This is a genomic window from Streptomyces sp. NTH33 (genome assembly GCF_003236365.1).
Classification (GTDB): domain Bacteria; phylum Actinomycetota; class Actinomycetes; order Streptomycetales; family Streptomycetaceae; genus Streptomyces.
The window spans coordinates 1-41,449 of the sequence record NZ_POTZ01000006.1 but is presented as its reverse complement, the minus strand read 5'-3'; the positions used below and the strand labels follow the sequence as shown (position 1 = coordinate 41,449).

At 70.9% G+C, this 41,449-nt stretch carries 28 protein-coding genes, 2 pseudogenes and 1 riboswitch; of the genes and pseudogenes, 20 read left to right on the top strand and 10 right to left on the bottom strand.

Annotated features, from left to right (window positions below; translation table 11 throughout):
- The 3 genes from bioD to bioB all read right to left on the bottom strand — a co-directional run.
- Positions 1-651: dethiobiotin synthase (bioD, locus tag C1I97_RS01370; RefSeq protein WP_181446506.1), on the bottom strand; the 651-nt coding region annotated here is incomplete at its 3' end.
- Between the two features lies 1 nt (position 652).
- Positions 653-1,942, bottom strand: coding sequence for an adenosylmethionine--8-amino-7-oxononanoate transaminase (locus tag C1I97_RS01365; RefSeq protein WP_111001370.1), 1,290 nt, complete (start codon positions 1,940-1,942; stop codon positions 653-655).
- Positions 1,935-3,068 (bottom strand): biotin synthase BioB, encoded by a 1,134-nt coding sequence (gene bioB, locus C1I97_RS01360; protein ID WP_111001369.1) that lies wholly within the window; start codon positions 3,066-3,068, stop codon positions 1,935-1,937. Before bioB ends, C1I97_RS01365 begins: the two co-directional genes overlap by 8 nt.
- A gap of 167 nt (positions 3,069-3,235) precedes the next feature.
- Between bioB and C1I97_RS01355 the strand changes: the two genes are divergently transcribed.
- Positions 3,236-4,363 (top strand): 8-amino-7-oxononanoate synthase, encoded by a 1,128-nt coding sequence (locus C1I97_RS01355; protein ID WP_111001368.1) that lies wholly within the window; start codon positions 3,236-3,238, stop codon positions 4,361-4,363.
- A 53-nt stretch (positions 4,364-4,416) separates the two neighbouring features.
- On the opposite strand, the gene C1I97_RS01350 is transcribed toward C1I97_RS01355, so the two are convergent.
- Both C1I97_RS01350 and C1I97_RS01345 read right to left on the bottom strand, forming a co-directional pair.
- Positions 4,417-4,647: a DUF397 domain-containing protein gene (locus tag C1I97_RS01350; RefSeq protein WP_111001367.1), complete on the bottom strand. Its 231-nt coding sequence runs from the start codon at positions 4,645-4,647 to the stop codon at positions 4,417-4,419.
- 34 nt (positions 4,648-4,681) lie between these two features.
- Positions 4,682-5,542, bottom strand: a complete 861-nt coding sequence (locus C1I97_RS01345) for a helix-turn-helix domain-containing protein (protein ID WP_111001366.1) — start codon at positions 5,540-5,542, stop codon at positions 4,682-4,684.
- A gap of 225 nt (positions 5,543-5,767) precedes the next feature.
- Between C1I97_RS01345 and C1I97_RS01340 the strand changes: the two genes are divergently transcribed.
- Positions 5,768-6,226, top strand: coding sequence for an ATP-binding protein (locus tag C1I97_RS01340; protein WP_111001365.1), 459 nt, complete (start codon positions 5,768-5,770; stop codon positions 6,224-6,226).
- A 59-nt stretch (positions 6,227-6,285) separates the two neighbouring features.
- On the opposite strand, the gene C1I97_RS01335 is transcribed toward C1I97_RS01340, so the two are convergent.
- On the bottom strand, positions 6,286-6,759 hold the full coding sequence (locus C1I97_RS01335) for a C40 family peptidase (RefSeq protein WP_111001364.1): 474 nt from the start codon (positions 6,757-6,759) through the stop codon (positions 6,286-6,288).
- Between the two features lie 4 nt (positions 6,760-6,763).
- A riboswitch (cyclic di-AMP (ydaO/yuaA leader) is annotated at positions 6,764-6,966 on the bottom strand.
- Between the two features lie 598 nt (positions 6,967-7,564).
- On the opposite strand from C1I97_RS01335, the gene C1I97_RS01330 reads away from it, so the two are divergent.
- On the top strand, positions 7,565-9,163 hold the full coding sequence (locus tag C1I97_RS01330; RefSeq protein ID WP_441349074.1) for an alpha/beta hydrolase: 1,599 nt from the start codon (positions 7,565-7,567) through the stop codon (positions 9,161-9,163).
- A 118-nt stretch (positions 9,164-9,281) separates the two neighbouring features.
- Here C1I97_RS01330 and C1I97_RS01325 read toward each other — a convergent pair whose 3' ends face one another.
- Positions 9,282-10,007, bottom strand: coding sequence for a lysophospholipid acyltransferase family protein (locus C1I97_RS01325; RefSeq protein ID WP_111001362.1), 726 nt, complete (start codon positions 10,005-10,007; stop codon positions 9,282-9,284).
- Between the two features lie 667 nt (positions 10,008-10,674).
- Between C1I97_RS01325 and C1I97_RS01320 the strand changes: the two genes are divergently transcribed.
- Entirely contained in the window at positions 10,675-10,878 is a 204-nt protein-coding gene (locus tag C1I97_RS01320) for a hypothetical protein (RefSeq protein WP_111001361.1), read from the top strand.
- A 173-nt stretch (positions 10,879-11,051) separates the two neighbouring features.
- Here C1I97_RS01320 and C1I97_RS01315 read toward each other — a convergent pair.
- Both C1I97_RS01315 and C1I97_RS01310 read right to left on the bottom strand, forming a co-directional pair.
- Positions 11,052-11,452, bottom strand: a pseudogene (locus tag C1I97_RS01315) (J-domain-containing protein).
- 99 nt (positions 11,453-11,551) lie between these two features.
- Positions 11,552-12,199, bottom strand: coding sequence for an IS630 family transposase (locus C1I97_RS01310; RefSeq protein WP_309147765.1), 648 nt, complete (start codon positions 12,197-12,199; stop codon positions 11,552-11,554).
- Between the two features lie 582 nt (positions 12,200-12,781).
- On the opposite strand from C1I97_RS01310, the gene C1I97_RS01305 reads away from it, so the two are divergent.
- From C1I97_RS01305 to C1I97_RS01260, 10 genes are all read left to right on the top strand, one after another.
- Positions 12,782-13,630 (top strand): metallophosphoesterase family protein, encoded by an 849-nt coding sequence (locus C1I97_RS01305; protein ID WP_111001360.1) that lies wholly within the window; start codon positions 12,782-12,784, stop codon positions 13,628-13,630.
- Positions 13,627-14,358 carry a 4'-phosphopantetheinyl transferase family protein gene (locus C1I97_RS01300; RefSeq protein WP_111001372.1) on the top strand — a complete coding sequence of 244 codons (732 nt, stop codon included), beginning with the start codon at positions 13,627-13,629 and terminating at the stop codon, positions 14,356-14,358. Before C1I97_RS01305 ends, C1I97_RS01300 begins: the two co-directional genes overlap by 4 nt.
- A 155-nt stretch (positions 14,359-14,513) precedes the next feature.
- Positions 14,514-15,233 (top strand): helix-turn-helix domain-containing protein, encoded by a 720-nt coding sequence (locus tag C1I97_RS01295; protein WP_146608130.1) that lies wholly within the window; start codon positions 14,514-14,516, stop codon positions 15,231-15,233.
- Between the two features lie 79 nt (positions 15,234-15,312).
- Complete coding sequence (locus C1I97_RS01290) at positions 15,313-18,408, top strand: non-ribosomal peptide synthetase (RefSeq protein ID WP_111001358.1); 3,096 nt, start codon at positions 15,313-15,315, stop codon at positions 18,406-18,408.
- 380 nt (positions 18,409-18,788) lie between these two features.
- The gene (locus C1I97_RS01285) at positions 18,789-25,529 is read left to right on the top strand and encodes a type I polyketide synthase (protein WP_111001357.1); all 6,741 of its coding nucleotides are present in this window, start codon (positions 18,789-18,791) and stop codon (positions 25,527-25,529) included.
- 105 nt (positions 25,530-25,634) lie between these two features.
- On the top strand, positions 25,635-25,847 hold the full coding sequence (locus C1I97_RS01280) for an MbtH family protein (RefSeq protein WP_111001356.1): 213 nt from the start codon (positions 25,635-25,637) through the stop codon (positions 25,845-25,847).
- Positions 25,844-26,599 (top strand): thioesterase II family protein, encoded by a 756-nt coding sequence (locus C1I97_RS01275; RefSeq protein ID WP_181446505.1) that lies wholly within the window; start codon positions 25,844-25,846, stop codon positions 26,597-26,599. Before C1I97_RS01280 ends, C1I97_RS01275 begins: the two co-directional genes overlap by 4 nt.
- 119 nt (positions 26,600-26,718) lie before the next feature.
- Complete coding sequence (locus tag C1I97_RS01270) at positions 26,719-30,240, top strand: non-ribosomal peptide synthetase (RefSeq protein WP_111001354.1); 3,522 nt, start codon at positions 26,719-26,721, stop codon at positions 30,238-30,240.
- Positions 30,237-32,120 carry a CocE/NonD family hydrolase gene (locus tag C1I97_RS01265; protein WP_146608129.1) on the top strand — a complete coding sequence of 628 codons (1,884 nt, stop codon included), beginning with the start codon at positions 30,237-30,239 and terminating at the stop codon, positions 32,118-32,120. The genes C1I97_RS01270 and C1I97_RS01265 overlap by 4 nt, the downstream gene beginning before the upstream one ends.
- Positions 32,121-32,162: 42 nt before the next feature.
- Complete coding sequence (locus C1I97_RS01260) at positions 32,163-32,900, top strand: hypothetical protein (protein ID WP_146608128.1); 738 nt, start codon at positions 32,163-32,165, stop codon at positions 32,898-32,900.
- Positions 32,901-32,919: 19 nt separating this feature from the next.
- Here the strand turns inward: C1I97_RS01260 and C1I97_RS01255 are convergent.
- A pseudogene (locus tag C1I97_RS01255) lies at positions 32,920-33,923 on the bottom strand (IS5 family transposase).
- 172 nt (positions 33,924-34,095) lie between these two features.
- Between C1I97_RS01255 and C1I97_RS01250 the strand changes: the two are divergent.
- The 6 genes from C1I97_RS01250 to C1I97_RS01225 all read left to right on the top strand — a co-directional run.
- Entirely contained in the window at positions 34,096-35,235 is a 1,140-nt protein-coding gene (locus C1I97_RS01250; RefSeq protein WP_258382364.1) for a cytochrome P450, read from the top strand.
- 54 nt (positions 35,236-35,289) lie between these two features.
- On the top strand, positions 35,290-37,047 hold the full coding sequence (locus C1I97_RS01245; protein ID WP_146608127.1) for a non-ribosomal peptide synthetase: 1,758 nt from the start codon (positions 35,290-35,292) through the stop codon (positions 37,045-37,047).
- Between the two features lie 3 nt (positions 37,048-37,050).
- Positions 37,051-38,472 (top strand): amino acid adenylation domain-containing protein, encoded by a 1,422-nt coding sequence (locus C1I97_RS01240; protein ID WP_111001348.1) that lies wholly within the window; start codon positions 37,051-37,053, stop codon positions 38,470-38,472.
- 8 nt (positions 38,473-38,480) lie between these two features.
- Positions 38,481-39,437 carry an alpha/beta fold hydrolase gene (locus C1I97_RS01235; protein ID WP_181446504.1) on the top strand — a complete coding sequence of 319 codons (957 nt, stop codon included), beginning with the start codon at positions 38,481-38,483 and terminating at the stop codon, positions 39,435-39,437.
- A gap of 46 nt (positions 39,438-39,483) precedes the next feature.
- On the top strand, positions 39,484-40,647 hold the full coding sequence (locus tag C1I97_RS01230; RefSeq protein ID WP_111001371.1) for an acyl-CoA dehydrogenase family protein: 1,164 nt from the start codon (positions 39,484-39,486) through the stop codon (positions 40,645-40,647).
- Between the two features lie 82 nt (positions 40,648-40,729).
- A partial coding sequence (locus C1I97_RS01225) for a condensation domain-containing protein (protein ID WP_220040763.1) occupies positions 40,730-41,449 on the top strand: 720 nt, incomplete at its 3' end.

Below are 41,449 nucleotides of genomic sequence, written 5' to 3'. Positions count from 1 at the left end.
GTCGGGGGCCGCTGCCCGGAAGGCGGCCGGCGGGAGGGCGCCGGCGCCCGCGGGAAGGGCGCCGAGGAGGGGCGCGGCGGCTGCTTCGGGGAGGTCGGTGATGTTGCACCGGGAGGCCAGGTCCGGACGGACCGGCCAGCTGCCGATCACCACGCCGAGCAGGTCCACACCGCGGGAACGCAGTTCACGGGCCGTCAGCTCCGTCGTGTTCAGCGTGCCCAGACCGGCCGGGGCCACCAGCAGGACCGGGGCGCGCAGCAGCCGCGCCGCGTCCGCCAGCGTGCCGCCCGACTCGTCGAAGCGGACCAGCAGCCCGCCCGCGCCCTCCACCAGCACGAGATCGTGCTCGGTGGCCAGCTCGGCGGCGGCCTCGGCCACCTCGGGCGGGCGCACCGGCGCCCGTCCGGCCCGCCGGGCCGCCGTGGCGGGCGCCAACGGCTCGGGATAGCGGGCCAGTTCACACGCCGTCACCGGACCGGCCAGCCGCGCGACCTCCTCGGCGTCCCCGCGCTCGTCCGGCCGTACGCCCGTCTGCGCGGCCTTCAGCACGGCCACCGACCGCCCCGCCGCGACGGCCGCCGCGGCGACGGCGGCCGTGGTGACCGTCTTGCCGACCTCCGTCCCGGTGCCCGTGATCACCAGTACCGGCATCTCAACCCTCCCGCGCCGCCGCGCACACCGCGCGCGCGATCCGTGCCACATCCGCCTCCCCGGTGACGTACGGCGGCATCGTGTACACCAGGTCCCGGAACGGCCGCAGCCACACGCCCTCGCGCACGGCCGCCCGCGTCGCCGCCGCCATGTCCACCGGACGGTCGAGCTGGACCACACCGATGGCGCCCAGGACCCGCACGTCCCGCACCCCGGGCAGCTCCGCCGCCGGGGCCAGCCCCTCCCGCAGCCCCGCCTCGATCCGCTTGACCTCCGCGAGCCAGTCCTGGCCCAGCAGCAGCCCGATCGACGCGCACGCCACGGCCGCCGCCAGCGGGTTGCCCATGAACGTCGGCCCGTGCGCCAGCACCGGCACCTCGCCCCGCGAGATCCCGTCCGCCACCCGCGCCGTGCACAACGTCGCCGCCATCGTCAGATAGCCGCCGGTCAGCGCCTTGCCCACACACATCACATCCGGCGTCACGGCGGCGTGCTCCGCCGCGAACAGCGCGCCGGTGCGCCCGAACCCGGTCGCGATCTCGTCGAACACCAGCAGCACCTCGTGGGCGTCGCACACCTCGCGCAACACCCTCAGATAGGCGGGGGAGTGGAACCGCATCCCGCCCGCGCCCTGCACCACCGGTTCGACGATCACGGCGGCCAGTTCACCGGCGTGCCGTTCGACCGTCTCCCGCAGATGGCCGGCGTACGCCTCCTCGTACTCGGCCGGCGGCGCGTCCGCGAAGACCTGACGAGGCAGCACACCGGACCACAGCTCGTGCATCCCGCCCTCGGGGTCGCACACGGACATCGGCTGCCAGGTGTCGCCGTGGTAGCCGCCCCGCCAGGTCAGCAGGCGCCGCTTGTCCGGGCGGCCGAGCGAGCGCCAGTACTGCAGGCACATCTTGACCGCGACCTCGACCGACACCGAACCGGAGTCGGCGAGGAACACGTGCTCCAGACCCTCGGGTGACATGTCGACAAGGAGCTTCGCGAGCCGGACGGCGGGCTCGTGCGTGAGCCCGCCGAACATCACGTGGCTCATCCGCGCCAGCTGCTCCCGCGCGGCCTCGTTCAGCACCGGGTGGTTGTAGCCGTGGATCGCCGCCCACCACGACGACATGCCGTCGACCAGTTCGCCCGAGCCGTCCGCGAGTCTGAGCCGCACCCCGCTCGCCGACTCCACGACGAGCGGTTCCCGGCGGCCGGGCATGGGCCCGTACGGGTGCCACACGTGCCGCCGGTCGAGCTCCAGCAGCTCGGGCACGCCCGGGCCGGACAGGTCAGGCATTGGGTGCGACGTCCGTTCCGGCGCCCCGGCGGCGTACGGCGACGAGGTCCGTGCGCGGCTCGTTCGCCGAAGGGGCGGGGTCCGCGGAGGTTCCGCACCCGCCGCCGTGACAGCCCCCGGAGGTCCGGTGCTCCGGCAGCGTCACCTGGTCCGCGCCCTCCACCTCGAACCCGGCGTCCGCGATCATCTCCAGGTCGGCCTTGCCGGCCTGGCCCTCGCTGGTCAGGTAGTCGCCGAGGAAGATCGAGTTGGCCAGGTGCAGGGCGAGCGGCTGCATCGCGCGCAGGTGCACCTCACGGCCGCCCGCGATCCGCACCTCCACGTCCGGGCAGACGAACCGCACCATCGCCAGGATCCGCAGGCAGCGCTGCGGGGTCAGGTTCCACTCCTTGGCGAGCGGCGTGCCCTCGAACGGGATCAGGAAGTTCACCGGAACGGAGTCGGGGTCCAGCTCGCGCAGCGAGAAGACCACGTCGACCAGGTCCTCGTCGCTCTCGCCCATTCCGGCGATGAGCCCGGAGCAGGCGGACAGCCCGGCCGCGTGCGCCTTGTTCACCGTGTCCACCCGGTCGGCGTAGGTGTGGGTGGAGGTGATGTCGCCGTACGTCGCCTCGGAGGTGTTGAGGTTGTGGTTGTAGGCGTCGGCCCCGGCCTCCCGCAGCCGCTCGGCCTGGCCGTCGGAGAGCAGCCCGAGGCAGGCGCACACCTCGACGCCCTCGTTCTGCTCCTTGATGGCCTTGATGGTCTCCGAGACCCGGTCCACGTCACGGTCCGTCGGGCCGCGCCCGCTCGCCACCAGGCAGACCCGCTTGGCGCCGCCGGCCAGCCCGGCGGCCGCGGCCTTCGACGCGTCGTCGGGCTTGAGCCAGGTGTACTTGAGGATGTCGGCCTTCGAGCCGAGCCGCTGGGAGCAGTAGGAGCAGTCCTCGGGGCACAGGCCGGACTTGAGGTTGACGAGATAGTTGAGCTTCACGCGCCGGCCGAACCAGTGGCGGCGCACCTTTCCGGCCGCGGCCACCACGTCGAGCAGGTCGTCGTCGGAGGTGGCCAGCACGGCCAGAGCTTCCTCCCGGGTCGGCGACTCGCGCCGAAGCCCCTTGTCCACCAGCGTGTTCAGCAGGTCCATGAGTCGATCCTGTCCTACGCGTCCGTCCTGGGCCAAGGAGAGTCTGCACAACTCCACACGCATTGACGTGTGGGTATTGCCACACTCTGGACGGATGGTCCCGCGGATAGGGTCTTCGCGCCGCCCGCTAGGGTCTGTGCACTGCTGACAAAAGCCCCGGAGGACCCATGGCGTTCGGCTGGATCGAGGAGCAGGCCGAGGCGCGCCGCCGGGCCGGGCTCGTACGGACGCTGCGGCCCCGCCCGGCCGGGTCGCCGCTGCTGGACCTCGCGAGCAACGACTACCTGGGGCTGGCCCGCCACCCGGAGGTCACGGCGGGGGCCGCGGACGCGGCGCGCACCTGGGGCGGCGGCTCGACCGGCTCCCGGCTGGTCACCGGCACCACCGAGCTGCACGCCGAACTGGAGCGCGAGCTGGCCGGCTTCTGCGGCTTCGAGGCGGCGCTGGTCTTCTCCTCCGGATACGCCGCCAACCTCGCCGCGGTCACCGCGCTCGCCCCGCACGGCTCGCTCATCGTCTCCGACGCGGGCAACCACGCCTCGCTCATCGACGGCTGCCGGCTGGCCCGGGGCACCACGCAGGTCGTCGGGCACGCCGACCCGGAGGCCGTGCGCAAGGCGCTCGGCGCCCACGAGGGCCCGGCGGTCCTCGTCTCCGACACGGTGTTCTCGGTCGACGGCGACGCCGCCCCGCTGGCGGAGCTCGCCGCGGCCTGCCGGGAGCACGGCGCCGGTCTCGTCGTCGACGACGCCCACGGGCTGGGCGTGCTGGGCGCCGGCGGCCGCGGTGCCGCGCACGCGGCGGGGCTGACGGGCGCCGGCGACGTGGTCGTCACCGCCACGCTGTCGAAGTCGCTCGGCAGCCAGGGCGGGGCCGTCCTCGGGCCCGCGCGGGTGATCGAGCACCTGGTCAACGCGGCCCGGACGTTCATCTTCGACACGGGCCTCGCCCCCGCGGCCGCGGGGGCGGCCCTGGCGGCGCTGAGGCTACTGCGCCGCGAACCGGAGCGAGCGGCACGCGCGCGTGAGGTGGCGGACGAACTCCACGCGCGCCTGACCGCCGCGGGTCTGGAGGCGGTACGCCCGGACGCCGCGGTGGTCTCGGTGCGCGCGCCGTCCCCGGAGGAGGCCGTGCGCTGGGCGGCCGACTGCCGTGCGGCCGGGCTGGCCGTGGGCTGCTTCCGTCCTCCTTCCGTGCCCGACGGCATCTCACGGCTGCGGCTGACCGCCCGCGCGGACCTCTCCGGGGCGCAGATCGAACGCGCTGTACGGGTGATCGGCGAAACGCGGCCATGAGTCGGCGTGACACGGCCGTGCGTCGCCGGATGCGGAACTGACCGGATCGTGCGTCAGAGACCGTGCGCCGCGGCCGTGAAGGCCGTCCAGCTTCCGGGGGAGAAGAGCAGCGCCGGCCCGGCCGGGTCCTTGGAGTCGCGTACGGCGAGCAGCCCGGCCCAGGGTCCCGTGGCCGGCCGGGCCGTCTCGACGCAGTTGTTGGCTCCGGTGCTGTAGCTGCTGCGCAGCCAGTGCACGCCGTGCAGATCGGTGCGGGAAGGTACGTGCCGAGGCAGAGCGGACATGGTGCCTCCTTACGTGGTGAGCGGTGGCGCGCCGTCAGGTGTCCCGGCGCAACCGGGCGATGAAATCCAACGAGTCCTCGGGCGGAAGAGCGTGGCTCCGAAGAGTGTCGAAGGCCTCGGTGTAGGCCTCCAGGTCTTCTTTCCGTTCGAGGTGGAGGCTACTCGTCAAGTGGTCGATGACCACCACGTCGAGATCAGAGGCGTTCGAAAAGGAGAAGATGACGAAGGGCCCGGTGACGCCGATGTGCTCCCCGGCGGCGAACGGCAGTACCTGGAGCCGCACTTGGGGCAGCAGCGCCGCCTCCGTCAGCCGCTCCAGCTGCCGTGCCATCACTTCGGGCCCGCCGACCTCCCGGCGCAGCACGGCCTCGTCCAGCACCGCGTCCAGCTTCAGCGGCGGATGCGCGCGCAGCACGTCCTGGCGGGCCAGCCGCACCTCCACCAGCGTGTCCAGCCGGTCGCCGTCGAGCCCGTCCACGGCGGCCCGGGTGACCGCGCGCGCGTACTCGGGGGTCTGCAGCAGTCCGGGGACGACCGAGGTCTCCAGTGTGCGCATCCCGCTCGCCTGCGACTCCAGGCTGATGAAGTCCCGGTAGGTCGGCGGCAGTACGCCACGGTAGGCGTGCCACCAGTTGTGCCGGCCGCCGTCGTCGTCCAGCCCCGCCAACACCATCAGCAACTCGCGCAGTTGGGAGTCCTGGACGGCGTACGCGTCCAGGAGTAACCGCACATCGGCCGGTTTCACCCCACTGGCGCCGGTCTCGATCCGGCTGACCTTCGACTGGTGCCAGCCCACCAGCCGGGCCGCCTGACCGCTGGTGAGACCCGCTCCGGTGCGCAGCGTGCGCAGTTCGGCGCCCAGTTTCCGGCGGCGTACCGCGGGACCGTGCTGCATGGACTGCTCCTCACTCCTCCGAACGCTCCACACGACCCGTTTCACATACGGTCTGTCGTCGCAGAGTTCACCGCATCGGGCGACAGATATATGCATATCTGGTGGATCGCCACGCGGGACCGGCGCGGTGGTGGCAGTCTGGCGGCGAAGCACCAGTCCGGGACCGTACTCGAACCATCCGCTCCGTGTCGGACTGCGATCCCCTGGGAAAGGGACGACGTCGCCATGGCAGACCGTCTGGAAGCATCCGTCACTCTGCCGAGCGATCCCGCCTCGGTCTCCGCGGCCCGCGGTTACGTGGTGGGCACCCTCGAGGAGTGGGGCCTGCCGCCGGACACGGACACCGTCGAGACCATCCGGCTCATCGTCTCCGAGCTCGCCACCAACGTCGTACAGCACACCCTCGGGCAGTCACCCACCTTCACGGTGGACCTCGTCCTCGTGCGTGACGAGCACCTGCGTATCGGGGTGACCGACAGCCACCCGAGGTTCCCGAAACGACTGCCGGCCGCCGTCCAGCAGGACAACGGCCGGGGCATGGTGATCATCCGGTGGCTCACCGCCGAGTGCGGCGGCAGACTGACGGTGCGGCCGACCCGGGAGGGCGGCAAGACGGTCTGCGTCGAGCTTCCGTGGACGGTCCCGGCCCGGCCGGTCACGGCCACGGGACGGCGGGAACCGTAGCGCGTGCGGGGCCCGGGGCGGTGACGGCGCCTCAGGGTGCCGCCACCGCCCCGGGCGGGTCAGCGGACCCGGCCGTACCAGACGCTCTTCGTCCAGATCTTCTGCAGCTTCACCACGTCCCCGGTCTTCGGGGCGTGCCAGATCTTGCCCCCGCCGGCGTAGATGCCGACGTGGTAGACGTTCGAGCCCGAGTGGAAGAACACCAGGTCTCCGGCCCGGCGGTTCTTCGCGGAGATGTGGCGGGTCTTGTTGTACTGCTGGGCCGCCGTGCGGGGCAGCTTCTTGCCCGCCTTCTTGAACGAGTACAGCGTGAGGCCGGAGCAGTCGAACCTCCGCGGCCCGGTGCCGCCCCACTGGTAGGGGGCGCCCTTCTTGGACGCCGCGATGTGAAGCGCCTTCTTGGCCGGTGTCGCGGCCGCGGCCTCGGAGGCCATGCCGGGAACCACGAGCGAGCCGCCCACGGCGGCCAGGGTCAGGGCCGAGGCCGTGCCGGCCCGGGCCATCAGCGACGGGACACGATTGAGCGTGGTCATGCGCAACCCTTCGTCAGCCGCCTGTGAAGGATGACCTGTCGGATTCGGGCTGGCGAAGTTGCCCGGCCGCGTTGTCGCGGCTTCACCCCAAGGGCTGCTCGGGCCGGCCATGGTGTGGCCGTTCCGGCGACCCGTCGTGCTTGGGTCCTCCACTCCTGCCGATCCACTTCCGTCGACCGGTCGTCCGGGTGGCGGCAGGATTCGGCGTCCGCCCGGACCGCCCCGCCGCGGTGGCGGGGGCTTGTCGTCAGACACGGATCTTCACCCACGCATGTCCGAAAATCCCAACGGAACCGGAGATTTGTGTTGTTACTCACCACTCAGCCGTTCGGGTGAACACCCCCGCGTTCGAGTAGCCGTCTCCTCCGGTGACGACTCCCGGACCAGCGCCGGAGCGCCTCACTCCGCCATCCGGGGAAGCGTGTCGTGCAACCGGAAGGACCTCGGAAAAGGAGGTGAACCTACCCGAAAGGAGGTACGTCATTTGGTCCGTTCCGGCTCACACCGCAGGGCTTGTTCTCGCTGACGGCGAACGGTTTCTGGAGATGCGTCAACTCTTGCCGTACAGCAGCACGGTGACGCGATGTCGTACACCGTTCACCGTCCGGCACTCCACAGCAGGACGACCGGGTGCCGGACCTGAGGTGCCCTCAGGCTGTGGCAGACGTCACGGGCTCCGCTCAGCGGGACACGCCGCGCCGGTTATCGGATTGGCAAAGAAGGCCGGCGCCCCCTGTTCCCGGGGACCTCGCAGCCGCAAGGATCCCCCGTACCCAATTCGCAACGATGTACGGGGAGGTCCCACTTGAGGGACATGAGACCGAAGAACCGGGCGATGGCGCTCGGTTCGGCCGGCGCGCTGGTCACGGCGACCCTGATGGCGGGCGCCATGGCGACGCCCGCCGCCGGCGCGGAGAACCGCCACGGCCAGGACCGTGAGGCCCGCGGCGCCGCGATCGCCGCCGAGCGCGCCGCCAAGGCCGGGATCGACTGGCAGGACTGTCCCGCCGACTGGGGGCTGGCCAAGGCCATCCAGTGCGGCTGGGTCTCGGTGCCGGTCGACTACGCCAAGCCGGACGGCAGGCAGATCAAGCTCGCCGTCGACCGCATCGGCAACACCGGCACCGAGAAGGAGCGCCAGGGCGCCCTCCTCTACAACCCGGGCGGGCCGGGCGGCTCGGGCCTGCGCTTCCCGACCCGGGTCACCTCCAAGAACCCCATCTGGGCCAACGTGGCGAAGGCCTACGACTTCGTCGGCTTCGACCCGCGCGGCGTCGGCCACTCGGCGCCCATCTCCTGCGCGGACCCGCAGGAGTTCGCCAAGGGGCCCAAGCTGGACCCGGTGCCGGACTCCGAGGCCGACAAGCGCGTCCAGCGCAAGCTGGCCCGCGAGTACGCCGAGGGCTGCTACGAGCGCACCGGCCGTACGATGCTGCAGCAGATGACCACCGCGAACACCGTCCGCGACCTGGACGTCATCCGCGCCGCGCTCGGCGAGAAGAAGCTCAACTTCCTCGGCGTCTCCTACGGCACCTACCTCGGCGCCGTCTACGGCACGATGTACCCGGACCACGTGCGCCGGATGGTCGTCGACAGCGTCGTCAACCCGGCGCGTGAGAACATCTGGTACCAGGCCAACCTGAACCAGAACACCGCCTTCGAGGTCCGCTGGAAGGACTGGCAGGACTGGGTCGCCAAGAACGACGCCGCCTTCCACCTGGGCACTACCCGCGCCGAGGTCCAGGACAAGTGGCTGACGCTGCGCGCCACCGCCAAGAAGAACCCCATCGGCGGAGTCGTCGGCCCGAACGAGCTGATCTCCTTCTTCCAGAGCGCCCCGTACTACGACTCCGCATGGGTGCCGGTGGCCACGGTGTTCAGCAAGTACGTCGCCGGTGACACCCAGGCGCTCATCGACGCGGCCGCCCCGGACATGTCCGACACCGCGGGCAACATCTCCTCGGAGAACGGCAACGCCGTCTACACGGCCGTGGAGTGCACCGACGCCAAGTGGCCCACCAGCTGGCAGAGGTGGGACCGCGACAACACGCGGCTGCACCAGACCGCCCCCTTCATGACCTGGGCCAACGCGTGGATGAACCTGCCGTGCGCCACCTGGCCGGTCAAGCAGCAGACCCCGGTGGACGTCAAGACCGGCAAGGGCCTGCCGCCGGTGCTGATCGTGCAGTCCACGCGGGACGCCGCCACCCCGTACGCCGGCGCCGTCGAACTGCACAAGCGCTTCAAGGGCTCCCGCCTGATCACTGAGAAGGACGCGGGCTCCCACGGCGTCACCGGCCTGGCCAACCCGTGCGTCAACGACCGGGTGGACGCCTACCTGCTCACCGGCGAGCTGGACCGGGCGGACGTGACCTGCGCCCCGCACGCCACGCCGAAGCCGTAGCGGGCAACCGTACGTGACAGGCAGCCGTACGTGACAGGCAGTCGTACGCGACGAGGGGCGGCCGGGATGCCCGGCCGCCCCTTCGCCGTTCAGGGCGCCGTGTGCGGTGCCGTGGCGGTCAGCCGAGCGGTGAGCGCGGGAACCTGCGCTCCTTCCCGCCCTTCGCCTCGGCCTGCTCCGCCTTGACCACCGCCGCGTACCGGTCGACGTACTCCTGCCCGGACAGCGACAGAATGGCGTACATGATCTCGTCCGTGACGGCGCGCAGGACGGCCTTCTCGTTCTCCATCCCGGCGTAGCGGGAGAAGTCCAGGGGCTTGCCGAAGCGGATCGTGACCGGGTACATGCGCGGGACGACCCGGCCCGGCGGCTGGGCCTCGAACGTGCCGATCATCGCGCACGGCACGACCGGCACCTGCGCCCTGAGCGCCATGACCGCGACACCGACCTTGCCCTTGTACAGACGGCCGTCGTGCGACCGGGTGCCCTCCGGGTAGATGCCGAGGAGCTCGCCCTTGCGCAGCACCCCGAGCCCTTCCCGGATCGCGGCCTGCCCGGCCTCCTTGCCGGAGCGGTCGACCGGGATCTGCCCGGCGCTGCGGAAGAAGGCGGCGGTGAGCCGTCCCTTGAGACCCGGTCCCGTGAAGTACTCGGCCTTGGCCAGGAAGGTGATGCGCCGTTTGAGTGTCGCGGGCATCAGGAAGTGGTCCGAGAACGACAGATGGTTGCCCGCGACGATGGCCGGACCGGACGCCGGCACGCGCTCCAGCCCCTCGATCCGGGGCCGGAAGACCATTCTGAGCAGCGGTCCCAGCAGGACGTATTTGAGCAGGTAGTAGAACACGGCTCGCCCCTCACTCTGCCAGGTCCGCTTCAGCCCGGGGGTTTCCCCAGGTCAAGGCCATGATTCCGGGAGTTGGCCCACGTGCATCTGTAGTCATCTGTAACCGCGTTCGGCCGAGCTCATGCTGACCCTTTGCCGACTTTACTGACGCGCCGTCAGCCATGTGGGTGCCGGCGCCATGCCGGGCGGCACGGCGGCCTCACGCCGAGGCGGACGGGAGCGCGCAGCGGCACCTGCCGGGTTCCTTTGCCGACTCGTCCAGTATCAGATTCTTCGTCTGCTGGTGGTACAAGCTTGGCGGGCCCCTGAACTGCGGAAACCGGGTAGTTGGGGCCTGCCGGCATAGCGCTGGTCCGGGAATGGTCCGGATCTTGGTCCGCTCGGTTCGGCGGAAATGTCCTTCGGTCGCCGGGGGGCCTGTTCGGCCCGCCGACGGGGCTGGCGTGCGTCACGGGCTTCCCGCCGCTGGTCGAGCGCGTCGACGAGGGACTCCGGGGCACCGCGTCCGGCAGGCGACTCACCTTCCATGCTGCGGCCGAGCAGGCATTGCGCCGGATGCTGTCGGGGGAGCCGGTCGACATCGAACAGGCCGGCCCCGAAACCGGGATCGACGTCCAAGAGCCCCGACATCCTGATCCGGGAGGGACTGTGCGCGGAGCTGACCGACGTGTTGTCCCCCGAGCTGTACCGGGTGGCTCCGACCCGCCCGCTCCTGGAACGAGCCCTCGCAGTCGGTGTGACGGCGGTGGACACCGCCTTCAACTACGACCGGTTCGCCGGCCACCGGGTCCCCCAGCGCGCGGCCGGCACCCTGCTCGGGGACTTCTCGGTCGCGACGCGAGGCCGAGCGGGCGGCGGGCCGGCACGGTGACGCGGTCGTAGCGGGGGCCGTGCAGCAGCCGCACCAGCAGTTGTCCGCCGACCAGTCCAGTGGCCCCGACCAGGAGCGCGCCGCGGGTCATGGGGATCCGCTCCGCCGCCGGCCGGCCCGCCGGAGTCCTGGCAGGGTGTCGCATCCGTACGGAACGACCGTGCGTCCGGCCTCTACGCGGTGCGGGCCTCGCGCCACGCCGCGACCACGTCTTCGACGTCGAATTCGGAGAGGCGCAGGGGCGGGCCCGGCGGGGGCATGCGCAGTGCCGCGCTGATCCTCTCGTCGATCTCGGCGAGGATGCCGCGCACTTTGCGCTCGGAACGCGCGGCGCGGACCGTCTCCATCGCGTCTTCCGCCTCCTTGCGCAGCGCGAGTGCGGGTGGCAGGCCGGCGAACCCCTCGCGGTGCCTTTGCCCTTGACCCACCACATCTCGTCGTAAGGGGCGTCCAGCGAGGCCAGCGGCTTGCCCGGACCCGGCAGGTTCTCGAAGTCGCCGCGCTCACCGGCCTCCCTGATCTGGCGGTCCACCCAGGACTCGAAGTCCACACCCGGCGGCTTCCGGTCGGTCACGATCCCTCCCCAGTGTCCCGGTCCGGAGATCCTGTCGCAGTAGCGGCAGACGCGGTCGATGATCTGGTCTGCGGTCTTGGTCCATTTGAAGGGCCGGGCTTACTCGTTCCAGGTTTTGATCCAGTCCTCGAGCGCGGCTCTCAGCTCGTCGAGTGAGCAGAACACGCCGCGTTCGAGGCAGCGTCGTTCCAGCTCGGCGAACCACCGCTCGACCTGGTTGATCCAGGACGAGTAGGACGACGTGAAGTGCAACTCGAACCGGGGATGCGCAAGCAGCCACTTGTGCACCACCGGCGCCTTGTGGGCGGAGAGGTTGTCGCATATCACGTGGACCGCCAGACCGGGGCTGGTCTGGCGGTCGATCTCGTCGAGGAAGTCCCGGAAGTCCACCGCCCGGCGCTGTGCGGACAGCTTCCCGATCACCTTGCCGGTGGCGGTGTTCAGGGCGGCGAACAGGTCCACCGTGCCGTGCCGGATGTAGTCGAAACTGCGGCGCTCTGGAGTGCCGGGCACCATGGGCAGCACCGGAGCAGTCCGCTCAAGCGCCTGGATCTGCGGCTTCTCGTCCACCGCGAAGACCACGGCGTTCGCCGGCGGAGCGAGATACAGCCCGACCACGTCACGGATCTTGCCGGCAGCCCGGCGCCAGCCTACGCCACCGGCCCCGTCCGATGCCCGTGCAACCGCTCGTGTGTCAAGTCGCCCGAGACCGGCGGCGGTTTGCAATCCATTACCAGCCTCCGTCACTGGGATGGATTTCAAGGTGGAGCGGCGGAGGGGTCTCGGTTTGCAAACGAAACTTCGCGTGCGCGGCGTCGGAGCGGTCGCGCTTTTCAAGACGTCCGAATATCGATGCAAGGAGGCTGATATTCGCGCATCGAGCGGCGCGGGGTCGCCGACTGTCGTCCGCCGTCGGACCCCGATCTACCTGATGCAACGCGGCCGAGGTGTGGCGCCTCGCTCGGCTGTCACCCGTGCGCACTGGGTGATCCATCTCACAATATGATCCATTGCGGCCCGCTCGGGACCTGCTTGAAGATCCCTACCGAGTGAGTCGCCGGCCGGATACTTCGCGACTCGCATCGATCGAGGCGTGGGGGTTCCTGTGTGTATACAGGCGTATGAAATTACAGCCGGGAAGTCGCTGGGAGAGCCTCCGGCTGACCTGCGGGACTTGGAGCGGGCAAGCGGCCCTGCGGCGCCGCTGCCGACGAGACGTCGACCCGGACACCCCTCAGCCGGCTGATCGGCGAGGTGCTGCCGCGTCTCGTGTGCAGCGCCACCCGCCCAGCCGATCCTCCGGTCTCAAGAGTTTTTGGGTGTGTGCCAATGGGCGATCTTTTAGCCATCAGTGATCTGCACGTGCAGTACGAAGAGAACAAGGAGCTGGTCAGAAGGCTCCGGCCGACGTCGGACGAAGACTGGCTCGTGGTGGCCGGTGACATCGGCGACCACAGCGACGACGTGAGATGGGGCCTCGACGTCCTGAGCAGTAATTTCGCGCAAGTGGTCTGGGCGCCGGGGAACCACGAGCTGTGGACGCGCCCGGACGATCCGCTCGCATTACGCGGTGAAGAGCGGTACCGGTCCCTCGTGGAGCTCTGCAGGGGTATGGGGGTTCTCACGCCCGAGGATCCGTTCTCCGTCTGGGAGACCCCGGAGGGTCCGGTCGCCATAGCCCCGCTCTTCGTTCTCTACGATTACTCGTTCAGAGCTCTCGGTATCCACGACAAGGCTCAGGCGCTCGCGCTGGCAGAAGAATCGGGCGTGGTGTGCATGGACGAATTCATGCTGCACCCCGATCCCCATCCGAGCCGGGAGGCGTGGTGCAGTGCGCGGCTCGCCGCATCCGAAGCGCGTCTTTCCGCTCTCCCGGAGGGCATGTCGACCGTACTCGTCAATCATTTCCCGCTGATCCGCGAACCGACGCGAATGCTGCGCCATCCACAGTTCGAGCTGTGGTGCGGCACCTCGGCGACGGAGGACTGGCCGCGGAGATTCCGTGCCGCCGCCGTCGTCTACGGGCACCTGCACATACCCGGATTCATGCGCAAGGACAGGATACCGCACTACGAGGTGTCCCTGGGATATCCGCGTGAGTGGAGGGCGCGGGCCGCGCGGCCCGGGCAGCTCGTGCCGGTCCTGTCGGGCCGGCCCGCCGATGGCGCCCCGTCGTGATAGCGGAGTTGGTTCCCGCCGAGGTGGCGGCCGTCCAGTCCTTCGGGGATCCGGACGTCACGCCCCCCGTGTTCGCCCAGGAGGCCGCTCTCGTCGAGCGTGCGCTGATCTCGCGGCGTGCGGAGTTCCGTACGGTGCGGGCGTGTGCCCGGGAGGCCATGGGCCGGCTGGGCTTCGCGCCGGTGCCCATCCTGCACGGAGCCCAGGGTGAGCCGTTGTGGCCCGCGGGCCTCGTGGGGAGCATGGCCCACTGTGCGGGATACCGTGTGGCGGTCCTGGCCAGGGCCGAGGAATTCGCCATGATCGGGGTCGACGCGGAACCCGACGAGGCTTGCCCGGACGAAGGAATCCGAGAGCTGATCGCGGGGCCGGCGGAACTGGCCATGCTGGCCGGGCTGGCCGAGAGCCACCCGGACATCGCCTGGGACCGGCTGCTGTTCAGCGCCAAGGAATGCGTGTACAAGGCGTGGTATCCGCTTGCCCGTCGTTGGCTGGGCTTCGAGCACGCCGCAGTGGTCCTGGAACCGGAAACAGAGACTTTCACCGCCCATCTGCTGGCACCCGGCCCCGTGGTGAATGACGTCAGGCTCACCGTGCTGCGGGGGCGCTGGGCCGCCCGGCACGGGCTCCTCGTGACGGCGATCACCGTTCCCGCGACGGGTGGCCGATCCGCGTCCGCCGATTCGATCGCGACCGGCAGTGAATTCCTCCGGGACGTCCGCGCGTAATGCCGGACGTCGGGCCCACAAGAATCAGCTGATCTTCTCCGGCTCCTGCCGGACATGTACTGCGAGGTATTTTTCAAGTGAACGGCTGTCAAAACGGAGAGTGCCCCTACATCCGCGACCGAGCGGCTGACCGTGTGCGTCCCGCGCTCGGCGGCATGCGTGTCTGTACGGGATGTTTCGAGCGGTTCCAGCGGGATCTGAAAACGATTCCGGACCTCTACCGGGAATGCGAGAACATGCTCGCCACCACGCCCTGGGACGGGCAGAGGGTCTCCGGTACCCGGTCGTTCGGGATCAAGCTCAACGCCGTCGCCGTCGAAGCGCGCGACACCCTGCGGGCGCGCCTTCGGGCATGGTGCGACCTGGTGAACGCGGAACACGGGTGTGTTCCTGCCGGGCAGTCCATGGAGGTGCTGGCGGAGTTCCTTCACCAGCACGCACGCTGGCTGTGCCACCACCCGGCAGCGGGTGACGCCATCAGCGAGATGGCCGAGACCGCCACCATGGCACGGCGCGTCGTCAGCCCGGAGCGGGTACGGCGCTTCCGGGTGGGGGCCTGCATCGAGCACGAGTGCGGGGGATCGCTGATCGCGGTGATCCAGGCGGACGGCCGGCTGCCCAGTGAGGTCCGGTGCGACAACGATCCCGGGCACGCCTGGTCGGCATACGAGTGGCGGGAGCTGGACCGCCGCGTGAGCCACCAGCACCAGCACCAGGCCGGGCTGCCGTGGCTCACCGCCAAGGACGTGGCGGAACTGTGCCGCATCTCCATGAGCAACGTCTATCGGCTCGCCTCGGAGAACAGCTGGCGGCGGCGGACGAACGGGCGCCGCGTCTACTACGCCAAGGCGGACGTGCTGGCGTCCGTCGGCTGACAGCGCGTTCGCAGCGATGCATCGAAACCGCAGGCCCGGGCCCATGGGGCCGGGCTCCCTCCGGATGAGCGAGTGAGACATGCACGAACCACCAGAACCGATCGCCCCGGCCTCCCTCGTCGAAGCGTTCCAGAGCGCTGCGGCCGCGTACCCGGATCGCACCGCGGTCAAGTGCGGCATGCGGAGCCTGACCTACGCCGAGCTCGACCGGCGGTCCACGCACCTCGCGAGGGAACTGCCGACCCTCACCCGGACCTCGGAGCGTCCCGTCGGTATTCTGCTCGACCGGTCGGTCGAGATGGCAGTGGCGGCGCTCGCCGTGCTGAAGGCGGGCTCGTTCTACCTCCCGCTGGACCCTGAGGCTCCGGCGGCGAGGAACGCCATCATCCTCGAGGACGCCGCGCCGGTGGCCGTGGTGACGTCCAGGAGCCTCGCGGAACGGGTACCGGCGGGCATCGAGCGCTGTCTGGTCGATGCCCCGTCGGCCGCACCGCAGGCCGCCGTACCCCTGCCGGAGCGGGTGGCGCCCGAGTCGCGGGCCTACGTGATCTTCACCTCGGGAACGACCGGGAGGCCCAAGGGAGTCGAGGTCACCCACCGGAACGTGCTCCGCCTGTTCTCGGAGAGCGCCGCCGTCTTCGGCTTCACGTCCGAGGACGTCTGGACGGTCTTCCACTCCTTCGCCTTCGACTTCTCGGTCTGGGAGATGTGGGGCGCCCTGCTCCACGGCGGCTGCGCTGTCTTCGTGCCCGCCGACGTGGCCAAGGACCCCGCATCCTTCCACCGGCTGCTCAGGCAGGAGCGGGTGACGGTGCTGAACCAGACGCCTTCGGCGTTCCAGCAGCTGGTGACCGAGGACGGCCGACACCAGGAACGCCTCCCGCTGAGGTTCGTCGTCTTCGGCGGGGAAGCGCTGCGCTTTTCCGACCTCAAGCCCTGGGCCGCCAAGTACGGTGTCGGCCGGCCCGTTCTCGTCAACATGTACGGGATCACCGAAACGACCGTGCACACCTCGTACCACCAGGTGCGCCAGTCGGACCTGCACGACGGTGACAGCGTCATCGGCCGCCCGCTGCCCGACCTCGACCTCCTCCTGGTCGACGAGGAACTCCGCTGCGTCGAGCCGGGCGAGACCGGTGAGATGGTGGTCGTGGGTCCCGGAGTGGCCCTGGGCTACCTCGGGCGGCCCGATCTCACGGCGGCGCGCTTCGTCACCGTCGAGGACCCCGCGGGCCGGCTGGTCCGGGGCTACCGTTCGGGCGATCTCGCCCGTCTGCGCCCTGACGGGCTGCTGGTGTACCTGGGCCGTGCCGACAGCCAGGTGAAGATCCGAGGCTTCCGGATCGAACTGGGTGAAGTCGAGGCGGCGCTCGCCGGCCATCCGGCGGTGCGCCACGCGGCGGCCGCCGTACGGGAATCCGCCACCGGGGGAGCCACCCTGGTGGGCCACGTGGTTCCGGAGCCGGGCGTCGAGCCGGACGTCGCGGAGATCCGTGCGCACCTCGCCGAGGTGCTGCCGCACTACATGATCCCTTCCGCGATCGGACTGCTGGAGGCCATGCCCCTCACGGGCAACGGCAAACTGGACCGGGCCGCCTTGCCGGACGTGGTCGTGGCACCCGGCCGATCCGCGCAAGCGCCGCGGTCGGCCGCGGAGGCGGAGCTCTGTGCGCTCTTCGCCGAACTCCTCGAACAGGAGGAAGTGGGCCCGCAGGACGACTTCTTCGAGCTGGGTGGGCACTCCCTGCTGGCCATCAGCCTCCAGAACCGGGTGCGGGCCGTCTTCCAGAGCGGCCACGCACAGCCCCTGCCGCTTTCCCAGGTCTACCGGAGTCCCACCCCCGCGGGCATCGCCCGATGGCTCGAACAGGCGGGCCACGAGCTTCGCGCCGCGGACGTCCGGCCCGACGGCGGCCCCGTGCCGTTGAACCCGCAGCAGAGCGACATGCTGATGCGTCACGTCTTCGCCCCGGACGACCTCGTGCACCACTGCGCGATGGGCTGGCGGGTGGAGGGTGAAGTGGACCCGGAGGCGCTGGCCCGAGCCGTCGAACACGTCCACCGCCGGCACGAGGCCCTGCGCTCCTCCTACCGTTTCGACGCGGACCCCGGCCCGGCCGCGGTCCCGCTCGATGTCGCGCCTCCCCGGCCGGCGGTGCTGTGGGCACCGGATCCCGAGGAGGCCCACGCCCTCCTGCGGCAGGCGCTGGGCCGGCCCTTCCGGCTCGAGGAGGGCGAGATCTGGCGGGTGGTCATGGTGACGATCGGACCCGGCGCGTCACACCTCATCGGTCTCGTCGTGCACCACGTGGCCTTCGACGGCTGGTCCGAGTCCGTTCTGGCGGGGGACCTCGCCGACGCCTACAACGCGTCGAGGATCGGCCGCATCCCCCCGGGAGAGACGGGGCCGACGCTGCAGGAGGTGGCGGACGCCCAGCGGGCCCGCCTCACGTCCGAGACGCTGGAGCAGCAGCGCGCGTACTGGCGCGGTGAGCTCACCGGTGTCCCCAGCCTGACGGTTCCCGAACCCCCCGCCGACCGGCCGGCCGACGGAGGACCGGAATGCCAGGTGTTCTCCCTGCCGGAGGAGACGCTCAAACGTGTGGAGGAACGCGCGGCCGAACTGGGCGTGACTCCCTTCGTCGTCCTCCTCACGGCCTACGGCGCAGCCCTGGCGGAGGTGTCGGGAGACCACGACATCGCTGTCGGTACTCCGTTCGCCCTGCGCGGGGACGAGCGGCTGGACCGCGCGGTGTCCTGCCTCGTCGACGTGCTGTGCGTCCGGATGCGGTTCTCCGGGAAGGGGGCGGGGAGGAACGATCCGGCACGTGTCGCGGACACGGTCCGCCGTGCCTTCGCCGCGCAGGACATCCCCTTCAGTGAGGTCGTCCGGCTGGTCAACCCGCCCCGGGGGCCGCGCGCGCCGCTGTTCCAGAACATGTTCGCGCTGCAGAACAACGCCCCGGCAGAACTGGAGCTTTCCGGGGCGGCGACCGAGTTCTTCCGTCCGGCACCCTTCGGCCTGCCGACGGAACTCGTCGCCGAGGTGCGCCCGCACGAACGCGGTGGACCGCGGCTGACCGTCAGCTACCGGCCGCATCAGGTTCCCGCCTCCTTCGCCGCGCAGTTGGGCGCACGCTTCCTAACACTCCTGGATGACGTGACCGCGCCCTGACGGTTCGGGGGACCGCAGGGCAGCCTGCCGCAGGCCGTTCCCTCCCGGCCTGCGGCAGGTCCGCGACCTGTGGAGACCGCAAGAGGATCCCTCTTGACACGGTCGGGATCGACTAAGAATATGTACCTCATAGTGGCTGAGCTGTGCGCTTCGGCCCGGGTGTGACGCAAGTCCGCAGTGAGTCGGATCTCCTGTCGGCGCGTACTCCTTTTTCTCTCTTTTCCTGATTCGGACCGCCTCCACTCCGTGCTCGGCCGACCGCTCCTCGCGGCCGCCCACTGAGCAGGAGTTGCCGCTGCCGCCTTCCCGTCGAGGTGCGGCGTCGCGAAGCAGTGCGGTCCTGCGACAGATTGGGCAACCCGGTGGAAGACGCTAGCGCGATGCAGGAATTCGGCTGCGACGTGGCCATCATCGGCGTCGCCGGACGTTTCCCTGGTGCCCTTGACCTGGACCGGTTCTGGCACAACCTGCGCAATGGCGTGGAATCCATCGGTTTCTTCGACGACGACGAACTGATCTCCGCCGGCGTCCCCGTGGAGGAGTTCTCCCAGGCGGACTACGTGAAGGCCGGCGCCCGCACCGAGGGGATCGACCTCTTCGACGCGGAGTTCTTCGGCTACACGCCGCGAGAGGCCACCATCATGGACCCGCAGCACCGGGTCTTCCTCGAGACGGCATGGGAGGCCCTGGAGAACGCGGGGTACAGCCCGAGCCGGATCGACACCACCGTGGGCGTGTTCGGCGGGGCCGGCACCAGCGCCTACCTGCCCCATGTCTTCGCCAACCTCGACGACGGCGCCGCGATCGGTGCCTCCAACGTGGGACTGGGCAACGAGCTGGGCTTCCTGACCACCCGTGTCTCCTACAAGCTCGACCTCCAGGGGCCGAGCATCCCCGTGCACACCGCCTGTTCCAGCTCGCTGGTCGCGGTCCACCTCGCGTGCCAGAGCCTGCTCAACCACGAATCGGGCATGGCGCTCGCGGGCGGAGTGGCGTTCAAGGTCAGCCCGCAGAAGGGGTACCGGTTCCAGGAGAGCGGCATCATGTCGCCGGACGGGCACTGCCGGCCCTTCGACGCCGACAGCCGGGGCACGGTCTTCAACAACGGCGTGGGCGTCGTCCTCCTGAAGCGGCTCACCGACGCGCTGGCCGACAACGACACGGTTCACGCCGTGATCAAGGGCACGGCGGTCAACAACGACGGCGCCACGAAGGCGAGCTTCTCCGCCCCGGCCGTGGCAGGGCAGTCCTCCGTCGTGCTGGAGGCACTTGACGTCGCGGGCGTCGAGGCCGACAGCATCAGCTACGTGGAAGCGCACGGCAGCGGTACGCAGATCGGCGACTCCATCGAGATCGAGGCACTGACCAGGGCGTTCTTCCAGAGCACCGAGCGCACGGGCTACTGCACCATCGGCTCCGTCAAGTCCAACGTCGGCCACCTGGACGCGGCCTCGGGCATGGCGGGCCTCCTGAAGACGACGCTGTCGCTGCGGCACGGCATGCTCCCCCCGACCTTGCACTTCAACCAGGCCAACCCGCAGATCGACTTCGACCGGTCGCCGTTCCGCGTCCAGCGCGATCTGACCCTGTGGGAGTCGCCCGACGGACCACGAAGGGCGGGCGTGAGCGCGTTCGGGTTCGGCGGCACCAACGCCCACGTCGTCCTGGAGGAGGCACCGGAGCGACCGGTCACCGAGCCCGCGCGTCCCTCGCAGCTCCTCGTGCTCTCGGCCCGTACACCCGAGGCGCTGGAACGGGTGACCGACCGCCTGGCGGAGCACCTGCGCCGGGAGCCGCAGGCGCTCGTCGACGTGGCCTTCACCCTGGCACAGGGGCGCGAGGAGTTCAGGCACCGCCGGACCGTCGTCGCCTCGTCGCCGCAGGAGGCGGCCCGGGCGCTGGAAGACCGTGACCCCGCCGCGCTGGCGACCGGGACGGCGCACCGCACCTCCGCGCAGGTGGCGATGCTGTTCACCGGTCAGGGTTCCCAGCATCCCGGGATGGCGCGCGAACTCTACGACCGGGAAACGGAGTTCCGGGCGGCGGTGGACCGCTGCGCGGAAGGGCTGCGCGACGCGCTCGGCATGGACGTGCGGGACCTGCTGCTGTGCCCGCCGGACGACGCGGGCGCCGCCGAGCTCCTGACCAGGACCGAGTTCGCCCAGCCCGCCCTGTTCACCGTCGAGTACGCGCTGGCCGTGCTGTGGTCGTCGTGGGGCGTGACCCCGACCGCGATGGCCGGGCACAGCCTCGGGGAGTACGTCGCAGCCTGCCTGGCAGGAGTCTTCACACTCGGTGACGCCCTCCGGCTGATCGCCCTGCGGGGCAGGCTGATGCAGGAGCAGGCCCCCGGAGCCATGCTGAGCGTCTCGGCCGGACGGAGCACCGTCGAAGCACGGCTGCCCGAAGGGCTGACCCTGGCCGCGCACAACGGACCGGCCGACTGCGTGGTCGCGGGAGCGGCCGGCCCGGTGGCGGAATTCGCCGCCGTCCTGGCAGCCGACGGGATCGGCGCGAGGCCCGTGGCGACCTCGCACGCCTTCCACACCCCGCTGATGGCCCCCATGGTCGAGGAGTTCGTCAAGGCGGTCTCAGAGGTCTCCCTGACCGCCCCGCACCTCCCCTTCGTCTCCAACGTCACCGGGGACTGGATCACTGACGAAGAGGCGACCGACCCCGCCTACTGGGGGGCCCACGTACTCTCCACCGTCGAGTTCGCCAAGGGGATCGAGACCCTGGCGGCCGACGACCGCCTGGTGTTCCTCGAGGTCGGCCCGGGCCAGACGCTGCGCAGCCTCGTCACGCGCCAGCTCGCCGAGGGCGAGGCCCGCGTGGTCGTGGGATCCCTGCCGCACGCCCGTGACGTCCGCGGGCAGCTGGCGTCCGTACAGCGGGCCCTCGGACTGCTGTGGCAGGCGGGCGTGGCCCCGGACTGGTCCGCGTACCACCGTGAGGAGAACCCCGGGCGAGTGGCCCTGCCCACCTACCCCTTCGAACGCCGCCGGTACTGGCTCGACCCCGCGCCCTCGGTGTCGGCCGCCCCGGCCGGTCCCGCACCCCACGCCCTGCTGGACGAACTGCTGCTCCACACGGTCGACGAGGTAGTGTTCCGTACCGAGTTCGACCTCGAGCGGCACTGGGTGCTCAGCGAGCACCGGATGCTCTCGGAGGCGATCGTCCCGGGTACGACCTATCTGGAGATGGCCCGCGCGGCAGGATCGGCGCTCTTCGGCACGCCGGTGACGGTGGTCAGCGACGTCGAGTTCCAGGTGCCGCTCCTGGTGACGGCGGATCGGCCGCGCATGGCGCACACGATCGTGCGGGCCGGCGAGGAGGGCGGAGCCGAGTTCCGGGTCGTGAGCCACGACCCGGACGCGGCCGTAGGCCGGCAGTGGACCCTGCACGTACGGGGCCGAGTGGCCGCGGACCCGCAGCCGGCGCCCGTGGGCACGGATCCCGCGGAGTTCGCCGCCCGCTGCGGGCTCGCCACCATGGACGGTGCCTCCCTCCAGGCCGGACACCGCGTGATGGAGTTCGGCAGCCGCTGGCAGGAGAGCCTGCGCACGGTGGACGTGGGTGTCCGGTGCGCCCTGGGATCGATGGCCCTGCCCACCCGCTTCCGGGAGGAGACGGCCGACTACGTGCTGCATCCCGCGCTGCTGGACCTCGCCACCGGATTCCACCGGTGGGCCATGTTCGACGGGGAGGACGAGCAGCGCGAGGCGAACGGGGACTTCTACCTGCCGCTGGCCTACGACCGGCTGGTGGTGCACGGCCCGATGCCGGCGTCGTGCGTCAGCGTGATCGAACCGGACCCACGCTTCCAGCAGAGCGGCGAGATCCGCAAGGTCGACGTGATGGTCCACGACCCTGCCGGTGCCGTCGTCCTGGAGATCAAGGGGTTCACCGCGAAGCGGGTCAACAGCCCGCGACGGACCATCGACAGTGCCCGGGGTTCGGTCGTGCACCACACGCTGAACTGGGTGCGTGCGGACCGCGGGCAGGAGGGACGTCGCGACGTCCGCACGGCCCTGGTCGTCGGTGCCGGGTCGGCACTGCTCGAGGCGACGGCGGCAGGACTGCGCGCGGCCGGCGTCACCGTCGGGACGGCCCCCGCGGGCACGGACTGGGCGTCCTGGCCGGATCCCCTGCCGTCGGAGATCGTCTACGTGGTCGGCGACGGGGCGGACGGCGACGGCACGCAAGGGCAGGAGAGGCTGCTCGACGAGGGCGTCATGGGGTTGCTCGAATGTGCCCGTGCCCTGGCCGGGGCGGGCGCCGGTACCCATCGGATCACGGTCGTCGCACAGCACGTGCACCACGTCACCGGGGACGAGACCCGTCTCGTCCCCGCCCACTCCGCGCTCTTCGGACTCGCCAAGGTCATCGGCCAGGAGCACCAGGAGATCAGCTGCCGGTGCGTGGATGTGGGTGACGACCTGGCGCCCGCGGCATGGGTCGAGGAGATCCTCTGCTCCGACCCCCTCGGCCAGATCGCCCTCCGGGGAACGGACCGCTACGCCGCGGAACTGGATGCGGTGGATCTGGCCGAGGCCGCCCCGGAGCACGAGGCGTCCGCCGGCGAAGTGCACCTGATCACCGGAGGCATGGGCGGTCTCGGGCTGGAAGTGGCCCGGTCGATCAGCCTGCGGCGGCCCGGGGCGGGGATCGCGCTGGTCGGCAGGAGCGCGATGCCCGCGCGGGCCGAATGGGACGAGGTCCTGAGCGGGGGAGGCAGGAGCGCCGCCCGGATCGCGCTGATCCAGGAGATGGAAGCGAGGGGCACCCGCGTCGTGTGCCTCCAGGGTGACGTCGCGGACGCGCAGGACATGGCACGTGTCGTCGCGGCCGTGAGGGCCGAGCTCGGCGCCATCACCCACGTGGTCCACGCGGCGGGAACCGCCGGCGACGGTTTCCTCCTGCGCAAGTCGGCACAGACCTTCCGCGCCACGCTCGCCCCCAAGGCGGACGGCGCTGTGGCGCTCCACGAGGCGACCCTTGCCGATCGGCCCGTGATGGTGCTGTTCAGCTCCACCACGGCGCTGTTCGGTTCCGCCGGCCAGAGCGACTACACCGCGGCCAACCAGTACCTCGACGGATTCGCCGCATGGCGGAACAAGGCGGGCCTGCGCACCTTCACGGTGAACTGGACCGACTGGATCGGCACGGGCATGGCCGCGGACCACGGCGTCCGGCAGGACCAGGGGTTCTTCCGGTCCGTCGGGATCGAGGAGGGCATCGCCAGCTACGAGGCGATCCTCCGGGGATCGTCCACGCAGGTGATCGTCGGCGAGATCAACTACGGCATGCTGGGTTCCCTCGATCCCGCGGCACTGCGGGCACGGATGGCGACGGCGCCCCTGCGGCTCGCCGAGTCCATCCAGCGGAAGGTGTCCGCCCGCTCTTCGGCCGCCGGTCCCGCCGTGCCCCCGACGCCGGGCACGGCGTCCGTGCGGCTCACGGGACGCGCGGACGGTGGGTACACCGAGCTCGAACGCACCCTGGCCGGCCTGTGGGCTGCCGAGTTCGGCATCTCCGACATCAACGTCTTCGCCAGCCTGTTCGACCTGGGCGGGGACTCGCTGCTCGCCCTGCGACTGGCCAACAGCCTGCAGAAGGCGCTCGGTGTCAAACTGACGATCGCCGACCTGTTCGCCCACCTGACCGTCGCGGACCTCGCCGCGTACCTGGCTCCGGAGAAGGCGGCCGTCGGGGAGGAGCCGGCGGAGGGCTCCGCGGCCGTGGCCCCGACGGGGCAGGACCCCGCTGACGAGACGTGGTTCGAACTGTGGAACGGCCAGCAGGGAATGTGGCTGCAGCACCAGCTCGGCGAAGGCCGGGCCGAGTTGAACCTGCCGGTGTGGCACCACGTCCACGAGGCGGTGGACGTCACCGCCTTCCGTGAAGCCGTCGGGTTCCTGGTCGAGCGCCACGACGCCCTGCGCCTGTCCCTCCAGGACACCGAGCACGGTCCGCGCCAGCGAGTGCTGCCCCGGCACGACCTCGACGTGCCCCTGGTGGACGTGACCGGAGCGGACGACCCGGAGGAGGAGAGCACGCTCCTCATCCAGGCCGACAACGCGGTCCCCTTCGACGACCTCTCGGTGCCGCCCGTGCGGGCGAAGCTCTACAGGCTGGCGGAGGACCACTACTGCGCCTACCTGAACGTGCACCACATCGTGGCCGACGGGACCAGCATGGGGAACCTGCTCCGTGAGCTGCTGGTGGCCTACCGCGCCCGGGTGGAGCGGCGAACGCCCGAACTGGAACCGCTGACCATGTCGTTCAGCGGCTTCGTCCGAGACCGCCAGAAGTGGCTGTCGGGCCCGGAGAGCGCGGCGATGGAGACCTACTGGACCGACGAGCTCAAGGGACCCCTGCCCCGGTTGAGGATCGGAGACCACGACGCGCACTCGGTGGAAGTCGTCAACGACACGCTGGATTTCGAGATCGGCCCGGACCTGGCGACGGCCGTGGCCGAACTGGCCAGGGGGCTCGACGCGACCGTCCACGTGGTGCTCCTCAGCGCATTCGTGGTCGCGCTGCACGACATCGGTTCCGATGAGGACATCGTGACGTGCGTTCCGTTCTCGGGCAGGGACACCAAGGAGATGGAGGGGATGGTCGGCGCGTTCGTGAACCCGCTGTCCGTCCGCATCGGGCTGACCGCCTCCGACTCGTTCGGTGACGTGGTCCGGCGCGCCCAGCGCAAGAGCGTGGCTTCGTACGCGAACAGCCGGTACCCCTTCACCCGCCTCCTCGAGCGGCTCGCCATTCCGGCGCGGCCGGGACAGAACCCGGTGTTCTCCAGCGCGTTCCAGTTCACCGACTTCCTGCCGCCCGCCTACCAGACCTCGCAACTCGACGTCTGTCTGTACGGGAAGCCGAGCGGGGACGCCCTCAGCCTGCGCTTCAACTACAACTCCAGCCGTCTGTCGAAGAGCGAGATCGTCGACATCCAGGCGACCTTCCTCGCAGCCCTGAGCCAGGCCGTGCGCGATGCGCAGGTGAGTCTGGAATCCCTCGGCGAACCGCTGAGGGAAGCACGGAAGGCGACGCGGACGACATCCGCGGGAGGCCGCAGGCCGGGCGGCCTGCGATCGTCCCGCCCGCGCCGCTGAGGAGTGGCCCCCGCGGCCCCGCGCGGGTCCCGCGCGGCACATCGCGTTTGCAGACACGAGTTCGATGCCCGGTGGGATCCGGGTCGGTCCAGGAGGAAGTGACAGATGGACGAGCACGACGAGGACGAGTACACCGTGCTGGTGAACGCCGAGGAGCAGTACTCGATCTGGCGGACGGCCCTGGCACTGCCCGAGGGCTGGCGGGAAGTCGGCAAACGAGGTGGGAAGGGCGACTGCCTCGCGTATGTGGACGAGACATGGACCGACCTGCGGCCCTTGACCCTGCGCCGGCAGATGGCCGACGGGACGACCTCGTGAGCGAGCTGGTCAGGCCGCTCGTCAGCCGCCCCCACGCGACCCAGAGGCTGTTCTGCTTTCCCTATGCCGGCGGTGGCATCTCGGTGTTCCGCGGGTGGGCCGCCGCACTTCCGGACGAAGTCGAGCCGTGGGCGATCCAGCTGCCCGGGCGTGAGGACCGCATCGGCACGCCTCCTTTCCAGCGCATGAGCGATGTCCTCAACGCGCTGGTGCCGGCGATCATCCCCCGACTCGACCGCCCGTTCGCCTTCTTCGGGCACAGCATGGGAGCGGTCGTCGCTCTGGAGCTGGCGCGCACCCTGGGCCGCCTGGAATCAGGATCGCCGGAGTGGCTCTTCGTGTCGGGCCGGGTGCCTCCCCAGGCGATGGAGGCGGCGGATCCGCCGCTGCACCAGCGGTCCGACGCGGAACTCGTCGAGCTGCTCCGCAGCTGGCGGGCCACCCCCGAGGCCGTGCTGGCGGACCGCGAGCTGATGGCGCTGCTCCTTCCCGTGGTCCGTGCGGACCTCGCCGTCATCGAGACCCACACGTTCACCGGCGGCGCGCCGCTCGGCTGTCCGATCACGGCGTTCGGCGGTACCGAGGACAACGCCGCCCCCTCGGTTCTGGAGCGGTGGGGCGAACTGACGGACAACCGGTTCGACCTGCGCATGTTTCCGGGCGGCCACTTCTTCGTGAACTCGGCTCGCGAGGCCGTGGTCGCCGCGGTGGCCGCGGGGCTCGTTCAGGCCGCCGCCGCGCGCGTCGGCTGACGCCACGGGGCCCGCGGATCCTCCGCGGGCCGCCCGTCCCTCTTCTGCGCATTGCCCTGGCGAGCCCTCGCAATGCGGCTTTCCGTGCCTTCCTGACTGATGGGACTTGGTGGAACGACATGACTCTGCAGACCGGGGCCGAACCGAACGACGGCCGGCCAGTCGCCTCCGTGGTGGATGTCGTCTCGGCGACGTGGGCCGCTGTCCTGCGGACCGGAACCCCGGAGCCGGACGCCAACTTCTTCGCACTGGGCGGGAACTCGCTCCAGGGAGCCCGGGTGATCAGCAGGCTCCGCGAGGAGCTCGGCGTTCAGATCCCCCTCTACGTCCTCTTCGAGCACCAGACGGTGGGTGAACTCGCCGCAGCCGTCGAGGCCCTCGGGACGCCGGCCTCCGCCGCCGCGCCGACCATCGAGCCCCTGGAGCAGCGGGCCGACGGGGTGTTCCACGCCCCGACGTCCTTCGTGCAGCAGCGCATGTGGGTGGAGGAGCACATCCAGGGGCCCAGCTCCCGGTACAGCATCCCCTCGGCCATCGAGATCGAGGGACCGCTCGACGTCGAGGCCCTGGAAGAAGCCGTTCGGTCGCTGGTGGAACGGCACGAGGTCTTCCGCACCACCATCCGCGCCGTGGACGGTGTTCCCCAGCAGGTCGTGGCACCGGACTCGGACGTGGCCCTGCATACTGTCGACCTGCGCCCGGAGCCGGCGGACCAGCGCGAGCAGATCCTGCTGGACCGGCTGGCCGCGTCCGCCCGGCGTCCCTTCGACATCGAGCGCGGTCCACTGCTCCGGGTGGAGCTCTACCGGCTGGACGAGGACTGGCACGTCCTCCTGATCAACCTGCACCACATCATCACGGACGTCCGCTCCTTCGAGCTCGCCGTGTCCGAGCTGCTCAGGCTGTACTCGCGGAAGAGCGACCCGTCCGCCGGGGCGCGGCAGCCGTCGGTGCAGTACGCGGACTACGCCGCGTGGCAGCGCCGCACCATCGGTGATGCGGCGGTGGACGACCAGCTGGAGTACTGGAAGGAGCAGTTGCGGGCACCGCTGCCGGTCCTCGACCTGCCCACCGACATGCCCTACCGGGACACCTCCTCCGGACGGGGCGCCTCGGTGACGGTCGAGCTGCCCCGGGCGGTCTCGCGCCGCCTGCGGGAGCTGTCCAGGGAACACGACAGCACACCCTTCATGACGCTGCTCGCGCTGCTCAACGTCCTGATGCACAGGTACAGCGGCCAGAGCGACATCGTGATCGGCACACCGAGCGCCAACCGCGATCTGCCCGAGCTGGAAGGGATGCTCGGATGCTTCCTGAACACGCTCGCGATCCGCAGTGACCTGTCCGGTGACCCGACTCTTACGGAGCTCCTCCACCGAGTGCGTGAGACGGCCCTGGCCGCGTACGCCCACCAGGACGTGCCGTACGAGCGTGTGGTCAACGCCGTCACCGTGGACCGGTCCGCCCGCCAGGGCCTGTTCCGCGTGATGCTGGCCTTCCAGCACGAGATCCCGGTTCCGGACCTGCCCGGGATCACGGTGAGCGACGTGGACCTCGGCCTCGAAGCGGTCAAGTTCGACCTGGTGTTCGCCGTGACGGAGACCGAGTTCACCTACCGGGTGTCCTTGGAGTACGACAGCGACCTCTTCGTCGAGGACACGGCCTGGCGCATCCTGGACCACCTGGGCGTCCTGGCCGCCGACGCCGTGGCCGCTCCCGGGAAGCGGGTCTCGGAGCTCACCGTCCTGCCGGAGGAGGAGCGGCGCCGGATCGCGAAGTGGTCGGCCTCGGCCCACGGCCCGTACGCCACGGACCTGTTCCTGCACCGCCTCTTCGAGGAACAGGCGCGCAGGACGCCCGACGCGCCGGCCGTGGAGAGCGGCACGGACGTGCTGACCTACCGGGAGCTGGATGCCCTCGCCGACCGGCTGGCGGCTGAGCTCGCGGGCCGCGGCATCGGCACCGACGACCTCGTCGGACTGTGCGCGGAGCCCTCCCTGGAACTGATGGTGGGCATCCTCGGCATCATCAAGGCGGGTGCCGGCTACGTACCGCTCGACCCCATCGCGCCCGCCGACCGCATGGCGTACGTCGTGGCCGACAGTGGTATGAAGGTCCTGGTCGCCACTCCTGCGCTGCGGGAACAGCTGCCGGCCGAGGTCGTCGCCGGTGTGGACGTGACGACCGTGGACGCGAAGGCGCCCGGGCAGCACGGAGCCGTGCCGGACACGCGTCGGCAGCCCCCCGTCGAGGTCGACTCCTCGCAGCTCGTCTACCTCATGTACACCTCCGGGACCACCGGCCGGCCCAAGGGCGTCGGCCTTCCGCACCGGGCGATCACGCCGTGGATCCAGTGGGCGCAGGACATCCGGCCGATCGGCCCGGGCGTCCGCGTGGTGCACAACCTCTTCTACCACTTCGACTGGTCGGTCGAGCAGATGTTCCACGCCCTGACGAGCGGTGCGTGCCTCGTCATGCTGCCCGGCGAGCTGCGGGCCGACCCGGCGGCCACGGCGCGGTTCATCGACGAGCGCGCGATCAACATGCTCTACCTGACTCCGACCCAGATGCGCGGCATCGCGGACACGGGCATATCCATGCCCTCCCTGCGTCACGTGTCCATGGGCGGCGAGAACCTGGACGCCGAACTGGTCGCACGGACCCGGAAGGTGGTGTCCGGTGACTGCGAGATCTGGAACGAGTACGGGCCGACGGAGACGGCCGGCGCCGCGCTGGTCGGCCGGATGGGCGACGAGCCCCTGGAGCGCACCTCCATGCCCCTGGGCGAGCTGATCGCCAACGCCACCTGCTCGGTCGTGGACCGCTGGGAGAACCCCCAGCCGATCGGCGTGCCGGGTGAGCTGTGGATCGGCGGTGACGGGGTGGCACGGGGATACCGCAACCTGCCGGGCCTGACCGCGGAGCGCTTCACCGCCGACCCGTCGAACCCGGGGCGCCGGCTGTACCGCACCGGCGACCTCGTCAGGTGGCTGCCGAACGGTGAGATGGAGTTCCTCGGACGTGTCGACAGCCAGGTGAAGATCCGCGGTGTGCGCGTCGAGCTGGAGGAGATCGAGTCGGTGCTGCGCGCCCATCCCGACGTCGCGAACGCGGTCGCCGTGCTGGAGCCCGATCAGCGTCTCGTCGCCTATCTGGAGTCCGCCCCCGGAGCGAGCCCCGACGAGGGTTCGGTACGTGCCCACCTGGCTCCGAAGCTGCCCATCGTCATGCAGCCCTCGGTCTTCGTCTGGCTGGAGTCGATACCCTCCTCGGCGACGGGCAAGGTCGACCGCTCCCGGCTGCCGCGGCCCGCTGCGGCACCGGCTCCGGCGCAACCCGCGGCCGTGCCGCCGTCCACCGCGATGGAGCACCTGGTCGCGGCGGTGTGGACGGAGGTCCTGCGACAGGACGTCCGCAGCGTCGAAGCCGACTTCTTCGAGATCGGGGGCGATTCGTTCTCCCTGCTCTCCGTCGTCAACGCCCTCCGCAAGGAGCTCGCCCTCGACATCCCGGTGCGTGCCGTCGTCGACAGCCCGACGGTCGCCGGGCTCGCCGCCTACCTCGAATCCCTGCGCTGGGCGCTCCGGTCCCAGGTATCGGCTGTCGACACCGGCGGTGAGCGCGAGGTGGGCGAGCTGTGACGGCAACCGCACGAGGCGTGGTCGACCTCCTGCTGGAGATGCGCTCGCTGAACATCGTCCTGTGGGCGGAGGAGGGAAGACTGCGCTTCGACGCACCGGCCGGGGTGATGACGGACGCGATCCGTGCCGAACTGGTCGCCCGCAAGGGCGAGATCGTGGCCTTCCTGGCGGACGCCGACATCGCGGAGCGCTCGACGGTACGGATCACGATGCGCGACGGCATCCGCCTGGCCGCCGACGTGTTCCGGCCCCGACGGCGCGGCGCGGTCGTCGAGGAGCCCCTGCCGGTGCTCTGGTGCCACGAACGGTACCGGCGGGCCGAGACGGTGGAGGGCGGTGTTCTCACCAAACTCGACTCCCAGCCCTGGCTGAAGGAGATGCTGCGGAACGAGTACGTGGTCGTCGTCGTCGACTCGCGCGGCAGCGGCGCCTCGGAGGGGACCCGGCGGATCGAGTTCAGCCACGAGGAGGCGGAGGACGCCTTCGAGGTGACCGAGTGGATCGCGGCCCAACCCTGGTCGAGCGGCCGCGTCGGCATGTACGGCCTCTCCTACTCGGGGATCAACCAGCTCCTGGCGGCGGCCACGGCACCGCCCCACCTCACGGCGATCCTGCCGCAGATGGCGATGTTCGACCTGTACGAGTTCCTCCGTCCGGGCGGTGTCTTCCGCGACGACTTCGCCCGCAACTGGAGCGACCTGGTGCGTGGGCTGGACACCCGGGCAGGGGCCGCCGGTACCGGCGAGGGCCCGGAGGGTCCGGCGGGCTACCTGGCGGGCCACCAGGGGAACGCGGACGTCTTCGGCCAGGCGGCGGCGCTGGAGTTCCGTGACAGCGTCGAGCCGGTCACCGGCCTGGCTCCCTACCGGGACGTCAGTCCGGCGACCTCGCGTGACGCGGTGAGCGCATCGGGCATCCCGGTATGCCACCTGGGCGGCTGGCACGACATCTGGGCGCGCGACACCACGCTGTGGTTCCGCAACCTGGACAACCCGCAGCGCATGGTGATCGGTCCGTGGAGCCACAACAACTGGAAGAACGAGGACCTGGCCCGCGAACACCTCCGCTGGTACGACCACTGGCTGAAGGGCGTCGACAACGGGGTCATGGCCGAGCCGCCGGTGCGGTACTTCACCATGGGAGCGGGAGCGGCGACCGGATGGAAGACGGCCGACACCTGGCCGCCGTCCGCGGCGCGCCCCCAGGAGCTGTCCTTCGGCGGCGGGTCCAGCGGCACCATCCGGTCCGTCAACGACGGAGTGCTGGCGGGGGCCGGGACGCCAGCCGGCGGAACGGATGCCGACGATGACGGGGACGCGTACACGGTCGACTACTCCACGACGTCCGGCCCCACCACCCGCTGGTCGGACGGGTACGCGGGCGGGTTCCACTACGACCTCACCCCGAACGACCGCAAGGCCCTGACCTACACGTCGGCGGTGCTGTCCGAGGACCTGGAGGTGACGGGCCACCCCCTCGTGCATCTGTGGGTGACCTCGACCCATCCGGACGGTGCCTTCTTCGTCCACCTCAGCGAGGTGGACGAGCGGGGGGAGTCCCACTACGTGACCGAGGGCGTCCTGCGGGCTTCGTACCGGGGGAGTGGTCCGGCACCCTTCGACAGGATGGGGCTGCCCTACCAGCCGGGGACGCGGGACGCGCTCACGCCGTTGCCCCCGGGTGAGCCCGTCGAACTGGTCATCGACCTCCACCCGACGTCCTACGCCTTCTCGGCGGGCAGGCGGCTGCGCGTCAGCATCACCTGCTGCGACCGGGACAACGCGCAGGTGGAGGAAATCACCCCCGCCCCCGTCATCACGGTCCACCGCGGCGCGCGCCACCCGTCCCGCGTGGTCCTGCCCGTCGTGCCGAGGGCTTGACCGAACATCCCCGGCGCGTCGAAGCACCAGAAAGGTAATGCCTTGCCTGCACACCAGTACCGGGTCGTGGGGGTCGAGTTCGGGAAGGAGACCCCGCTCCGCTCCTTCGCGACGCTGCTCCCACCGCCCTGGCGGGACGGCTACCACCGCATCGACCTGCTCACCCACCCGGACATCCGCCGGACCGTGCGGACCGTCGAGGAGCAGGCCGAGTACTGGGCACGCCGACTGGGCCCGGAGCCGGGCCCGGCCGTGGTGCTGGGCTACTGCTCCGGAGCCGGAGTCGCGTCCGAGCTGGCGGCGAGGATGGGGGCGGACACCACCCTGGTCCTGGTCGACCCGGCCGCCCCCACGGCGGGAGAGGCCCAGGAACTGCTGGCCGAACTCGCCACGGGAATGGACGAGGACCTCCTCCCGGGTGACGTGCCGGACATCCTGGGCCACGGTCCGGCGGAGGCACTGGCCGTGATCAGTGACTTCCTGCGCTCGGTCGTCGAACGGTGTGCCCCGGACCTGCCGTCCGACATCGCCGACTCGCTCACCGAGCACCAGCGCGCCTGGCTGAGCTACACCCTGGCCGCGGGGACCCACGGTGGCGTCCTGAGGGACGGACCCGACCACGTCCTGCTCAGCGAAGCCGCGGCCTGGGAGCACACCGGCAGCGCCCGGGTGCACCGGTTCCCCGTCGGCGAGGTGGAGCTGTTCACCTCCGAGGAGGCCATGGCGGTGATCGCCGGCGTGCTCGACGGGAGGACCGCGACGACGCGCTCAGGCGTCTAGGGAGCGTATCTAGTTGTGATCAAGGGCTGGCTCGCGTGAGGTCCTTGATCCAGATCATGGCGGCGCGGAGATGGAGGCCGGCGCGGTAGCTGCCCGGGGTCTTGTCGTAGCGGGTTGCGATGCCTCGCCAGGCCTTCATCTTGGTGATCGTTCGCTCGACGGTGTTCCTCTCCCTGTAGAGGCCGGCGTCGTGACTGACGGGTCGGCCGCCCCGGGAGCCCTTTTTCTTCCGGTTGGCCGCCTGGTCCCTCTTCTCGGGGATGACCGACTTGATGCCGCGTCTGCGCAGGTAGGCGCGATTGCCCCGGGACGAGTAGGCCTTGTCCCCGGCGACCGCGTCGGGCCGGGTGCGGGGACGGCCGACAGGCCCGCGCACCCGCACCTTCTTCAGGACGGGGATGAACTGCGGGCTGTCCGCCGCCTGCCCCGCGGTCAGCAGGAGAGCCAGGGGGCGGCACTTCCGGTCGGCGGCGAGATGAACCTTGCTGGTCTGGCCGCCCCTGGAGTGACCGAGGAGGGCGGCCTTCAGCCGGAGTTTGTGCCGGCGCCGGAGGCGTCGTCGTTCCTCCCGCTCGACGGTGTTTCTGCAGTGCTGCCCGTCTTGTCCCTGCGGGCCGCCCCTTTTGTCCGGGCCTTCGCCTCATCGGCCGCGGCCTTCTCCAACGCGGTCATGGTCTCCCCGTCGAGGTGCATCCCGGCGGCGTCGTGATGGGCCCGGGCAGTGGTGGAGTCCACGCTGACCAGGGACAGGTCCACCTCGCCCCGCTTCGCGGCCTCGGCGATGGCACCTTCCAGCAGGGCTTCGAAGGCGCCGGCGTCCCTCCACTGCCGGAACCGGTTGCCGACCGTCGGCCACGCGCCGAACTCGGCCGGCATCTCCCGCCGCTGCCCACCTGTCTTGAACCGCCAGATCACGCCCTCGAACTGCTGCCGCAGCCGCTCGGGGTACGGGCCGTACGCGCCGACCGGCAGGTACGGCTCGATGAACTCCCACTCCGCGTCTGTGAGTTGCACTCGCGACATGCAAGAAGATCTACCGGCCCAGGCCCCGCCGAGAGGGCGAATCCCGCAAATTGATCACGACTCGATACGCGCCCTGGTCCCCAGCCCACCCCCTACCACGCAGAGGCGGCAAACCATGGACCCCACTTGTCCCTACGGGCGAGAACAGGGAGCCATGCCGGTGGATCCGTGCATGGACTACATAGCCCTCCGGGGTACCGGGACGATCAGGCGGGACGACGACCTGGGCGTCTGGATCGTCACGGGCTTCCGCGAAGTGTCCGAGCTGCTGCGCAGTCCGGCGCTGTCCTCGGCATGGCCGGAGCGCGGCAGGACGCGGCTGCACGGCGAACAGTCGGAGACGGAGGGTGTCATGCGCACCGCCGACATCGTCCGGCGCTGGTTCATGTTCAATGACGCCCCGCGCCACCAGCTCCTGCGGGGCCTGATGGCTCCCCTGTTCTCGGCCGGACGGGTGGCCGGACTCCGGCCCTTCGTCGAGCGGACCGTCGGGGAGCTCCTCGACGGCGTGCCGGACCGGATCGACGTGGTCGGCGGGCTGTCGGAGCCGCTGGCCGCCCGGGTCGTGTGCCGGGTGATCGGGCTCCCGCAGGAGGTGGCCCCCCGGATCGCCGCCTGGGCCCTGGACATCGCGGCCCTGCTGGTGGCCGACTACCTTCCCCGGGTCGTCGAGCGGGGGACGAAGGCCCTTCAGGAGATCGAGGGCGTCGTGGCGGAGACCCTCCGTTCCTCGCAGGTGCCGGCCGGGAGCGCCCTCGACGTCCTGGAGCGCGCTCACCAGGAGGGCCTGATCGAGGAACCAGACATCGCCGCGACGGCCAGCCTGCTGGTCTTCGCGGGTTTCGACACCACGTCCACCTTCATCGGCAAGGCGGTGCGCGCCCTCGTGCACACCGGCCGGTGGAAGGACGCGCGTACGGAGCACCTCACCCCGGTGATCGACGAACTCCTGCGCTTCGACACTTCGGTGCAGCAGGTCGCCCGGATCGCCGTCGCACCCGTGGAATGCGCGGGGCACCGGATCGAGCCGGGCGAGCTGGTCCTGCTCATGCTGGGTGTCGCCAATCGTGACGACGAGGTGTTCCCGGCGCCGGACACCCTGGACACGGAGCGGCGTACCGCCCGGCACCTCGCGTTCGGCTACGGCGCGCACTACTGCCTGGGCTCGGGTCTGGCCAGGCTCGAAGCCGGCGCGGCGTTGACCGGCCTCGTCGAGCGCTTCGGTGAAGCCGAGCTGGCCGAACCCCCCGTACTGCGCCCTCACTACGGCGTGGCCGTGCTGGAACACCTCTGGCTGCGCGTGCGTCGCTGACCCCGGTACCGGACCCGGACGAACGCCCCCGCAAGCCGTCGAACAGGAGAGACTGTGATTGCGAAATCCGCCCCGGCCACCGTGCCGCAGTGGCTGCAGCAGAGAGCGGAGCTCGCTCCCGACCACGTGGCCGTCATGGTCGCCGACACGCGTGCCGTGACGGCGCAGCTGACGTACCGGCAGCTGTGGGAGGCCGCCGGGGAGGTGGCCGGGCGGCTGTCCGCCCTGCCGGGATTCCGCGCCGGAGTCCTGGTCGCGACCCGGTTCCCCCGCGGGGCGGGCGGCCTCGTCGCCCAGCTCGGTGCCTGGCGGGCGGGAGCGGCCTACCTGCCCCTGGACCCGGCCCTGCCCGAGGCGCGCCGCCAGGCGATCCTCGGCGACGCCCGTCCCTTCGCCGTCCTGTCACCCGGCGGGACCGCACCCGCGGGCATCGCGGTGGAACCGTCGGCCGCCGGCCCGCATGAGCCGGAGGCGCTCGATCCGAACGCGGCGTACGTGATCTACACCTCGGGTTCGACGGGGACGCCCAAGGGGATCGAGGTCGGCCACGCGAGTCTCGCGAACCTGACCGCATGGCATCGGGAGACCTACGGGACGGGACCGGAGCACCGCGTCGGCGCCTTCGCGGGCCTGGGCTTCGACGCCACCGTGTGGGAGACGTGGTCGGTGCTCGCGAGCGGGGCGACGCTGCTGCTCCCCGAAGGGGTCGCGACCGCGGACATCCACAGTGTGTGCGAGTTCCTGGACCGCTGGGCGGTCGACCAGTGCTTCCTCAGCACTCCGCTGGCGGAGCAGCTCCTCCAACTGCCGACGCCGCCCCGCTCGCTGAAGGTTCTGACCACCGGCGGCGACAAGCTGCGCGTCCGCCCCCGCCCGGACTTCCCGGCGGCGGTCTTCAACCACTACGGTCCGACGGAGGCGACCGTGGTGACGACGGCCAGCGGCGATCTCCGCCGGCCGGCGCGGCACGGGGCGCCGGTGATCGGGCGTCCCATTCGCGGGGCCGAGGTGCTCCTCGTCTCCGACGACGGCAGCACCGTCGAGGAACCCTCCGTCCCGGGCGAGCTGCTCATCGGCGGAGAGGTCCTGGCCATCGGCTACCTGCGCGACGAGCCGATGACGCGGAAGCTGTTCTCCTACCGCCCGGACGGAAGTCGTTGGTACTCCTCCGGCGATCTCTGCCGCTGGACGCCGGACGGCGAACTGGAGTTCGTGGGACGCCGTGACCTCCAGGTCAGCATCCGCGGCCACCGCGTCGAGCCGGCCGAGGTCGAGCAGGCCGTCCTCGGCGTCACGGGTGTCGGCATGGCCGCGGTCGTCGCGAGGGAGACCGACGACGGAAGTGAGCTGGTCGGCTGCTACTGCGGAACGGCCGAGGCGGAGACGGTCCGTGATGAGCTGGCCCGGTCCCTCCCCGGCTACATGGTCCCCGTCGAACTGCGCAGGCTGGACGGGATCCCCCTCAACGCCAACGGAAAGATCGACCGCGGCCGTCTCCTGGAGCTGGTGGAGTCCGGTGCGCCGTCGAACCCGGTGTCCGGGCCCGCGGACCGGATGGGCGCGGAAGCCGGGGCCGGCGCGAGCACGGCGGAGCGGGTCGCCGGAATCTGGTCCGAGGTGCTCGGCCGCACTCCCGCAGCCGATGACGACTTCTTCCTGATCGGCGGCCACTCCCTCAAGGCGGCCCGGGTCCTGGCCATGACCCGCAAGGAGTTCGGGATCCCCCTGGCGCTCGAGGTGATGTTCACCCGTTCGGTCTTCTCGGACTTCGTCGAGTGCGTGGCCGAGCAGCTCCGGATCAAGGAGGGCTGAGCGATGACCACGGTGTGGGATCTGGTGAGCGAGCAGGCCCGGCGCACTCCTGACGCGCAGGCCGCCGTCGGCGAGCGCGTGCACACCTACCGGGACCTCGTGCGGAGCGTCGACCTCCTCGCCGCCGCCCTCCGCGAGGCGGTGCCGGCGGGGTCCTGGCTGGCAGTGGAGACCGCCAGTCCGGTGAGCGGTGCGGTGGCCCTGCTCGCCGGCGCGCGAGTCGGTTGCGCGCTCGTCCCCCTGAACCTCGACAGCCCGACGGCCCACCGCGAGCTCGTGCTGGAGGACGCCCGCCCCGTCGCGGTGCTCCGGTCGGCGGATGAAGGCGCTTTCACGGTCGAGCACCTCGACCGCGAGGGCGCGGAGGCCCTGGACGACCGCGGCCCGAGCGATGCGGCCTATGTGATGTACACGTCAGGTTCGAGCGGTCGCCCCAAGGGCGTCGTCGTCTCCCATTCCGCATTGGCCTCGTGTCTCCAGGCGCTCGCGGAAGTACCGGGCCTGCGGGCGGGCGAGACCATCCTGGCGATGACGGCCCTGTCCTTCGACATCTCGCTGGCCGAGATGCTGGTGCCGCTGATCGTCGGAGCCAGGTTCGTCGTCGTACCGGGCGAGGTGAGGGCCGACCCCGAGCTCTTCGAGGAGTTCACCGGCCTCCACAAGCCCGATGTGGTCCAGGCGACGCCGAGCTTCTGGCGGCTGCTCCTGGCGGCCGGCGAGACCGCTGCCGCCCACCGCTTCCGCATCTGGTGCGGTGGTGAGCCGCTCACCGCGCCCCTCGCCGAGTCGCTGCTCGGCCGGAGCACGGAGCTCTGGAACCTGTACGGGCCGACCGAAGCGACCATCTGGGCCACCGCCGCGCGGATCGAGCGTCCCGACGCCATCTCCCTGGGACGGCCCCTGAGGGGTGTGGGCTGGTACCTGGATCAAGGGGAGATCATCCTCTACGGTGATCACCTGGCGACCGGCTATCACGGCCGGGCCGATCTGACCGCCGAGTGCTTCTCCGTCCGGGACACGCCCGAGGGTCCGCGGCGCACCTACCGCACCGGGGACCGCGCCCGCCCGGCTCCGGACGGCTCGTTCCAGTACCTGGGGCGAGCCGACGGACAGATCAAGCTCCGCGGCCACCGCATCGAACTCGGTGAGGTGGAATCCGTACTGGAGGAGCACGCGGAGATCACGGAAGCCGTGGCCCTCGTGCGCGATCCCGACCGGGCGGAGCGTGCCCTGATCGCCGCCTACGTGGTGTCCTCCGGCGATCTGACGGCCGCAGAGGTGAGCGCGTGGACGCGTACCCGGCTTCCTGCCGCCTACTGCCCCGGCAAGGTCCACGTGGTGCGGTCGCTCCCGAGGACCACCTCCGGGAAGGTCGACCGGAACGCCCTGGCCAGCCCCGCCTTCCTGGAAAGCCGCACGATATGAAGACCGATGTGAGCGAGCGCCGCGCAGCGGTCCTCAGGGCCTGGCGCGCCACGCTCGAAGCCGAACCCGCCTCCGACGACGAGAACTTCTTCGAAGCCGGGGGGAATTCGATCCTGGTCGTGGAGCTCCAGCGCAGGCTCTCCGCGGAGCTCGGCCACCGCGTGCCGCTGAGGCAGCTGCACGACCATCCGACCGTCGCCGGCCTCGTCGGCCTCGACGTTCCGTCCCCGGCCGAGACCCCCGCCCCGTTCGGTCCGCAGGCCCTGACGCTCTACTGCCTTCCCTACGCCGGGGCATCGGCGCGGATCTACGACCCCTGGCGCACCAAGCTGCCCGACACGGTGAACGTGGTACCGCTGGAGCTTCCCGGCCGGGGCTCCCGGTGGTCCCAGCGCCCGCAGTCCCGGCTGCCCGGGCTCCTGGAGGACCTCGCCGGTGCGATGGACGAAGCGCGTCGGGCTCCTTACGCCGTGTTCGGCCACAGCTTCGGCGGGATCCTGGCCTACGAGCTCGTGCGGCACGTGATGGGCCAGGGGTACCCGCCGCCCGTTCGCCTGCTCATCTCGGCATGCCCCGCTCCGCATCTCGCGACCCCGCGGGAGAGCACGCACGACCTCTCGGACGAGGAGTTCACCGAGCGGCTGCGGAAGCTGCGCGGGACGCCGGAGGAACTGCTGGAGAACGAGGAGCTCATGGAGCTCTACCTTCCGACGATCCGGGCGGACTACACGATCCTGGACGCCTATCGGGCGCCCCGCACCGCTCCCCTCGGCTGCCCCGTCACGGCGTTCTGCGGCGCCGACGACCACGAGGCCGGAAGGGAGCAGATGGCCCACTGGGCCGCTTACGGCGACGGAGCGGTCGACATCGAGGAAGTCACGGGGGACCACTTCTTCCTCCGGGACTCCGAGGACGAGTTCCTGGAGAAGCTCGTCCCGCACCTCCGCCCCGCCCGCCACAGGTGACGCAACAGCCCGCGAGGGCTCCGGTATCAAGCACGAGGACATGCAGATGATCAGTCGACTCACACTGGAACAGCGCGAGAAGTGGGCCTCCTTCCGCGAGTTCGCCGACACGACGGTGGCACCCAAGGCCGAGGCCGCGGACACACAACAGGCCATGCCGCGGACGCTCGTCAAGAGCCTGGGCCGGGAGGGCTGGATATCCTCGCTCCTCCCCGCCGAGTGGGGAGGCTCGTCGCTGGACCTGCTCAGCTACGGCCTGATGGCCGAGGAGATGGGCCGTACCTGCCAGAACGTGCGCAACTTCGTGGCATGTGCCGACATGGTGTCGCACTCCCTCTGGAAGTGGGGCACCGCCGCACAGCGCGAGAAGTGGCTCGGGCCCATCGCGGCGGGCGGGGCCGTCGCCGCCTTCGCGCTCACCGAACCGAACGTCGGAAGCGATGCCAAGGGCGTCGAGACGGTGGTGACGGCGGACGGGGACGGCTACGTCATCCGCGGCCGCAAGAAGTGGATCAGCTTCGCCGAAATCGCCGACGTCTACCTGGTGTTCGCCCAGTACGAGGGACGGCACACCGCGTTCCTCGTGGAGCGCGACACCCCCGGCCTGGCCGTCGAGCCGATCCGCGGCCTGCTCGGCCTGCGGGGCTCCGCGCTGGCCGAGGTCGTCTTCGACGACTGCCGTCTGCCGGCGGGTTCGATGGTGGGCCACCCTGGTTCCGGGCTCGCGTTCGTGGCCTCCACCGCCCTGGACATCGGCCGGTACAGCACGGCATGGGGTTGTGTCGGCCTGGCCCAGGCGTGCCTCGACGCCGCCACCCGCCACGCGCAGGACCGCATCCAGTACGACACACCGATCATCGACCACCAGCTCGTGCAGCGCATGCTCGCCGACATGGTGGCCGGCTCCCGGGCGGCACGGCTGCTGTGCTGGGAGGCCGGGGCCGCCAAGGAGCAGGGCGCCTTCGACGCCGTGAACCAGACCCTCATGGCCAAGTACTTCGCCTCGACCACCGCCAACCGCGTCGCGGCCGACGCCGTCCAGATCCTCGGCGCCCAGGGCATCGGGCCGGACGCACCCGTCGGGCGGCTGTTCCGGGACGCCAAGGTCATGGAGATCATCGAAGGGACGAGCCAGCTCCACCAGTCGATGCTCGGCCGCTGGAGCGCTCAGATCCAGCACCCGGCCGCCGGGGGTGCGCGCGCCTCCTGAGCCGCGCCGGCCCCGGCCTCCGGGGTGCACGGCCACCTCCCGAAGCCAGCGCGTCCACCTCACGACCCATAAGGCAGTCCTGATGACGTCCCATCCTCATTCCCGGACCGGGCCGACCGGCCCCGGGCACGAACGCCCACGGACGCCCGGCGAGCCGACCGGGCCCGCTGCGCCGCCCGCACCCCTCACTCCGGCCCAGCAGCAGACCTGGCTGCTCGGCATGCTCGCACCGGGCCGCACCGCCACCCACGTGTCCGCCGGTCTCGGGCTGGCCGGAGATACGGACCGGCCGGCGCTCCTGGAGGCACTGCGCGGGGCCGCTGCCGCCCACCTGTCACCCGGCGCGCGCTTCACCATGTCCGGCGGGACGCCCGTGCGCCTTTCTGCGGACCCGGTGGAACTGCCGGTCCAGTACTCCGACGTGAGCGGCCTCGACGAGGACGAACGGAGCCGCCGGATGCGGGAGGCGTCGGCCGAAGCGCTCCGCGCTCCCTTCGCCCCGGAGAGCGGCCCGCTCTCCCGCGCCCTGCTCATCCGGAGCGGGCCCGGCGAACACCGCCTCCTCCTCGTGGCGCACCGGCTGGTCGCGGACCACTCCCTCCTCGAGCAGGTCCTGCGGGACATGGCGGCCGCCTACGGGGCCCTGATCGGGAAGGGGGCCGCGTCGGAGACCCCCTCGCACGCGGCCCGTGAGGCATCGGGCGCCGGGGGCCGCCCGGTGGACCAGGTCCCGGCCCCGTCTTCCGCCGAGCCGGCGGACCGTCCGGCCGAGCTGCCGCCGGTCCCCGAGCTCCCCCTGGAC

Bases quoted from the DNA above. Each gene is read 5' to 3' on its own strand.
- C1I97_RS01280 (WP_111001356.1), top strand. From the start codon at position 25,635: ATGGACGAGCACGACGAGGACGAGTACACCGTGCTGGTGAACGCCGAG.
- bioB (WP_111001369.1), bottom strand. From the start codon at position 3,068: ATGGACCTGCTGAACACGCTGGTGGACAAGGGGCTTCGGCGCGAGTCG.
- C1I97_RS01250 (WP_258382364.1), top strand. From the start codon at position 34,096: ATGGACTACATAGCCCTCCGGGGTACCGGGACGATCAGGCGGGACGAC.
- C1I97_RS01305 (WP_111001360.1), top strand. From the start codon at position 12,782: ATGGGCGATCTTTTAGCCATCAGTGATCTGCACGTGCAGTACGAAGAG.
- C1I97_RS01270 (WP_111001354.1), top strand. From the start codon at position 26,719: ATGACTCTGCAGACCGGGGCCGAACCGAACGACGGCCGGCCAGTCGCC.
- C1I97_RS01335 (WP_111001364.1), bottom strand. From the start codon at position 6,759: ATGACCACGCTCAATCGTGTCCCGTCGCTGATGGCCCGGGCCGGCACG.
- C1I97_RS01350 (WP_111001367.1), bottom strand. From the start codon at position 4,647: ATGTCCGCTCTGCCTCGGCACGTACCTTCCCGCACCGATCTGCACGGC.
- C1I97_RS01240 (WP_111001348.1), top strand. From the start codon at position 37,051: ATGACCACGGTGTGGGATCTGGTGAGCGAGCAGGCCCGGCGCACTCCT.
- C1I97_RS01230 (WP_111001371.1), top strand. From the start codon at position 39,484: ATGATCAGTCGACTCACACTGGAACAGCGCGAGAAGTGGGCCTCCTTC.
- C1I97_RS01295 (WP_146608130.1), top strand. From the start codon at position 14,514: ATGCGTGTCTGTACGGGATGTTTCGAGCGGTTCCAGCGGGATCTGAAA.
- C1I97_RS01340 (WP_111001365.1), top strand. From the start codon at position 5,768: ATGGCAGACCGTCTGGAAGCATCCGTCACTCTGCCGAGCGATCCCGCC.
- C1I97_RS01290 (WP_111001358.1), top strand. From the start codon at position 15,313: ATGCACGAACCACCAGAACCGATCGCCCCGGCCTCCCTCGTCGAAGCG.
- C1I97_RS01355 (WP_111001368.1), top strand. From the start codon at position 3,236: ATGGCGTTCGGCTGGATCGAGGAGCAGGCCGAGGCGCGCCGCCGGGCC.
- C1I97_RS01365 (WP_111001370.1), bottom strand. From the start codon at position 1,942: ATGCCTGACCTGTCCGGCCCGGGCGTGCCCGAGCTGCTGGAGCTCGAC.
- C1I97_RS01345 (WP_111001366.1), bottom strand. From the start codon at position 5,542: ATGCAGCACGGTCCCGCGGTACGCCGCCGGAAACTGGGCGCCGAACTG.
- C1I97_RS01285 (WP_111001357.1), top strand. From the start codon at position 18,789: ATGCAGGAATTCGGCTGCGACGTGGCCATCATCGGCGTCGCCGGACGT.